The following is a 56799-nucleotide window of genomic DNA, read 5'->3' on the forward strand; positions in this document are numbered from 1 at the left end:
TATCCACAACACCAAAGCGTCCACTTCATTACTGCAGCACTTGAATGCGACGACGATTAACCTGTTTTCTACTACCTCGGAACCATCTCCTCAAACGCTTTTCTTCGTCGGCCTTGGAATGATGCGCATGAGTTCCGACGGCAAGAACGACTACTTCCCGCAACTCGGCGACGGACCTCCGATTAGTACGTTTGTGCCGGTACCGAAGTGGTGGGAGCAAGTCGTGATGGTTTTTGGGGGCCACAGGATCTCGAGAAGAGACATCGTCCTTGCTGCCGCGAATAAAGACGGTGGAGCGCACGTGGATTTGAAACTGACGCCCCAGTATGAAGCGTTGGCGCAGGACGGTTCTGTCGGCGCATTCATTTACGAAACTCAAGGCAAGATGAACGAAGCCCCTATCGAAGATGCACACCTGGTATCCCTTCGTCAGCTCGGATATGAGGTACTCCATTCACCGGAGCTTCAAGCTCTTGCGAAGGGAATCTAACATGAAATTCGAGACGGACGCATGGCAAGCGCTGCTTGCACGCGCCGCTCAATTAATGACATGGACTCCCTCCACCTCTGAAGCTGGATAGACTGAGAAGCGAGCGGGACAAGGGCACCGCATCTTTTCTGGGGGCATGGAAATGGCTATCGTGCGAATCGGTCTGGATATTGCAAAGCTGGTGTTTCAGGTACATGGCGTCGACGAACACGGCAAGACAAAGATCAGGAAAACGCTGTCCCGTGGAGACCTGCTCGAGTTCTTTGCCAAATTGCCGCCCTGTCTTGTGGGCATCGAAGCTTGTGGCGGTGCGCATTACTGGGCGCGCGAGTTGGGCAGGCTCGGGCATGACGCCCGGTTGATGGCATCGCAATTCGTCATTCCCTACCGCAAGAGCGGGAAGAATGACGCCAACGATGCCGAAGCGATTTGCGAAGCGGTGGGCAGGCCGAACATGCGATTTGTTCCGGTCAAGAGTGAAGAGGCGCAGGCAATCCTGACGATGCATCGCGCCCGGGATTTGCTGGTATCGGAACGAATTGCGCTGTCCAACCAGATTGGCGGCCTACTGGGTGAATTCGGGATTGCGGTGACGCGAGGCATGGCGCGGCTGCGGCGGGTCATGATGGAAATCCAGACGGGGGCACGCACCTTGCCGTTACTGGCAAAGGAGACGATCTGCGAGCTGTACGAGCGCATGCAGCAACTGGAAGCCAAGGCCCAGGAATACGAACGCAAGATCAGTGCGATGGCCAAGCAAAGCGAAGCGGCCAAGCGGTTGATGGCCATTGAAGGCGTGGGGCCGATCACGGCAACTGCCATTGTGGCCAGTGTCGGGGATGCCCGGTTGTTTCGCAATGGACGGGAATTTGCCGCCTGGCTGGGGTTGACGCCACGCCAGCATTCCAGTGGTGGCAAGAGCCGGCTGGGTGGCATCAGCAAGCGCGGGGATGTGCGGCTTCGAACGCTGCTCATTCACCGCACGCGCAGCGTGATGCGGTCAGCAGGCGGGAAGTCCGATCGCAAGAGCCAGTGGGCGGTCGAGTTGCAAAAGCGGTCTTGCAGCAATGTGGCGGCAGTGGCGTTGGCGGCCAAGCATGCCAGGATCATGTGGGCAATGCTGGCCAAAGGAACGGCATACAGGACGGCGGCCTGACAGAAATCGGGCGCTGAAGATTAACCAAACGGAGGTTCCCGCCGACGATTGCGAGCAAGACGGATTGATGAAGAAATGGGTCGAACTCACGCAGACAAGAGCCTGATAACGCCGCTGGCCGAAGCAAAGGCCGCTTAGCTAATGAAGCAGTCTGCGAGCGAATGTCATCAGGGCCGGTGCCGACGGGTGCCATAGTAGGCCGGATAGATTTGTGCAGTCGATTTCAGTTCAACACCAATACGGAATGTCTTGCAAAACGGAGGGAGTCCATAGATTAGCGTGGCGTTATGCATAAAAGGTTAGAACATCGTGGACACTGAATTCCAGAAACAAAGAAGAAACCTTTTAGGTGTCTCACTGGGCCTCGTTGTCTTTGAGTTTTCAGGCGGAAAAGCAGAATCTATTTCATTTCTCGGCGGCGGCATTAAGCTAACTGACGGGCAAGCGATCATCACTCTCGCTTACATCTCGCTAGCGTATTTGCTCTGGAGGTATTGGCTATACGCCAGGCCATTACATGAAAAATTTCAGAACGAGGTCAAAGAGCGGATCAACAACTCGACTTCATATCGAGGTCTAATTACTCCGCTGGTAGAAAATTTTAAGAATGAGGCTGGAGTAGCTTACAAAGATGGTTGGAATGCCTACCATGGTATTGAAACCAAGGAGAAGTACATTCCAATTCCGGTCAATACATTAATTGAGAAAAATCTGTTCAGCCGCAAATTACTTATTAGCGTAGAAAATTCTCAAGGTGAATTTCATCCCGAAAAAGAAATACACAATATCTCTTACGCCAAATACGAGCTCATCACTCTAAAAGCATGGTTATCTTCCATGATGGGAGACAAGTCATTTTCTGACCTGTATGTTCCCTATACACTTAGCTTCCTGGCTATCGCATCAGCCGTATTTCGAGAATTTTATGCATAACAATTCGCTGAACCAGAACACGCAACATAAAGCTGCCGCTTCGCGGCACGTGTTGCGCGCCTGTTAGCGCGGCGTTCGATCTGAATGTCCTCGGCAAGAAGCCTCTGTCAGTAGCCCAACTTCTACCTGAATGCCATAAGAAAAATAGGGAGAACTATGCGTGCATGTGCAATGTCGCCACGCGACAGAAAATCACAAGTAAAAGCCGTCGGAAATGATCTGGTCAAACATTACGGTAAGAAGCGTTTTTATACCGTCCAACAGGTAAAGGATGCGAATCGCCGAAATGACATTGGCATTGATGCAGGCTGTTGGTCACATGCGGCATTCAATAGTCATTCAGACTTCGACGCCTATCATGAATCCATTGGAGAGAAGTGTGATTACGCTGCGATGAAAAGTGAAATGCTTGGGTCGGTAAGTAATGCTTCAGACGCATCGTGGTTCGATATTGATCTTTCCTGGCTTGAGTTTCCTGACATGGACTGGTCCATCTTTGATTTTGTGGACTTTTGACGTAAGAATCTGCATGCTGAAAATATCAACACCAGTGAAAAGGCTACTCCCTGACTTTGAGCATCGCGCTCAGCCAGTAATTTCTCCGCACCAGTTCATTATTCGACTGGCCCACAGCGGGGTCATCGCACTCGCACTCATCGTCGTTTCACTTTTCACCGGGATGGTCGGCTACCGCATTTTTGAGGGTCTGAGCTGGATTGATGCATTTCTGAACGCATCAATGCTCCTGGGCGGAATGGGCCCCGTGAATACACCGGTCACCTTTGGCGGCAAACTCTTTGCGGGCCTGTATGCACTTTACTGCGGCCTGGCGGTGATCCTCGTTGCCGGCATCATTCTCGCGCCGGTCGCACATCGCATCCTCCACAGGTTTCACATGGAGGGCCGCAATCAATGAATGCCAGTCGGACAGGCAAGAAGAACGTCAATACACGCCGACAGATTTCTGCCGGCTGCGCTGCATTTCCTTTTCTTCCTTCAGCAGCTTGGTCTTGATGCGGTTGCGCTTCAGCGGCGACAGGTATTCGACGAAGACCTTGCCCTTCAAATGGTCGATCTCGTGCTGCACGCAGACCGCCAGCAAATCGTCGGCTTCGATCTCGAAAGGCTTGCCCTCAAGATCCAGCGCCTTCACCCGCACCTGCGCGGGACGTTCGACGCCATCGTAAATGCCGGGCACCGACAGGCAGCCTTCGTCATAGACGCGCTTTTCTGCGCTGGACCAGACGATTTGCGGATTGATGAACACTTGTAGCGCATTTTGCGTTTCCGAGGTGTCGATGACGACGATCTGTTCGTGCACATCGATCTGGGTCGCGGCCAGGCCGACGCCGGGCGCGTCGTACATGGTCGCAGCCATGTCGGCCACCAGCTGCTTCAGGCGTGCGTCGAAAACCGTGACGGGCCGGGCGATTTTGTGCAGGCGCGGATCGGGATACCGCAGAATATTTAATAATGACATACGACTTTTGCGCAACAATTCGGCGAGTTAGGGGTGTAGTTTCTCTTGCTAGTTCAATGATTTATGTGCAGAATTTGATTCAAATTGACAACTGTTGCCACGTATCATGTATCGATATGTTGGCACCCTGCTGTGGCTGCGCATTGCCAATGACCGAAAAATCTGGCCACATTCATCGGATAAACCATGAAAAATTTTAGCACAGCCGTCGTTTCTCTCGTTTTTGCAACGGCTTGCGCCGCGCTGGTTTCGCCTGCTGCAGTTGCGGCCGCCAAATGCGAATTCAAGCCCGACGCGCCGGATTCGCACAAGGTCGTGCGCGGCGATACGCTGTGGGATATCTCCGGGAAATTTCTGCAACATCCGTGGTGCTGGCCGCAAGTCTGGGGCCTGAACCGTGACCAGATCAAGAATCCGCACTGGATCTATCCTGGACAGATCGTTTATTTCGACCGTACCACCGGCCGCCTGAGCCTGGGCAAACCGGTTGGCGCCGGCGGTACTGGCGGCACGGTGCGGCTGTCGCCGCAAGTGCGTGTCGAAGGCATGGGCCAGGACGCGGTGCCGGCAATTCCTTCGGGCGCGATCGAGCCCTTCCTGTCGCAGCCGCTGATCGTCACGGCGGAACAATTGCAAGGCACGCCGCGCATCGTCGCCAGCCAGGAAGGCCGCGTCAGTCTCGCCAAGAATGACCGGGCGTATGTCAGCGGTGACTTGAAAGGCGGAACCTCGTTCCAGGCTTTCCGCCCGGGCAAGCCGCTGCTCGATCCTGATACCAAGCAAGTGATCGGCTATGAAGCCGCTTATCTTGGCACGCTGAAACTGACCCGCGCCGCCAAGGAGGCCAATGAGGCGCATTCCTTCATGGTAGTCAGCTCGAAGGAAGAGATGGGCGTGGGCGACCGCCTGCTGCCGGTGCCGCCAACGCCCATGCTCAATTACGTACCGCACGCGCCCGAGCAGCAAGTGGCCGCGCGCATCGTCTCGGTCTATGGCGGCGTCACCCACGCCGGCCAGAACCAGATCGTCTCGATCAACCGCGGCGCCAAGGATGGCGTCGATCTGGGCACCGTGCTGGAGCTGTACCGCCATGGCGGCCTGATCCGGGATCGTACCGATACCAAGGAAATGATCAAGCTGCCGGATGAAAAATACGGCGCGCTGTTCGTCTTCCGTATATTCGACAACATCTCATACGCGCTGATCATGCACGTGGCCGACACCGTGCAGGTCGGCGACGTCGCCAGGTCACCCGAATAAGCCGGCAGGTGGCCGGCACGCTCGGTCAGGCGCCTGCGGACGCCGATCAGCTGGCGCACTGGCTGCGGCTGGAAGCGGTGCGCGGGGTCGGCCCGGAAACCGCGCGCAAGCTGCTGCGCCGCTTCGGCTTGCCAGCCAATGTTTTTAGTGCCGATTTCAATGCCTTGCGCGAACTGGTTTCCGAACGCATCGTGCAAGCGCTGGCGGCGTCGCCCGATGCCGCATTGTGCGCCCGGATCGAACGCGCGCTGCAATGGGCGGGCGAACCCGGCAACCACATCCTCACCCTGGCCGATGCCGATTACCCGGCGAACCTTCTACACACCGCCGATCCGCCCCTGCTGCTGTATGTCAAAGGCCGCATCGAACTGTTGTCGCGCCCGGCGCTGGCGGTGGTCGGCAGCCGCAATGCGACGGCACAAGGCATTGTTAATGCTGAAAAATTTGCCGAAGCCCTGAGCCTGGCCGGATGGACCATCGTCTCGGGCCTGGCGCTGGGCATCGATACCGCCGCGCACCAAGGCGCGCTGCGCCATGCGGTCGATGGACAAGGTGCGGGCGGCGCCACCGTCGCTGTAATTGGCACCGGCGCCGATATTGTCTACCCGACCCGCAACCGCGCGCTCGCGCACCAGATCGCCCAAGCCGGCTGTATTGTCAGCGAATATCCGCTCGGCACAGCCGCCCTTTCCGCTAACTTCCCGCGCCGTAACCGCATCATCAGCGGCTTGTCGCGCGGCGTGCTGGTGATCGAAGCGGCTGCCGAATCGGGCTCGCTCATCACGGCGCGCATGGCTGCCGAACAGGGCCGCGACGTTTTCGCCATTCCTGGCTCCATTCATTCGCCGCTGGCCAAGGGCTGCCACCAGTTGATCAAGCAGGGCGCCAAGCTGGTCGAATCGGCGCAGGACATACTGGAGGAATACGGCCAGGAGAGGTCTGGCGCCGTCCTTGCGCCGGCAGACGCTATTGCCGCCGCGCCGCCGCCTGATCCGTTGCTGGACTTGCTCGGTTTCGACCCGGTCGATGTTGAAACCCTGGCACAGCGCACCGGCCAGGACATCGCCAGCCTGCATGCAAAATTGCTCACGCTGGAGTTGCAAGGCCGCCTGGAACGTCTGCCCGGCGAAATCTACCGCCGCTTGCAGTAGCGAACTTTTTCCTCAGGGCACAGTCTTTTATAGAGTACGCGTGCCGTATTTTTGTGCAATTTGCACGGCATTCACCTTCCGTAATCAGCTGTCATCGCATGCATGACCAGTAGTGTTCATCCTCGTATAAAATTATCCATGCGGTATTATTGCTTCATGTCAGTGTCAACAATGCGCAACTGATGAATCCGGCATGCTGCGTCTAGCGCTTGTCACTCCGCAATCTTAAGGCTACATTAGAATCATGTTCGACGTCCTTGTTTACCTCTACGAAACCTACTATCGTCCCGACGCCTGCCCGGACCCGGAGGCCTTGGTCAAGAAGCTGTCGGCAGTGGGATTTGAAAACGATGAAATCAGCAAGGCGCTGGGTTGGCTGACCGATCTTGACAAGGCGACCACCGATTTTTCCGATCGTTATCCGGAACAGACCAAATTTTCGGGGGGCATGCGTTTTTATGCGCCGCAAGAGCTCGAAGTGCTCGGCACTGCGGCGGTCGGCTTCATTCAATTCCTCGAGTCTGCCAAGCTGCTCGACCCGATCCAGCGCGAAATCGTCATTGAACGCGCGCTTGCTGCCAGTGACCGCAGGCTTTCGCTCGACAAGCTCAAGGTCATTGTACTGATGGTGTTGTGGAGCCAGGGCAAGGAACCGGATGGCTTGATGTTCGACGAACTGTTCTGGGACAACGAAAATACCGAAGCCCGGCTATTGCACTAAGCATCGGCATTCACCGCCTGGTCTTCGCCCACGTCCTTCCAGCCGGCACGCTCGTGCCGGCTTCTGCCTTACCATTTTCATAATTTTCCGGGCCGGGCCGGGTGCTTCTTCTGCACGCGGCTTGCGGATTGTGGCGGAACGCGCTTATCATTGGCCGCAAATTGCCAATTTGTCAGAGGCTTGACGACGAGCCCTGGCCGCAACGCGAGTCTGTTTCCATTCATGAAAGCAGCACAGCCCCAGCCAGGTCCGTTTGTCCACAGCGGCGGACAAAGCGTCGCACCGCCCACCACACGAGAATGGATTTATGACTAAGACCCTCATCATCGCCGAGAAGCCTTCCGTCGCCAACGATATCGCGAAGACGCTCGGTGGCTTTACCAAGCACGATGAGTACTTCGAGTCCGACGAGTACGTCCTGTCGTCGGCGGTCGGCCATCTGGTCGAAATCGGCGTGCCGGAAGAATATGATGTCAAGCGCGGCAAATGGACCTTCACCCATCTGCCGATGATTCCGCCGCACTTCGCCCTGAACCCGATCGCCAAGACCGAGTCGCGCCTGAAAGTCTTGAACCGCCTGATCAAGCGCAAGGATGTCACGGCCCTGATCAATGCCTGCGACGCCGGGCGCGAGGGCGAACTGATCTTCCGCCTGATTGCGCAATACGCCAAAGCCAAGCAGCCGATCAAGCGCCTGTGGCTGCAGTCGATGACGCCGGGCGCGATCCGCGATGGTTTCAAGCACTTGCGCGAAGACCAGGACATGCTGCCGCTGGCCGACGCCGCACGTTGCCGCAGCGAAGCCGACTGGCTGATCGGCATCAACGGCACCCGCGCCATGACGGCCTTCAATTCCAAGGAAGGTGGCTTTTACCTGACGACGGTCGGCCGCGTGCAGACGCCGACCTTGTCGATCGTGGTCGAGCGCGAGGAAAAGATCAAGAAGTTCGTGCCGCGCGACTATTGGGAAGTGCGCGCCGACTTCGTCTGCGCCGCCGGCATTTATGAAGGACGCTGGCTCGACACCAGGCACAAGAAGGACGAGACCGACCCCGAAAAAAGGGCCGAGCGCCTGTGGAGCCGCGCCGCTGCCGAATCGATCGTTGCCGCCTGTCGCGGCAAGATTGGCAAGGTCACCGAAGAGTCGAAGCCGACCACGCAAATGGCACCGGCCCTGTTCGACCTGACCAGCCTGCAGCGCGAAGCCAATTCCCGCTTCGGTTTCTCGGCCAAGAATACGCTGGGCCTGGCGCAGGCGCTGTATGAAAAGCACAAGGTACTGACGTATCCGCGTACCGATTCGCGCCATCTGCCGGAAGACTATATTGCGACAGTGCAGCAGACGCTGGAAACGGTAGCGGAAAACAATAACTATCATCAGTTCGCCAAGCAGATCCTGAACAAGGGCTGGGTCAAGCCGAACAAGCGGATTTTCGACAATACGAAAATCAGCGATCACTTCGCCATCATCCCGACCACCCAGGCACCGAAGAATTTGTCGGAGCCGGAACAGAAACTGTACGACCTGGTCACGCGCCGTTTCATGTCGGTGTTTTTTCCGGCGGCCGAATTCCAGGTCACCACGCGATTCACCGAAGTCTCCGGCCACCAGTTCAAGTCCGAAGGCAAGGTGATGACCGACCCCGGCTGGCTGGCCATTTATGGCAAGGAAGCGGCCGGCGACAAGGACGAGGACAAGGCCAAGATCCTGGTCGCCGTGGCCAAGGGCGAAACCGTCAAGACCGACAAGGTCGAACCCTACGGCCTGGTGACCAAGCCACCGGCGCGCTATTCGGAAGCCACCCTGCTCTCCGCCATGGAAGGCGCCGGCAAGCTGATCGATGATGATGAACTGCGCGAAGCCATGTCCGGCAAGGGCCTCGGCACGCCGGCCACGCGTGCAGCCATTATCGAAGGCCTGCTGAACGAAAAATACCTGCTGCGCGAAGGGCGCGAACTGATCCCGACCGCCAAGGCGTTCCAGTTGATGACCTTGTTGCGCGGCCTCGGCGTGCAGGAACTGACCTCGCCCGAGCTGACTGGCGGCTGGGAATACAAGCTGGCGCAAATGGAGCGCGGCAAGATCAGCCGCGAGGAATTCATGCGCGAGATCGCGCAAATGACGCAAATCATCGTCAAGCGCGCCAAGGAATACGACAACGACACCATCCCCGGCGAGTACGCGACCCTGAAGACGCCCTGCCCGAATTGCGGCGGTGTGGTCAAGGAAAACTACCGGCGCTTTGCCTGCACCAAGTGCGAATTTTCGATGTCGAAGACGCCGGGCAGCCGCCAGTTTGAAATCGCTGAAGTCGAGGAGTTGCTGGCCCAGCGTGAGATCGGCCCCCTGCAAGGTTTCCGCTCGAAGATGGGGCGGCCGTTTGCCGCCATCCTGAAAATCGCCCGCGACGAAGAGCACAACAATTACAAGCTCGAATTCGATTTCGGCCAGAATCAGGACGACGAGAATGCCGAAGCCGTCGATTTCACTGGCCAGACCGCCCTTGGGCCTTGCCCGAAATGCGCCAGCGGGGTGTATGAAATGGGCCTGGCCTATGTCTGCGAAAAGACCGTGGCCAAGCCAAAGGCATGCGACTTCCGCAGCGGCCGCATCATCCTGCAGCAGGAAATCCTGCCGGAGCAGATGGCCAAGCTCTTAAATGACGGCAAGACGGATCTCTTGCCGGGCTTTGTCTCGCAGCGCACGCGCCGCCCGTTCAAGGCTTTCCTGGTACGCGGCAAGGATGGCAAGGTCAGCTTCGAGTTCGAGGAGCGCAAGGCCAAGGCGCCCGCCAAGGGCAAGGCTGCCAAGCCGGCCGATGACGCTGCTGCCCCGGTAGAAAAAGCAGCAACCAAGGTGCCGCTGAAAAAGGCTGTTGCCAAGAGCGCCGTGGCAAAAAAAGCGCCTGCTAAAAAAGTTGCCGCCAAAAAGGCTGTTGCCAAAAAGGCTGTCGCGTAATTCGCGGCAGTCTGCCCTGGCGGCTGCCGTGCCGCCAGGACGTCCCTTTATCTTCCCGTTCTCACTTTCGCCAGGCACCCGCTTGTCTTGTCGATTCTCCCCCGGCGTGGCCGCATCGCAGGTGGTGACGCGTTCGCGTGTACGAAAAGCATCTTTTCATGCAATGTTGACTGTGGGAATCTATTCTCCTACATTGCAAAAATACACAAAAAATTAATTCCTGTTTAAGTAAGCATCCCTAGAATGCAATAAAACAAGAAAGAGTTAGAAGGGGAAATTTGTGATAGATCAAACTTCCTTCGGAGACAAAGAACTATTCCAAAGTTGGCATTATGGCTATAATACCCGCCGTATTGACGCGGTGCACAAATTCAAGCCGATGCTGGCACTTCATTACTCTGCGTTAATAACATTCAGCTGACACAAATTTGCGGGTCGGCGCACCTCAAGGCTTCGCCAACATGAAGCCATTGGAACCGAATAGGCACAACCGATTCGGGCGCAGGGAAGTTTTCAAATGTAAGAAAGTGTGGAATTGTCGGCAAAAAAACACGCTGACGCTTCCCATGTGTTGACAGACTGGCAGTAATGCTGATCTGCTACACAATGCTTGCAATATATTGATTGATTCAACCCACCAAGAGGAAAGAAGATGATGAGACGTCACGTAGTATCCGCCCTGGCCATCATGTGCGCCGCTGCATCCGTGCAAGCCAAGGACATCAAGATTGCCCACATTTACTGCAAGACCGGCATCCTGGAAGCCTACGCCAAGCAAACCCAGGTGGGCCTGCAGCTCGGCCTGCAATATGCCACCAAGGGCACCAACGAAGTCAACGGCAACAAACTGGTGTTGATCGACAAGGATGACCAGTGCAAGCCCGACATCGGCAAGGCCCAGCTGACCGCCGCCTACCAGGATGACAAGGCTGACATCGCCGTCGGCCCGACCCACTCGGGCGTGGCGCTGGCCATGCTGCCGATCGCCGAAGAATTCAAGAAGATCCTGTTGGTGGAACCGGCCGTGGCCGACGCCATCACCGGCGAAAAATGGAACAAGTACATTTTCCGCACCGGCCGCAATTCGTCCCAGGACGCCATCTCCAACGCCGTGGCCATCGACAAGGCTGGCACCACCATCGTGACCTTCGCACCGGATTCTTCCTTTGGCCGTGACGGCATCAAGGCCTTCAAGGGCGCCATCAAGAATGCCAAGCTGGTGCATGAAGAATACGCCCCGCCGACCTCCACCGACTTCACCGCCAGCGCGCAGCGCATCATCGAAAAGCTCAAGGACCAGCCGGGTCGCAAGATCATGTGGCTGATGTGGGCCGGTGGCGGCGACCCGTTCGGCAAGTTTGGCGACATGAACCTGAAAGAGCGTTACGGCATCGAAATCTCCACCGGCGGCAACATCCTGCCGGCGATGGCGTCGTACAAGAAGTTGCCGGGCATGGAAGGCGCGCTGTACTACTACTACGGCATCCCGAAAAACCCGATCAACAACTGGCTGAATACCGAGCACTACAAGCGCTTCAAGACCCCGCCTGATTTCTTCACGGCCGGTGGCATGGCAGCGGGTATCGCCGTGGTCGAAGCCCTGAAGAAGACCGGTGGCGACACCAACACCGACAAGCTCATCGCCGCCATGGAAGGCATGAGCTTCGACACACCGAAGGGCAAGATGACTTTCCGCAAGGAAGACCATCAGGCGATGCAATCGATGTACCACTTCAAGATCAAGAACGACCCGGCATTCGTCTGGGGCGTGCCTGAACTGGTGCGCGAAATCAAGCCGGAAGAAATGGAAATTCCTATCCGCAACAAGCGTTAATCGCGCGCTGTAGCGAGCGGTCCGCGATAGCGGGCATATAACCGGGGCGGGTGGTAGTTCCCCCTGCCCCGGGCAGATCACACAGATTTTTTAGCGGGGTGCTGCATGTCTGTAAAAAAAATGGATACGGCCGGCAAGAAAGCCGGCACTGTATCTCTGGAGACGCGCGACTTGACGATCCGTTTCGGCGGCCACGTCGCGGTTAACTCGGTTTCATGCGCGTTCAAGGCGGGTACCTTGACCGCCATTGTCGGCCCGAACGGCGCTGGCAAGACCACCTATTTCAACCTGATTTCCGGCCAGCTGACGGCTTCAACCGGGCAAGTCCTGTTGCATGGCAAGGACATCTCCCATCTGCAGGCTTCGGCGCGCATGCATGCCGGCCTGGGCCGCGCATTCCAGCTCACCAGCCTGTTCCCGCGCCTGACGGTGCTGGAAAACGTGCGCCTGGCGCTGCAATCGCGCCGCGAACTGGGTCTGGACATGTGGCATATCTGGAGCGACCACAAGGACCTGATCACGCGCGCCGAGGAAGTTCTCGAAACGGTCGCATTGGCCAACAAGCGCAACATCTACGCCGCGGCACTGCCGCATGGCGACCAGCGCAAGCTGGAAGTGGGCTTGCTGATGGCGCTGGACCCGTCGATCTACATGTTCGATGAGCCGACCGCCGGCATGAGCGTCGATGAAGTGCCGGTGATCCTGGACCTGATTCGCGGCCTCAAAGCCAAGAGCGACAAGACCATCCTGCTGGTCGAGCACAAGATGGATGTGGTGCGCGAACTGGCCGACCGCATCATCGTGCTGCACAACGGAACCCTGATGGCCGATGGTGAACCGGAAGCGGTGATCGCCTCGCCTGTCGTTCAACAAGCCTACCTCGGTCTTGCGCCGGTTGGAGAAGCCGCATGAATGCACCCCTGTTGAAACTCGAAGGCGTCAATACGCACATCGGTCCCTATCACATCCTGCACGGCGTCGACCTGCAGGTGCCGCGCGGCCAGATGACCATGCTGCTGGGGCGTAATGGCGCCGGCAAGTCCACTGCCCTGCGCACCATCATGGGCCTGTGGCAGGCATCCAAAGGCAAGATTACCTTTGACGGTGTCGACATCACCAAGACACCGACGCCCGATATTTCCCGCGCAGGCATCGCCTACGTACCGGAAAACATGGGGATTTTCTCCGACCTGACCGTGCGTGAAAACATGATCCTCGCCGCGCGCGGCGCCAGCAGCGTCGAAGACATCGACCAGAAGCGCCTGGACTGGATCTTTTCGCTGTTTCCGGCAATGAAGAAATTCTGGGAGCATCCTGCCGGCAAGCTGTCCGGTGGCCAGAAACAGATGCTGGCGGTCTCGCGCGCGATCGTCGAGCCGCGCAAGCTGTTGCTGATCGACGAACCCAGCAAGGGCCTGGCACCGGCGATCATCGCCAACATGATTTCGGCGTTCCGCGAACTCAAGCAGACCGACACCACGATCCTGCTGGTGGAACAGAACTTCAACTTTGCCAAGCAGCTGGGCGACACGGTGGCCGTGATGGATAACGGCAAGATCGTGCACCGCGGCCTGATGGCAGAACTGGCTGAGGACGAAGCGCTGCAAACACAGCTGCTCGGCCTTTCCCTGAACGCTCACCAATGAGGAAATCATGAGCACAGCTGAACTTCCCATTGCAAAAAAAGCCGTCCAGACGGCGGCAATTCCGAAAAAGCAGATCGACTGGATCCCGCTATTGCTGACGCCGGTTCTGGCATTGGCGGCGCTGCCTTTCATCAGCCCTTCGACCTGGCTGACCCTGACCATCGCCGGCCTCGCGATGGGCATGATCATCTTCGTCATCGCCTCCGGCCTGACCCTGATCTTCGGCTTGATGGATGTGCTGAACTTCGGCCATGGCCTGTTCATCGCGCTAGGCGGCTATGTTGCCTATTCCGTGCTGGGCGTGCTATCCGGCTGGGTCGCTGCGGATAGCATGCTGCTCAATATCGGCGCGATCATGGTCGCCATCGTGGCAGCCATGGTGGTCTCCGGCCTGGTCGGCTGGGTATTCGAACGGGTCCTGGTGCGCCGTGTGTATGGCCTGCACCTGATGCAAATCCTGATTACCATGGGCGGCATGGTGGTTGGCGAGGAGCTGATCAAGGTGATCTGGGGCGCTGCGCAGATGCCCATGGCCGTGCCGACTACCCTGCTGGGTAGCGGTGAATTCCTCGGCGTTCCGTTCGAGAAATACCGCATCTTTGCCGTGGTGATCGGCCTGATCGTGTTTGCCATCATGATGCTGGTGCTGAACCGTACCAAGCTTGGCTTGCTGATCCGCGCCGGCGTGCAGGATGCCGAAATGGTGGAAAGTCTTGGCTACCGCATCAAGTCCCTGTTCGTCGGCGTGTTCGTCACCGGTACCGCACTGGCGGGGCTGGGCGGCGTGCTGTGGGGGCTGTACCAGCAAGGGCTGACGCCACAGATGGGTGCAGGCGTCAACGTCCTGATCTTCATCGTGATCATTATCGGTGGCCTGGGTTCTACCGGCGGCTCTTTCATCGGCGCCATGCTGGTTGGCTTGCTGGCCAACTACACCGGTTATCTGACGCCGAAAGTGGCTCTCGTTTCCAATATCCTGTTGATGGTCGCAATTCTCGTATGGCGTCCAAACGGTATCTATAAGGTGACCAACCGATGATCTCGCGCATTCTTTCCTCCGATTTTCCGCGCAGCCGCGTGCTGTCCGGATTGTTGATCCTGATTTTGCTGGGTCTGGCATTCGCACCATTTTTGTTCCCCGGAGCAAAGGCGCTGAATGTCGCCGCCAAAATCCTGATCTTTATCGTTCTGATTGCCAGCTTTGACTTGTTGCTAGGCTACACGGGGATATTTTCCTTTGCCCACACCATGTTTTTCGGGATCGGTGCTTACGGTGTCGCCATCGCAAGTAGCCGCATGGGTGCGGGCTGGGACAGTCTCTTCATCGGCATGGGCGGCGCGCTTGCCCTGTCGCTGATCCTGTCACTGGTGATTGGCCTGATGTCGCTGCGGGTGCGGGCGTTGTTTTACGCCATGATCACCCTGGCAGTGGCAACCGCCTTTCTGACGCTGGCATCGCAAATGTCGGAACTCACAGGCGGTGACGACGGCTTGAACTTCAAGCTGCCGGATGTATTCTCTCCGGGAACCAGCTTCCTGGAAAATCCGGTGCTGGGCGTTGCCATCAATGGCCGCCTGCTGACCTACTACGTGCTGTTCGTGATGGCAGTCGTGCTGTTCCTGGCAATGCTGCGTATCGTGAACTCGCCGTTTGGTCGCGTCTTGCAGGCGATCCGTGAAAATGACTTCCGTGCGGAAGCCATTGGCTACCGGATCGTGATCTTCCGGATCTGGTCGAATATCCTGGGCGCCCTGTTTGCCACCATGGCCGGCTGCATGCTGGCGATGTGGTTGCGCTATAACGGCCCGGACACGTCGCTATCGTTCAACATCATGGTTAATATTTTGTTGATCATCGTGATTGGCGGAATGGGATCGATGTATGGCGCTTTGGCCGGGACGACGATCTTCCTGCTTGCCGAAAACTATCTGCAAGATTTGATGAAGGTAGTTCATACAGCGACCGCAGAGATTCCATTCGTCTCGCACCTGTTCGATCCCGATCGCTGGATTCTCTGGCTGGGCGTGATGTTCATCCTGTCGGTGTATTTCCTGCCGATGGGTATTGTTGGCAAGCTGCGCCTGCGTGCCCTGCGCAAGAAGTAGGCATGTCGCCAAGCTCGCACTACCTGCGTTGCCAGGGCCGTGAAATCCACTATGTCGAGTGGGGCGACAGAAATGCCCCGCCGCTCATCATGTGGCACGGCCTGGCGCGCACCTGCCGGGATTTCGACGATCTCGCGCAGGCGTTGTGCGGCACTTACCGGATCATCGCGCCCGACACCATCGGGCGCGGTTATTCCGAATGGAGCACCGCGCCAGAGCAGGAATACTGCCTGGCGTTCTACGCCCAGATTGCCCAAGCCCTGTTCGACCAGCTCGGTATCGCGCGTGCGCGCTGGGTCGGCACCTCGATGGGCGGCGCCATCGGCACCCGTGCCGCGGCCACCACGCTCAAAGGGCGCATCAGTCACCTGGTATTGAACGATAATGGCCCGATGCTGGCACTCGCGGCGCTCGAGCGCATCAAGGCGTACGCCGGCAACCCGCCGCAATTCGATACCGTCTCCGAACTGGAAGCCTATCTGCGCAAGGTGTACCTGCCTTACGGCTGGCAAAGCGATGCACAGTGGCGTCGCATGACGGAAACCTCGACGCGCCGTCTGCCCAACGGCAAGATCACCACGCATTACGATCCTGCCATGGTGCGCCAGTTCTTCGTGCACCCGACCGATTACCGTACCTGGGAATTCTACGACCAGCTCGACATGCCGACCCTAGTATTGCGCGGTGAAAGCTCCGACCTCTTGCTGCAGGACGTGGTCGATGAAATGACCCGGCGCGGTCCGTGCGCGCAGGCGGCCATCATTCCTGGCTGCGGCCACGCGCCGTGCCTGAACGTGCCGGAACAGATCGAGATCGTGCGCAGCTTCCTGGCGCGCTGAGGCTGCGCCGCGGTCTGCCTGCGCCATTTTCCCGCTGCCCAGGCATTGAGGAAGGAAATTTCCTTTCAGAAATGTTGCTGCCGCCAGGCTCCCTCTTTTGCGTTAAACTCGTAGTCTTTTACTGCAAGAGACTGCCCGCCATGTGGACTGCCAGCCGCGCCCCCGACCTGAAAACCGTATTGATCGCCAGCGGCCTCGTGCTGACCCTGGCGATGGGTGTGCGTCATGGCTTCGGCTTCTGGCTGCAGCCGATTTCGCAAGCCAATGGCTGGACGCGTGAAACCTTCTCGCTGGCCATGGCCCTGCAAAACCTGATGTGGGGCGCGTTTGGTCCTTTCGCCGGCATGGCTGCCGACAGGTTCGGCACCGCCCGCGTGGTCATCGTCGGGGCCCTGCTGTATGCGGCCAGCCTGTTGTGGATGGCGTTGGTGACGCAGCCGACCCTGTTCGTACTCGGCGCCGGCACGCTCGGCGGCGCAGCGCTCGCCTGTACCGCTTTCGGCGTCGTCAGCGGCATCGTCGGCCGTGTCGCTCCGGCGGAAAAGCGTTCCTGGGCTTTCGGTATCTCCGGCGCGGCCGGTTCGTTCGGCCAGTTCGTGCTGATGCCGATCGAGCAGCAGCTGATATCCGCCACCGGCTGGCAAAATGCCTTTTACCTGCTGGCGGCGCTGTTGCTGCTGGTGATGCTGCCGATGGCCTGGTACCTGCGCGAGCCGGTGTATGCCGACCATGGCGGCCACCAGCAAAGCATCGGCGAGGCGATCCGCGAAGCCTTCGCTTACAAACCCTTCCTGCTGCTGGTGGCCGGCTATTTCGTGTGCGGCTTCCAAGTGGTGTTCATCGGCGTGCACCTGCCCGCCTACCTGCAGGACAAGGGCATGATGGACCCCAACGTGGCAGTGATCGCGCTGGCGCTGATCGGCTTGTTCAACATCTTTGGATCCTACTACGCCGGCAAGTTGGGGGGCAGGCTGCCCAAACGCTACCTGCTGTCTTCCATTTACATCACCCGCACGGTGGTGATCGCCCTGTTCCTGCTGGCGCCCTTGTCCTCGGCGTCGGTGTACGTGTTCTCTGCGGCGATGGGCTTGTTGTGGCTCTCCACCGTGCCGCTCACCAATGGCGTGGTGGCCGGCATCTTTGGCGTGAAATACATGTCGATGCTGTCCGGCTTCGTGTTCTTTTCACACCAGGTCGGCAGCTTCCTCGGAGTCTGGCTGGGTGGCTACCTGTTCACCAAAGAGGGGAGCTACAATACCGTGTGGATGATCACGATTGCGCTGGGCGTATTCGCCGCCGTAGTCAACCTGCCGATCAATGAAAAGGCCATCGTCCGCAAGCAGGTCACGGCGGCCTGAGGTGTCCTGCGCCTGGCGTGACCAGGCCGGAATGGATGGCAACGCAAATAGGGAGGTTCAGGTGAAAAAGCTGCCTGGCCGGCTACAAGGCCTACTCGCCATGATGCTGCTGGCCGTTGTGCTGGCGGCGGCCTTCATGGCTTACCTGCGGCCGTCCTTTGTGGTCGATCTGGCCAACCGCATCATCCTGTGCATGTAGCTGCGGCAGCGCCGGGCGTACCGTGCGCACGGGCGTACAATAAGCGCATGGATATTTCCCTCCCAGAACTGGAACAGGCAATCAATTACTGGCGCGCGCGCAAGCCTTCTGTGGGCGAGGAGTGCGCCTTGTCAGCGGAAGTCAGTGCACTGGCCAGGGTCTATGCGCTGATGATCTACCATCGCACTGCGTACATTGCGCTGGCTGCTCTTGATCCGGTTGCACGCCAGCTGATCGAAATAGCGATCAACCAGCAGGCCAGGCTGGTGCAGGCAGGCGCGTAAGCAAGCGCCTACGCCGCCAGGTGGCGCGCCTGCCGTTGCGGCAGCGATCCCTCGGTTTTCCTCGTTTCGGCAGCGGCTTTTTTCTGGATATGTTTCTTGTGCGCCTGGCCAGCGTAATCGCTGTCGAGCAAGGCTTGCGCCACTTCCGCCGGCACGCCCTGCTCCTGTAGCCACTTGCCCACCAGCGTCGCCAGGCGATCCAGCGCAATGCGATGGGTGGCATCGGTCTTCGCATACAGCCAGTCGGACAAGGCCATGAAGCGCGCGAAGGGCGTTTCGCCCAGGATTTGCGGCAGGGTATGGGCGAAGCGGCCGGAGTTCGCAATCATGTCCCAGTAGCGGGCAAAGCGCACCAGGCGCTGCATGTTGGAAAAATCGATACGGTCGGTGGCCAGGATGGTGTAGGGCGGATGGGCGTCGTAGACCATGCCGAAATCCTGCGTGTGGCGGATGATGGGCGTGCCGCGCAGGCGCTTCAAGATGCCGAACTGGATCTCGTGCGGCTTGAGCGCATGCAACTGGTCGAAGCCGCGTGCGAAACTGTCGATATCCTCGCCCGGCAGGCCGGCGATCAGGTCCACATGCATGTGCGCGTGGCTATGTTCGACCAGCCAGCGGATATTTTCGGCGGCTTTCTCGTTGTTCTGCTTGCGGCTGACCAGGCTTTGCACTTCGGGGTTGAAGCTCTGGATGCCGATCTCGAATTGCAGGGTGCCCGGCGGGAATTTCAGGATGCCTTCCTTGAGCGCTTCCGGCAAGTGGTCCGGCACTACTTCGAAGTGGGCATACACCGGATCCTCGGGATGGGCGGCCAGCTTGTCGAGGAAGAATTGCATGATCTTCAGGCTCGACTTGATGTTCAGGTTGAAGGTGCGGTCGACAAACTTGAACAGCCGCGCGCCGCGCGCATGCAGGCTTTCCAGTTGCCCCAGGAAGGCGTCGAGGTCGAATGGCCAGGCGGTCTTGTCCAGCGACGACAGGCAGAACTCGCACTTGAAGGGACAGCCGCGCGAGGCTTCCACGTACAGCGTGCGCTGGGCAATATCCTCGTCGCTGTAGAGATCGTAAGGCATGGCAATGTCCGCCAGCGGCGGCTGCACGCCGGCCTGCACCTTCATCAGCGGCTGCGGACCGTCGAGGATCTGCCGGCACAGGGCCGCAAAGCTGAAATCGCCCCAGCCGGTGATGACGTAATCGGCCAGTTTGACGATTTCCTGCTCGTTGGTCTCATATGAGACTTCCGGGCCGCCCAGCACGATCTTTACTTCGGGCGCCACGCGCTTCAACATCGAGACCACCCTGGCGCTTTCCTCGACATTCCAGATATAGATGCCCAGACCGATGATGCGCGGCTTTGAGGCCAGCAGCTTTTCGACGATTTCGCTGGTCTTGGTGCCGATGACGAATTCCTGCAGGCGCGTTTGTTCCCGCAGCGCGCCCATGTTGGCGAGCAAATAACGCAAGCCCAGCGAGGCATGGGTGTAGCGGGCGTTCAGGGTCGACAGCAGGATGCTCATGGCGGGGGCGGCGGGCAGGCGGAACAAAAGCGCCATTCTACGCTGGATGGGCTGGCCTGGCGGCAGTCACTGCAAGCCTGGCGGCCGCCTGTACAGGGATACAAGGCGATTGCGATACACTAAGTTATTCCCGCCAGGAGAGAGCACATGGACATGAAAGCAAGCAATGACGTCAACCCGCACCAGCACCGCATCGCGCTGGTCCTGCAGGGCGGCGGTGCGCTCGGGGTCTACCAGGCCGGCGTCTACCAGGCTATGCATGAACACCGGCTGACGCCGGACTGGGTGGTGGGCACTTCGATCGGCGCCATCAATGCCGCACTCATTGCCGGCAACCGGCCCGAGCACCGCCTGGCCCGCCTGCAGGAATTCTGGGAACGGGTGGCGCATGGCGACGCCTTCGACATGAGCCAGGTCTCGGACGCGGCCCGGCAATTCAATATCAGGATGGCCACGCTGGATACCGTCATGCGCGGCGTCCCGGGGTTTTTTACGCCCCGAGGCTTGCATCCCTTCTCGCTCGGCCTGCCGGTTGATCCGGAACAGGCCGGCTTTTACGATACGGCGCCGCTGGTGCAAACCTTGCGCGAACTGGTCGATTTCGATTACCTGAACACGGCCAACGGCATGCGCCTGACAGTCGAGGCGGTGAAAGTCACCTGCGGCCGGCGCGCCGCATTCGACAATCAGCAGCAGGCCATCGGTCCCGAGCATATCCTGGCCAGCGGTGCGCTGCCGCCGGGTTTTGCGCCGGTGCGCATCGATGGCGAACTGTACTGGGACGGCGGCCTGTTTTCCAATACGCCGCTGGAAACCGTGCTGGACGATGCACCGCGCGTCGATACCCTGTGCTTCATGGTCGACTTGTGGAGCGCCGCCGGCGACGAGCCGACCACCATTGACGAGGTGGCGACGCGGCAAAAGGATGTGACGTTTGCCTCGCGCTCGAAAAACCACATCGAGCATTATCTCGAATTGCACAAGCTGCGTAGCCTGGTGCGCAAGCTGCATGGCGAGTTGCCGGAGGCGTGCCAGAAGCGCACGGCTTATGCGATGGAGGCGGTCGGCAGCGATTCCACCATCCATATCGTGCGGCTGGCCTATTCCGGGCGCGACTGGCACATGGCGTCGAAGGACGTCAATTTTTCCCGGGGGTCCATCCGCTGGCGCTGGGAACAGGGCTACCAGGATGCGATGCAGGCCATCCACCATCGCAGCTGGACTTCGTTCGTGCCGGCCGAAACCGGTATTGTCCTGCATGAAGTGGTACCTGACCGCGCCGAATCTGTCAGCGTGAAATAAGCCAGCGTGTTTTAACCCGCATGCCCGCCGCGACTTCTTGCGATGCAACAATAAATTGCCAAAAAATATTTTGGCGTTTTGCAATTCAAATTTATAATCCGCTGGCTGCAATGCAGCAATGCAATGCAGAAATATTTGTTGGAAGAGCTTGCAGGCCGCCATTTGTTTGATTTAAGCAACAGAAGGAATGATTTGTTGCGATGCACAAAAAGTCCTTGACAAAAATAGAGGCGAGTCTAAAATAGCCAATGTTGCGTCGCACAATAAGCGCCGCCCTCAGACTAAAGTTATTCCTCTCAACTTAGGAGAAGCAAATGTTTTCTATTCAAGACCAATTTTCTGCCGCCACCAAAGCCAATGTTGAAGCCCAACTGGCCCTGATTTCTGCACTGACTACCAAAGCCTTCGAAGGCGTCGAAAAGCTGATCGACCTGAACCTGACCGTCGCCAAGACTTCGCTGGAAGAGTCCAACGCCGCTGCCAAGCAATTGATGGCTGCCAAGGATCCACAAGAATTCTTCTCGCTGGCCGCTGCCCAGGCACAACCGACTGCTGAGAAGGCTGCTTCTTATGCACGTCACGTTGCCAACATCGCTTCGTCCACCCAGGCTGAAATCACCAAGACCGCTGAAGCACAAATAGCTGAAACCAGCCGCAAGGTTGCTTCCCTGGTGGACGACGTGGCAAAGAATGCCCCGGCCGGTTCGGAAAACATGATTGCCGCCGTCAAGTCGATGATCGGCAACGCCAACGCCGGCTACGAGCAATTCGCCAAGACCACCAAGCAAGCGGTCGAAGCCATCGAAACCAACCTCAGCACTGCCACTGCGCAATTTGCCCATGCAGCTGATAAAGCCACCGGCCGCGCCAAGAAGTAATTTTCTTCGCCGCTGATGAAAACGGGCCGCATTGCGGCCCGTTTTTTTACGCATATTCGCTGTACACTGCTGGCTTTTCCTGCAGATGAACGTGCCGCTCCCGGAGAACATTCCTCATGTACAAAGACCCCCTCAATACATCGGGCGCAACCGACGCCGCCGCTTCTGCCAGCCCTGCGCGCCAGGGGCCGGCTTTTGTGGTCAAGGGCTCGCGCATCCATGGCAGGGGCGTATTTGCGTCGCGCAGGATCGCCGCCGGTTCGCGCATCGTCGAATACAAGGGTGAACGCATCACGGCTGAGCAGGCCGTCGAGCGTCACGGTCGCGATCCGGAAAATCCGCACCACACCTTCTTTTTCAGTCTGGAGGATGGCCGCATGATCGATGGCGATGCTGGTGGCAACAATGCCCGTTGGATCAACCATGCGTGCGAACCGAATTGCGAAGCGCGCGAAGAAAACGGCCGGGTCTTCATCTATGCCTTGCGCGATATCGAGCCGCAAGAAGAGCTGGGATACGATTACGGCCTGGTGATCGACGAAAGACAGACGGCCGCCATCAAGCGCGACTACGCCTGCCATTGCGGTGCATCCACTTGCCGTAAGACAATGCTGGCGCCCAAACGCAAAAAATCTTCGCGCGCATAAGAAGCCTGTGCTGCGTCAAAGCTTACTCTGACAGACAGGCAAATTTTCCATCAGTTTTTCTTGAATTAACTGCTGCGCGTCTGCAATGACGCGCGATCATTTCCTGCTGTAATTTTTATTCCGCGAACTACGTATTTTCCTACTCTACATTCAGTCAATGTCCTATCCCCGAGCGTGACTTAGCCTGCTAGCATCCCTAATGTAGCCGGATGCAAGGCGACTGGTTTAAACCTGACATTGCACACTCTATTGGAGACCAACATGAACTTCATTATCTGGATTGTAGTTGGGGGCATCATCGGCTGGCTGGCAAGTCTGGTCATGAAAACCGATGCGGAGCAAGGCATGATTTTGAATATCGTGGTCGGTATTGTCGGTGCGTTGCTCGGAGGCTGGCTGCTGGCACCGCTGTTTGGCACAGGTACCATCAATCAGAATGATTTCAGTCTGGGATCCATGTTGGTGTCTTTCCTGGGTGCCATTGTTCTCCTCATGGTGGTCAATCTGGTGCGCCGCGGTCGCACACGGTAAACAAGATTGCTTGCGTCGAAGGACATTCGCCCTGCGTGACGCATAATTAACCGTCAAGCAACTGCCGTTGGCACGCAAGTGCAACGGCAGTTTTATTTTTCCTTTGCGGAAACACAGCCGGCGGCCAGTGCCTTGGCCTGACTGCCGGCGACGCATCGCGCAGCGGTGGACGTGACATTGAAATTGTTCAAACAGTCACAGTTGATCGTAAAAATTCATTATTTTCGACAACTCAGCCGCCAGGCAACATTGATGTCAGTTGGAAATGCCATAATTGGGCTATTTCCTTCTCGACAGATACCCATGATTCTTGAAATTGCCGATATTCGTATCCAGCCCGGCCTCCAGGCCGACTTCGATGCCGCCATCCAGCATGGCGTGACTGAAGTGATCGCCAAAGCCAAAGGTTTTAATGGCTTCAAGATCAACAAAGGCATGGAATCGCCCGAACGCTATGTCTTGATGATCTTTTGGGAAACGCTGGAAAACCACACGGTCGATTTCCGTCAATCGCCCGGCTTTACGGAATGGCGCGCCATTGTCGGGCCGTTTTTCGCTGCGCCGCCAGTCGTCGAGCATTTCACGCTGTTAAGCAAATCGGACTGAAAAACGGCCCGCTCCAGATCGCGCAAGTCGGATGTCGGTCGGTGCAACCTTTGCACAACGCCATAGTCAAAAACAAGTGTTAATTTTGACAAGGGGAATGCAAATGCGTGTCGATATTTATCGCCGTCCGGAATGGGGCGGTCAATTTTCCTACTTGGCGGTGCCGGAAGGCAGTGTGATCCCGGGTGAAGCCACCAATGTGGATTGGGAAGCGGCCGAACGCAGCGTCGACCTCGAAGATAGTGTGGAGCGCTTGCCGCAGTTTTCGATTGATGACCCGATTGAGCAAATTACTTCGAAGGGCTATGCCATTACCAGCGTGAGAACCTTGGGCGATGGCGAATTGCCGATGTAAAGCGGCATGTGGTCGGCAAACAGCGCCGACCACATGCGTGCCAGTGCTTACTTTTTCCCTGATCCGCTGTCCGACAATCCCACCCCATAGTTCAGCCTGACAAGCTCACGCCTGATTGGCTTCCTTTGCGCTTGTTTCTGACACCTTGAATTTCGGTCAATTGTTGCCATTTGTTTGGATTTTTTGTGAAATTCAAGCGAAAAATACTGTATTTTTCAATTCTCCGATTGAACCGCAGCAAGTTAAAGTGGACTAATAAAAGATCCCTTTTTCGCTAGGCAAGTATTGCCTTGCTCCCCTCTTGCATTCAGGAGAATTCATACATGTCCAGCAGCATTTCCGGTATCAAGCGACGCCAGTTCTGGCGCAAGGTACTGATCGCCTTGGTCAGCCTTGGTCTCATCGGCGGCATTGCCGCCTACTTCACCTTCCAGCAGAGTCGCCAGCTTACGCAGACCTATAGCCAGTTTGCCGGCGACCTCGATGCCGGCAAGGTCGGCACGGTCAGCATCGCGCCCAACCGCGACAGCGGCAAGGCGCAGGTGACGCTCAAGGATGGCAAGCATTACACCGTGCAATTGCCGTCCATGGACGTGAACGCGGCCAACAATTTCACCGCCAAAGGCGCGAACGTGGAAATCGACCCGCGCGCCTTCAACCTCGATACCATGCTGCCGATGCTGGTCATGCTGGCGGTGCTGGGCTTGTTCGGCCTGGTGGCATCGCGTCCCGAGCCGTTGGCGCTGCCGTTTCGCAAGAAGCAGCGCGAAACCCAGGTGCGCTTCGCCGACGTCGCCGGTGCCGAGGAAGCCAAAAAGAACCTGATGGAAATCGCCAGCTACCTGAAGTCGCCCGACGTGTATGAAGAAATCGGCGCCAGTTTTCCGCGCGGCGTGGTGCTGTATGGCGACCCCGGCACCGGCAAGACGCTGTTGGCCAAGGCTCTGGCCGGCGAATCCGGCGCCAACTTCATCGCCACCAACGGTTCCGAGTTCGGTTCGATGTTCGTCGGCGTCTCCACCCTGAAGATCAAGCGCCTGTTCGCCCGCGCGCGGGCCATGGCGCCCTGCGTGCTGTTCATCGACGAGATCGACGCTGTCGGCGGCCGACGCATGTCGGAAGGCTCGGCGGCTGCGCGCGAAATGAGCAGTACCCTGAACCAGTTGCTGGTGCAGATGGATGGCTTTGAAAACAACAATGGCGTCATCGTCGTGGCGGCGACCAACCGCCTCGATTCGCTCGACCCGGCCCTGCTGCGCTCAGGTCGCTTCGACCGCCGCATCCAGGTCGGCAAGCCGAACCTGAAGGAGCGTGAGCAGATTCTCAAGATTCACGGCCGCAAGGTGCGCGTCGAGGAAGAATTGAATTACAGCGAGATCGCCCGCCAGACCATCGGTTTTTCCGGCGCGGACCTGGCCAACGTGATGAACCAGGCGGCGATGATCGCGGTGCATAACGGTGAAGAGAAAGTGGTGCTGGAAAACGTCCTGCGTGCGCGCAACGTCATGCTGATGGGCGAAGAGCGCCGTTCGACCTTGTCGCTGATCGACCAGGACGGTCGCCGCCGCCTGGCGATCCACGAATGCGGCCATGCGATCCTGGCAATGATCGGCGGCACCGATCCGGTGACTGCGGTGTCGATCGTGCCGCGCGGCCAGTCGCTCGGCCAAACCTTCATGGCGCCCTCCAAGGACCAGTTGCTGATCGAGCGCACCGACCTGGTCAACCGCCTGCACGTATTGCTGGGTGGCCGCGTGGCGGAGGAATTGTTCATGGACTCGATGACCACCGGCGCCGATGATGACCTGTCGCGCGCTTCCGAAATCGCCCGCAACCTGGTGTGCCGCCATGGCATGTCCGACTTTGGCCTGTTGACCATTGACGAGGATTCCAGCCCGCAGCTGCGTTATGAAGCCGAGAAAAAGGCGATGCAGATCATGGCCCATGCCAAGCAGAATACCTCGTCCATTCTCACCACCCACCAGAACGTGATGGAAGCGATGGTCGTGCGCCTGCTGGAAAAGGAAGAGCTCGATAGCGACGACGTCCGGGAATTCAAAGCCATGATGGCCGACGATCCGGTGCCGCTGGTGGTGGCGGCGTAATCCTCCGCCTGGCGGCTTCGGCGTCAAACACAAACAAAAATGCCCGCAGTTGCGGGCATTTTGCATGAATCCCAGAGTTGCCGGGACCGTCCAGGACGGCCCGGCTCAGCCATATCAATTCACTTGCTGAATCCCTGCCAGCAGCCAGCCGCCTTGGCCATTGACCGGCTTGGACAGATTCCAGACTTCGGCGAACGGCTCTGTCGGTGCATTTTCGGATTCCTTGATCATGCCGTGGAATTTCACGCTGGCGACATAATCGTTGCCGATGGTTTCGATGCCCAGCATTTCGGCATCCAGCGCCATGACATCGGTATGGTTGCTGGAGGCGCCGCGTTCCTGCAATTGCAGGCGCAGCTCTGCAAACATTTCCGGAGTCGTGAATTCGCGGATATCGTTGATATCGGCGCGATCCCACGCTGCCTGCAGGCGGATGAAGTTGGACTTGCCATGGCGCAGGAAACCGGCGCTGTCAAAATCGGCTGGCACATCGAAGCTTGCGCCAGTGGTGTCAGCGGCGCCGGAAGCCAACGCATTGCCCGTGAAAGCAGCCGGTTGCGCCGGTTCCAGGCGCGAACCGATGTTTGGCGTATTGAAGCCGGACGCGCCGGCGCCAGCGTTGGCAAAGGCCGGACGCATCGGTTCAGCATTGCCCGACTTGCGCTTGAACATGCGGTAGATGAAGAACGCCGCCGCCGCCAGCAGCGCCACCATCAGGATCGTGCTGATCATGCTGGCCATCGCGCCGCCGAGCCCCAGATGCGACAGCAAGGCGCCCAGACCCAGGCCCAGCAGGGCGCCGCCCAGCATGCCTTTCCATGCGCTGGCCGGCTTGGCCGCCGCAGCAGCACCGGCAGCGGCCGGGGCTGCTGGCTTGGCGACATTGCTTGCCTGGTTGCTTGAGGGCGGCAATGCCTGACGGTTGACGCTTTGCGATTGCTTGCCGAACGAGCTGCCGCCGCCCAGGCGTTTAGCCTCGACGTTCGACAGGCCAACAGTCAGCGTCAGGGCGCTAACCAGTATTGCCATTAATAATGTTTTCATGCATATCTCCAGATAAAAAAACTTGCGATGCGGAAAGCGGCCACATCCGCCGTGATTTGGTCATGGATCGCGCACTGACAAGGACGATCATACGACGTTCCATTTTATATAATAATCCCGGAACTTCAATGTAAAAAGCGAAATTATTGGAATGTATACTTCTTAAAAACAGAAGGTTTGTGGCCAGAAAGGCCCTAAGCCTGCAGCCGTTGTGGCTGCAGGGACTCGTCGAGCGATATGTCGCTGATGAGCGGGATGGCGATTACTAATACCGTGCCTTGGCCGAGCGTGCTTTCCAGCGTCAGTTCGCCGCCGATGGCACTGACGCGTTCGCGGATGCCGATCAAGCCGAAGGATTTCGATTTGCGGCGGTCGCTGGGATACATGCCGACGCCATCGTCGGCGATGCGCATCTGCAGTTTGCCGCCCTTGCGGTTCAGGGCGATGTTGACGCAGCTGGCATTGGCATGGCGGGCGACATTGGTGAGCGATTCCTGCAGAATACGGAACAGCGTGGTGGTCTGTACCTCGCTCAGGCCTTGATCCAGTTCGTCGGCCTTGGCGAACAGATCGCAAGTGATGCCGGTGCGGCGCTGGAATTCCTGGATTTGCCACTGGAACGATGCGTGCAAGCCGAGGTCGAGCACAACCGGACGCAGGTTGTTGATGATTGTGCGCACACTTTTGATGGTGTTGTCGATATTTGCAAGGACGGTATCGAGCTTGCGGTGCAGCCGGGGATGCGTGGCGGCGGTGCGCGCATGCAGCATCGAGACATCGATGCGCAACGCCAGCAAATTTTGCCCCATTTCGTCGTGGATCTCGCGTGCAATGCGCTTTCTTTCGTCTTCCTTGATGACTTCCTGGTGCACGGCCAATTGGCGCAGCATTTCCTCGTTCTGCGTATGCTCGGTAATGTCGAGCATCGAACCGATGAAGATGGTCGGCAGCGCGTCGCCTCTGGAGATCGGTTCGCCTTGCAGGCGTACATGACGGATGCTGCCGTCGGGCCGCACCACGCGCAGCGTCGAGCTATATTCGCGCCGCTCTTGTATTGCGGCACCGACGATAGCTGAAATCCTGCGGCGGTCGTCCGGGTGGATCAGCTCAAAACCGGCAGGGATGGAGGGCTTGACCGCACCTGGTTTCAGTCCGCAGATGCGGAAGAATTCGTCGGACCACTGCGCTTCCTGGGTGGCCAGATTGATTTCCCAGCTGCCCACATGGGCCACTCGCTGGGCGATGGTCAGCACGTTCTGCGTCTGGCGCAGTGCATCTTCTGCGCGCCGGCGCACCTCGATCTGGGATACCAGCTGGGCGTTAGCGACTACCAGTTCGCGGGTGCGCATCGCTACCCTGGCCTCCAATGCATCGTGTGCTGCTTGCAAAGCCTTTTCCGTGCGCTTCAGGTCGGTCAAGTCCATGTTGATCGTGATGGCGCCGATGATCTGCTGTTCTCTGTCGCGCAGCGGCATGGAGGAGGCGCGCAGGATGCGGTGCTGGCCGTCGGGGCGCATGATTTCGCATTCCCGGTTCAGCGTCACTTCGCCATGGCTCAGCGCACGCACTAGGCCATATTCGCTCGGGTCGATCTTTTCGCCGGAATCGTAGTGCCACACCTGATATGACAGCGGACCGTTCTGCAGTTCGGGAGGGACCGGCCCCCAGATTTCGGACGCGGCCGGATTGAACAGATTGAGCTGGTTGTCGCGGCCGACAACCAGCACACCCACCGGCAGCAACTCCAGGATTTGCCGCAGCAGGGCCTCGTTCTTCTCCAGTTCGAGACGGGCTTCGTCACGGCGCAGATGCCGATTGATCAAAAGGTACAGGCCGGCCAGTAGCAGCGCCAGAAAAAATAGCAGCAAGGCGGCGCTGACCTTGATGCGATGCATGCCGGCGCGTTCCTCAATAGCATAACGCTGCTGCAACTGCGTTTCATGGATGGTGACCAGGCTCAGGATGTCGCGCAGGCGTTCGCTGTAGGCGTCTCCGGCGTTGAGTTGGTGGGCCGCCTGTGTCGTGCCGAGGTGCGACCGCGCCAGTTTCATGTTCTCGACGCGTACCGGGATGACTTGCCGCAGGTGCCCGAGATAGGATAGCAGCGTGGGATCGTCCCGGGCCAGTTCGGCAAGATTGTCGAATGATGCTTGCAATGCTTCCAGGGCCGCATCGTGCTGCAACAGCGATGCGTTGTCGCCATTCAGCATATAGCCGTGATGCGCGGCAACCGCCAGCGCCATGCTTGAACTGATTTTTTCGGTGGCGATCAATACCGCCTTGCTGCGATCAACCGCGGCATCCAATTTCTCCGAGGTCATCATGCTGTCCCAGGCAATACCTGCCAGTAATGCCAGGAATAACACGCCCGCCATAAATCCCGTCAAGACAAGTTGATTAATCGACCATTTTTTCATTGAGGGAAAGCCAAGGACTGCCGAAGATAATTTTGTATTATCGAAAAAGGCATTTTAGGGCCTTTTTCGACGGCAGGCTTGTAAATTCGAAAAACCCGTTGCTCTTATGCAGGAGCAACGGGTTGCGGGCAAACCGATCGCGATAGGGATTTAGCGGCTGCCGTTGTTCGGCGTGCTGCTGTAGCCGCCGCTTTCCGGACGGGTCGTAGTGTTTTCGCTGCCAGGCGAGGCACCCATGTTGCTGCCGGAGGTGCCGCTGCTGCTGTCGCTGCCGGAAGAACCGCTGGTGGATGGCATGCTGCCGGAGGTGCCGCCGCTGCTGTCGCTGCCGGGTGCCCCGCTGCTGGGAGGCATGCTTTCGGTGGCTGCGCCGCTTTCCGTTTTCGGTTTGGTGCTCCTGGCTTTGTGCTCTTTGTGCTTTTTCTTGGTTTCACGCGACTTCATCTTTGTGCCCGAGTCGCCCGCCGACATGCCCGAGGCACTGCTGTCAGTGCTGCTGCCCGAGGATTGTTGGGCTTGTTCCCGTTGCATCCGCAGTTCCTCGGCACGCTGCTCAACAGCGGCAGCCTTGGCCGGATCGGTGGTGCTTGAAATGCCGCTCTCGGAACTTTGGGCATAACTGGCGCCGGCGATACCTAGCATTGCAAGCAATGTGATCAATTTCAGTTTCTTCATAGTTAACTCCGTGGGGTCTAAGACAGAACAGGCATTCGTGCCGATAGGCCGGAATGCAACTGATGAGGAAGAATTCAGACTGGATGGGCGCGTGTCGGTTTCGTCAACTTGTACGCGGCAGCACAATTTTGACCCCAGCCTTTTATCGATCACAAGATCTTGTGTCTTCGGCGGAACCTTTGTCGGCGACGCCTAACTAAGGCAGCTTTTCGTCTGATTCAAGTTCCAAATATGCTCTAGGGCAAACTTGCATTGCGCTGGCAGCGCGGCAGATAAGAATGCAGAAGATGATGCGCGCCGGCCATTCATTGTCGGCGGCATGATGCAATAGCTGCTGCCTAGCCGAAAATGATCCAGGCAAGCAGCAGCGCGACCAGCGCTACCCGGGTCAGGTTGTAGGCGGTGCGGTTCCATGCTTTGAAGAGGCGGCGATACTGGCCGCCCAGCCAGATGAAGCGGAACAGGCGGTTGATGCCGCCGGTCTGGTCGCCTGTTTCATTGGGCGAGCTGGCCGCGGTCATGAGGGTGCGGCCGAGCCAGCGGTTGGCCGCCTGTGCCCAGCGGTAGCGCATCGGCCGCTCGACATCGCAAAACAGGATGACGCGGTTGCTGTCGCTGTCATTCCTCGCCCAGTGGATATAGGTTTCGTCGAACATCACGCTCTGGCCGTCGCGCCAGCTGTAGCGCCGGCCATCGACGTCGATGAAGCAGTCGTCGTTGTTGGGCGTAGCCAGGCCGAGGTGGTAGCGCAGCGATCCGGCGTAGGGGTCGCGGTGCGGATTGAGCTTGCCGCCGGGCGGCAGTTCGGCGAACATCGCCGCCTTGATGCACGGGATGCCGCGCAACAGGGCCGTAGTCTTCGGGCACAGGCGCTCGGCCGAGGGGTGGCTGGCGTCGTACCATTTCAGGTAAAAGCGCTTCCAGCCATACTTGAAAAAGGAATTGAAGCCGGCGTCATCATTCTTCTGCGCCGCCTTGATCTTTTGCAGCGCGATCAATTGCAGCGCTTCGTCGCGGATGGTTTCCCAGTTGGCGTCCAGCGCGCGCAACTGCTCGAAGCTGGCCGACGACAGGTAAGGCGTCGACGGCACGCCGGAAAACATGTGCATGAACGTATTGAGCGGCGCTACCAGCGAGGAATGGTCGACCAGCTGGCGAAAAATTGGCAGGCGTACGCGACCACGAAAATGGACGTGGAAAATCGATAAGAGGTAGACGGCAATCACAGTCCATTTCATGGCGGTATCCGGAATCGTGGGGGGTAACAATGAATGACGGGCAGGCAAGCGCTTGCTTGCAAGGTCATAAATTGTTTAATAAAAGCTAATTTGATGCAGATAGTGGCAAGTTGCCGGTATTTGCTGCGTTGCGTCGGATTATATACGGTAATGCGCCCGGTCCCGGTCACGCTCATCCGGCGGGGCGTCTGAACGGCAGGCGCAGCGCCACTAATGCCAGGACGCAAAATGCCGCGCCGGCGATGAAGGTCAGTGCGGCACCGTGGCGGTCCCAGAGCAGTCCTGCCACCACGCTCGCCACCAGCAAGGCCAGGCCGCTGACCAGGTTGAAGAAACCATAGGCCGTGCCCAGCAGGTCGTTCGGGGCGGTTTGCGCGACCATGGCGGCGAGCAAGCCTTGGGTCATGCCCAGGTGCAATCCCCACAGGCTCACCCCCAGCCATACCCAGCCCCAGTGGTTGCTGTAAGCCAGGGCGGCGTCTGCACCGATCAGTACCAGCAAGCCGAAGGCCAGCAAACGCGTATGGTCAAGACGGTCGGAGAGCTTGCCAAATGGATAGGCAGACAGCGCATACACCACATTCATGCCGATCAGGACCAGCGGCACCAGCGCCAGCGGCAAGCCGCCCTGCTGGGCACGCAGCACCAGGAACGCTTCGCTGAAGCGCGCCAGGGTGAAGATGGCGCCGATGACGACCACGCGCCAGTAGGCGCGTGGCAGGCGCGCGAGATTGTCGCGGCGGATGGGGTTGCGGCCAGGCTTGCCAGGCGGCCGCTCGGGTTCGCGCACGCCAAAGAAGAGCAGGCCGACCGCCAGCATGCCGGGAAGTACGGCGACCCAGAATACTGCGCGGAAGTCATTGGCCCACAGCAGCATCAGGCCCATTGCCAGCAAGGGCCCGAGAAACGCCCCCACGGTGTCGAGCGACTGGCGCAGGCCGAAGGCGGCGCCGCGCATGGCGGGCGGCGCAATTTCCGCCACCAGGGCGTCGCGCGGGGCGCCGCGGATACCCTTGCCGACGCGGTCGATGATGCGTGCGGCAAAGATGAAGCCGACGCCCGTGGCCAGGGCGAAGAGCGGCTTGGACACCGCCCCCAGGCCGTAGCCCAGCACTGCCAGCGGCTTGCGCCGGCCCCAGTAATCCGACAGCACGCCTGAAAATACCTTGACCAGCAGTGCGGTCGCCTCGGCCACGCCCTCGATCAGGCCGACGACCAGGGCGCTCGCCCCCAGGCCGGTGACCAGGAACACCGGCAGGAGACTGTGGATCATTTCGGACGAGACATCCATCAGCAGGCTGACAAAGCCGAGGGTCCAGATGGCGGCGGGGAGGTGCTGGGCGGGACGGTGGGTCATGCGGAACGGGAATGCGCCATTTATCCTCAGGCCGCCATGCTGCCACAGGCTGCCGACATTGGCAATTTTGCACTTGCCATCGAGTTTGTCCTGGCCGGCTCTGCACGTATCGGCAAGCAGTCGCAGACCTGGGTGCGTTTTGGCGACGGGTGGAAGGTCGGGCCGCGCACGCCGCCTGAGGATGTTGGATATCATACTGCCCATGAGCACACTTTTCTCTCCCATCAAACTGGGCGCGCTGACGCTCCCCAATCGTATCGTGATCGCGCCGATGTGCCAGTATTCGGCGCAGCACGGCAACGCCACGCCTTGGCACTTGATGCACCTGGGCCAGCTGGCACTCTCCGGCGCCGGCATGTTGATCATCGAAGCCACCGCAGTCGAGGCGGATGGCCGCATTTCCGCGCAAGACCTCGGCCTGTGGTCGGATGCCAACGAGCAGGCGCTGGCTTCGACGCTGGCCGCGGTGCGCGAACATTCGGCCATGCCGATCGCGGTGCAGCTGGCGCATGCCGGCCGCAAGGCTTCGGTCGCCCCGCCCTGGCTGGGCGGCCACTTGCGGTCCTCGACCGAAGGCGGCTGGCGTACCTGGGCGCCGTCGCCCTTGCCTTTCACGCCGGGTAATGAAGCGCCGCTCGCGCTCGACCAGACAGGCCTTGCGCGCATCCGCGAGGCGTTCGCGGCGGCGACGCTGCGTGCCGCCCGCATCGGCATCGATGCCGCCGAATTGCATGCGGCGCACGGCTATCTGTTGCACCAGTTTCTTTCGCCCCTGACCAACCGGCGCGACGATGCCTATGGCGGTTCGCTGCAAAACCGCATGCGCTTTCCGCTGGAAGTATTCGAGGCGGTGCGTGCCGCCTTCCCGGCCGCACAGCCGGTCGGCGTTCGCGTATCGGCCACCGACTGGGTCGAAGGCGGGTGGGATCTGGAGCAGACTGCGGTATTTGCCGCCGCCCTGAAAGCGCGCGGCTGCGATTTTCTCGATGTCTCCAGCGGCGGCCTGTCGCCACAGCAGCAAATTGCGCTGAGTTCCGGTTACCAGGTGCCGTTTGCCGAGTACCTGAAAAAAGAAATCGGCATGCCGAGCATCGCGGTCGGCCTGATCACCGAAGCGCGCCAGGCCGAGGCGATCGTCGCTGCCGGCCAGGCCGACATGGTGGCGCTGGCGCGCGGCATCCTGTACAACCCGCGCTGGCCCTGGCATGCCGCTGCCGAGCTGGGCGCCCAGGTCGATGCAGCGCCACAGTACTTGCGCTGCCAGCCGCGCGAGCTGAAGGCGTTGTTTCGCGACGCTAAAATCGGCTAGGCGGCGCGCGCCTGCATCGGGGATTGCGCGCGGGCTGGCTATCGCAGGAGGTGCAGCATGAAATCGAACCGAAATGCTAGCGGGCCTGTCTGTGCAGGGCCGTCGCGCCTGGCCTTGGCAACGGGCGTCCTGGGTTTGCTGGGCGCCGCCGCATTTCCTGCGACCGCGGCCGATGGCATCCGCGCACAAATCCTTGCCCGCGGCCTGGAACACCCGTGGGCCCTGGCGTTCATCGACCAGGGCCGCATGCTGGTGACCGAACGTCCGGGGCGTCTGCGCCTGGTGGCGCCGGACGGCACGGTCGGCGCACCGATCGCCGGCGTGCCTGCAGTGGATGCCGGCGGCCAGGGCGGCTTGCATGACGTGGTGACGGACAGCGGCTTTGCCGCTAATCGCACGATCTACCTGTGTTACGCCGAAGAAGGCCCGGGCGGCAACTCGACCGCGCTGGCGTCGGCGCGTCTGTCGGCGGACGGCCGACGGCTGGAGCAGGTGAAGGTCTTGTTCAGCCAGCGTCCCAAAGTGCGCAGCAGCGCGCATTTCGGCTGCCGCGTCGTCGAGGCGAGCGATGGCAGCCTCTACCTGACGCTGGGCGACCGCTACAGCCGCAAGGAAGATGCCCAGACCCTGGACAACCATCTCGGCAAGATCGTGCGCATCAACAAGGATGGTAGCGTCCCGCCGGACAATCCCTTTGCCGGCGCGGGCAAGCCGGCCGGCGCCCTGCCCGAGATCTGGAGCTATGGCCACCGCAACAGCCAGGGAGCCGCCCTCGGCCCCGGCGGCAAGCTGTGGATGCACGAGCATGGCCCGCAGGGCGGCGATGAAATCAATCGCGCCGAGGCCGGCAAAAATTACGGCTGGCCGGTGATTACCTATGGCGAGAATTACGGTGGCGGCAAGATCGGCGCCGGCATCACCGCCAAGGCTGGCATGGAGCAGCCGCTGCATTACTGGACGCCATCGATCGCCCCTTCGGGCATGGCTTTCCTGAAAAGCGATCGCTATGGCAAGGCGTGGCAAGGCAGCCTGCTGGTCGGCTCGCTCAAGTTTGATTATCTGGCGCGGCTGGAACTGCGCGACGGCAAAGTCGTCCGTGAAGAAAAGCTGTTGCAAGACCTTGGCCAGCGCATCCGGGATGTACGGATGGGGCCGGATGGCCTGCTCTACATCTTGACCGACGAGCGCCGGGGGCAATTGATCCGCCTGCAGCCGGCGCCTTGATTGGTCGTCTGTTTTTCTCGCGTGTTGGCCGATGCCAGCCAGGACAGGAAATGCTCACAGGCAACTTATTTGTCGCAATAATGCTGAAAAACAGTGCCTGTCTGTGTTGGTTGCAGCATCTGAGACCGTTTTTTTACGCTTTAATCCAAATATATTTTTTCCTAAAGGCAAGCTTATCTTCGTCAGCGTGCCACTGAACGTCCTACAACTTTCAGTATTGACCGACCCCTGTATCGGTTTTTCTCAAACAAGCCAAAGCCGCATTCCTAGTGTGTTTGCGGCGCTCAGGCTGGTGCTGGACATATTGTTTGATGTTTCTCAAATTGCTCCCGGGATTACACGCTCTGTAGGAATTTCCCTAGTAATTATTGGTTATGCTTACCCCGTGTTTCAGTGAGCGCCTGATTTCCGTCATGTCCGGAAATTTTCATAATTCAATCCATCGATTGCTGCAATGCAAAGAACAGCAAGGAATTCCGTTCCGCGAACAACTCTTACAACCGGGAAATCATCATGCTGAACACATCAATGTCCGATATCAAGTCCACTTCCGCTAGCGTACGTAACGTTTCTGCTGCAGTGCCGCGTCAGGGCAAGTTGTGGTCCAGCCTGAATGAGATCTGCGATCTGTTGCGCATTCCGGTTGCGCTCGGTGGCTTTCATGACGAATTCCAGTTTCAGCACGTGCAATTCAAATCGGGCCAGCGCATCCATACCATTGGCCAGCCCTTCGACATGCTGTATATCGTCTACTCCGGCTTCCTGAAATCCGTGATCATCGACGAATCCGGCAATGAACAGGTGCTCGGCTTCCCGATGAAGGGCGACCTTTTCGGCATCGACGGCATCCATGGCAAGCATTATTCCACCGAGGCGGTGGCATTGTCGAATTGCGAAATCATCCTGGTGCCTTTCAAGGCTTTCCTGACCATCGGCCGCGCCAACGCCGAGCTGGAAGCGGCGATCTATGGTGTGATGAGTCGTGAACTGGTGCGCGAGCAAAGTCTGATTGGCACGCTCGGTTCGCTGTCGGCTGAGGCGCGCGTGGCGCGTTTCCTGGTGTCGCTGTCGGAACGTTTCGCCGACATGGGTTATTCGGGCAAGCAGTTCAATCTGCGCATGACGCGCCAGGAAATCGGCAATTACCTCGGCCTGACGCTGGAAACCGTCAGTCGGACCTTCTCGGCCTTCAATGCCATCGGCCTGATTTCAGTCGACCAGCGCGCCATCGTGCTGCACGATATTCAGGCGCTGCGAACCCTGCGCCGCCTGCCCCCTTCGCATGCGCGCGCCAAGGCGGAAGCTGCCAAGGCATTGAAACAGGCCAATGCGGCAGCCAGCAGTGCAGAGGAGGCCATCTGATCGCGCGCGGCGGCGCAAGACATCACCTTCGCAGCCGCAACCTGCTTCATTGTTTTTAATGCGCGGGATAATGCGCAGGTATCAGATATGAAATCCGTCAATTATCTGCATTAATTGCGCCGCCTGCTTCTGATATGGGATGCCAACAATCAGAAATCTTCCTATGATCAGAGGCATCCCTCTGAATGCCGTTAGTGTTCCGGGTTTTTCTGGCAAACTGTCCCTACCTACAAGACGCGGCCACGCCAAGGGAACGCTATGCCAAAAGCCCTCAAGTTCGTCGCCATTCTCCTCGCCGCATTGCTGGCCCTGGTGGCAATTGCCGCCGCCATCTTCGCTGCCACCTTCAATCCGAACGATTACAAGCCGCAATTGATTCGCCTGGTGGCGGAAAAAAAACAGCGCACCCTGGCTATCCCAGGCGATATCAAGCTGAGCTTTTTTCCGAAACTTGGCGCGCAGCTGGGCCAGGTCAGCCTTTCCGAACATAAGGGTAGCGCCGAATTTGCGTCCTTCAATCAAGCCAGGGTATCGCTGGCGCTGATGCCGCTCTTGCGCCGCCAACTGGTGGTGGACCAGGTCAGCATCGATGGCGCGCAGGTTCGCATCCGGCGCAATGCCGACGGCAGCACCAATTTCGACGACTTGCTGGCGCAGGAGCCAGGAAAGGAAGAGCCGCAACCCGAAGAACCGCCGGCGGCAGAACAGTTCGGCTTCGACATTTCCGGCATCGATATCCGCAATACCCAGGTGAGCTTCGACGACTTGCAGGCAAAGCGCCAGGTCGAACTGGCAAACCTGAATCTGGAAACCGGCAAGATTGCCAACGGCGTGCCGAGCCAGCTGACGCTCTCGGCCGATGTGAAAAGCAGCGCGCCGGCCGTGGCCGCCAGGGTCGCCGTGAAGAGCGGCTTCACCATCGACCTCGGGCAGAAGCACTACCTCCTGCACGGCATGGACTCCGAGATCAAGGGCAAGCTGCTGGATTTCACCGATGCCCTCGTGCGTTTTTCCGGCGACGCCGACCTGCAGCCGGATGCAAAACGCTTCGCGCTGGAAGGAGTGAAGTTCGCCGCCAGCGGCAAGCGCGGCGCGCAAGCCATTGAATTACGGATGGAAACGCCGAAGCTGGCGCTCACTGACAAAGAGGCCAGCGGCGGCAAGTTGAGCGGCGAGGCGAAGCTGGTCGAAGGTCTGCGCAACATCAGTGCCAAGTTCAGCGCACCTTCGTTCGAGGGCTCCCCCCAGGCGTTCCGGCTGCCCGCGGTGGCGCTGGATGTGGCTATCAAGGAAGGCAAGCTGGATGCCACTGCCAAGCTGGCCGGCAACATCAGCGGCGATATCGACAAGCTGCTGTTCCAGTCGCCGCAGCTGAAGCTGGCGCTGGCGGGCCGGCAGGGCGACACCGCCATCGATGGCAACCTGACTACGCCCCTGAGCGCCAACCTGAAGACCAGGCGAATCGACCTTCCCTCCATTGTCGCCGCCTTCGCCCTGCCCAACCCCGGCGGCGGCAGCCTGAAGCTGAACGCTGCCGGCAATGCCAGCGTCGACCTGGCCAAGTCCAGCCTGAGCACGGCCCTGAAGGGCAAGCTCGATGAAAGCAGCTTCGATGCCAGATTCGGCATGGCGCCGTTCTCGCCGGCGGCATACACCTTCGCTATCGACATCGACCGCATCAACGCTGACCGCTACCTCGGCAAGGGCGGCGCTTCTGCTCCTGCCTCCGCCCCGGCAAAAGCGACCGGCAAGCCTGCGGGCAAGGCGGCTGGCGCTGGTGCGCCGGCGAGCCAGGGCATCGACCTGTCGGCCCTGCGCGAGTTGCGCGCGCGCGGCACGCTCAACGTCGGCGCGCTGACCCTCCATAACCTCAAGGCCTCGAAGCTGCGCGCCACCCTGCATGCCGGCGACGGCAAGCTCGAGATCAGCCCGCTGGCGGCCAACCTGTATGGCGGTAACGCCAGCGGTTCGGTGTCGGCCACTGCCAGCAAGGCGCCGCGCTTTGCCTTGAAGCAGAATCTGACCGGCATCGATGTCGGCCCGCTGCTCAAGGATGCGATCGACAAGCAGCCGATCGAGGGACGCGGCAATGTCACGCTGGACGTGACCAGCGCCGGTGGCGGCTTTGACCAGATCAAGAGAAGCCTGAACGGTAGCGCGCGCCTGGAATTGCGCGACGGCGCGGTGCATGGCGTGAACGTGGCGCAGGCAATCCGCAAGGCCAAGGCGAAGATCGGCGAGCTGCGCGGCCAGCAGGCGGCCGATGCCGGCACCGGCTCGGTTGCGGAAAAAACCGATTTCAGCGAACTGAGCGGCAGCTTCCGCATTTCCAATGGCGTGGCCCACAACGATGACTTGAGCCTGAAGTCGCCGCTGATCCGCCTCGGCGGCGCCGGCGACATCGACCTGGGGGCGGAACGGCTGGATTACCTGGCGAAGGTGACGGTGGTCTCCACTCTGCAGGGCCAGGGCGGGCCAGAGTTGCAGGCGTTGAAGGGCTTGACCATCCCGGTGCGGCTGTCAGGGCCGTTTACGGCAATCGGCTGGCGTATCGATTTCGCCGGCCTGGCAAAGGAAGCCGCGAAGGAAAAAATCCAGGAGAAAAAGACCGAGATCAAGGAAAAGGCGCGCGAGAAACTCGAGGAAAAGCTCAAGGGCTTGTTCGGCAAATAGGCAAACGGCGCAAACAGGGCGGAGCGAGATCCGCCCGATGTACGGTGTGCCACAGGTACGGCGACTTGGGAACTGGACTCAGGCGAGCGCGCGCAGGGCTGCCTGGTAGCCCCACCAGGAGGCTTCCTCGAACACAGAGAATCCCGAGAGGTCGGCATGGGCGAAGAGGATCGGGCCATCCACTGCGCGCAGCGCCTGCAGACCGGCGTTGGATTTGAAGCCCGGGCGCGGACTGGCCATGGCGTGGGCGCGCAGGGTGATGTCGGCGCGCTCGACCAGGCCGGCAAAGCGCGGGCCATAGGCCGCCTTGAGGTCGCTTGCCGCCAGTTCCAGCAAGTCTTGGGGCCTTGCATCCTGCAGCCAGCGTCGGGCGGCCTGCTGTTCCATCGCCGCCAGGTCGATATAGGCGGACAGCACGGTTTTGGCGGGCGGCGCGACGCGCACGTCCTGGTGGGTCGAGACCACATAGCCCAGTCCCTTGCCGCCATACACGACGTTGTCCCAGGACAGCGGCGCGTGCGGCAATTCCTGCGGAAACTCCTTCATCAGGAAGTTGGCCACAATCCACGGCGCATAGGCCGGCAGGTGGCGCGCGGCATCGAGGCCGTAGCCGCCGATGTTGCGCACCACGCGCGCCGCGACAAAGAGCGGCATGGCGCAAATGGCCTTGCGCGCGCGCACGAGGTAAGTCTTCGGCTGGCCATTCTTCAACTCGAAGCAGAGCGCTTGTACGCCCGAGGCGGTCGTCTCCAGCGACACCGCTGTGCCGGGGCGCCGCCGGCTACCGGCCGCCTGGTCCATTGCCGCAGCCAGCGGATCGAGGCCGCCGGGCCAGGTCAGCCAGGCGCCGTCGGCGGCGTTTTCCGCCTGGCCGCCTCGGCTGCAGAAATAATGCAGGCCGGCCCAGGCCGAGACGTGCTCCGAGTCGGCGCCGTAATCGTCGCGGCAGCAGTATTCGGCGTACCAGTGCAGGGTCGGCGCGCGAAAGCCGTTTTGCGTGAGCCACGCGCGAAAGCTGAGGCGGTCGAGCGCGAGTCACTGCGGATCAGTTGAGGAAAGCGCGCTGGGCAGGGTGAACAGACGGCGGCCGTCGCGCTGGTGCTGCAGCTGGTGGCGTACCTGGTGCTGGATCGCTGCATCCAGACGTCCAGGGAGCATATCGAATCGGGCAACGTCGCCTATGGCGGCTTGCTGGGGGCGATTGCCATTTCGGTCGGCGCCATCAACGCCGCCTGCATTTCCTGAGTGTTTTAGTGTAACTGATCCACGTAACGCATCTACGTCACGCATTTACGTAACCCCACCCGAGAGAGGTCAATCATGGGTATATTCGATTTCGTCAAAAAGCAGTTTATCGACGCCCTCCAGTGGAACGAGGAGTCCGAAGGGGTGCTGTCGTGGCGCTACCCGATGGCCGACTTCGAAATCCAGAACGGCGCCACGCTCACCGTGCGCGAGTCGCAGATGGCGATGTTCGTCGACGAAGGCCGGGTTGCCGACGTCTTCGGCCCCGGCAACTACACGCTGACCACCAAGACCCTGCCGGTGCTGACCAACCTGAAGAACTGGGACAAGCTGTTCGCCTCGCCGTTCAAGTCGGACGTCTACTTCTTTTCCACCCGCATCCAGACCGGGCGCAAGTGGGGCACGCCGCAGCCGATCACGATCCGTGACAAGGATTTCGACGCCATCCGCATCCGCGCCTTCGGTATGTTTTCCTATCGCGTGGGCGATCCGAAGCAATTCTTCACCGAACTGGCCGGCACGCGCGAGGTCTACACCCGCGACGATGTCGAGGCGCAGTTGCAGGGCATCATGCTCGCTTCCATGGCCAATTCGCTGGGCGCTTCCAACATTCCCTTCCTCGACATGGCGGCCAACCAGACCCTGATGGCACAGCAGGTCAAGGGCGACCTGGCCATCGCGTTCGAGCGTTATGGCCTGGGACTGGATGAATTCAACGTTGGCACCGTCAGCCTGCCGGATGAGTTGCAGCAGGCGCTGGACGCGCGCATTGGCGCGGGCATGAAGGGCGGCCTCTCCGCCGACAAGATGGCGGGATTCACCCGCTTCCAGACTGCCGAAGCAATTCCGCTGGCGGCGCAAAACGAGGGCGGCCTGGCCGGTATTGGCGCCGGACTGTCGGCCGGCGTGGCTATGGGCCAGGTGATGGCGCAGGGACTGGGCCTGGGCGGCGCTGCCGGTCAACCGGGCGCGACACCGGGTTCTGCGCAGGCCCCCGCCGCGCAACCCGCAGCGCCGGCAGAAGCCGCGCCCGCTGCTGCGGCGGATTCGCCCGCAGCCCGCCTGGAGCAGCTCAAGGGCTTGCTCGACAAGGGCCTGATCTCGCAAGCCGATTACGACGACGCCAAGGCCAAGGTCCTGCAAAAACTGATCGGCTAGGAGTCTGCGCGGCAAACAGAATTTGAGCGAGCGAAACGGGCGCAACGCCAGCCGGGCTGATATTGGCCCGGCATTGAATTCTGAAATTGCTGACTGATAGGCGTTTTTGAGCTGCGGCGCGACACCGGAATGTGCGTTTTCCCCATTTTTAAACTACGCACACATCATATTTGCCATTCTTCGCAGGTTAAGCGCAGCGCAGACGAGTTTCCACTCTGCCTGGGCCTTGGCGATGCCGCGCATGCTAAATTGTCGGAAGCCCAGTACGTGCTTGATCCAACCATTTGGCGGTTCGGATAACCACTTGCGCCGCCGGTAGGCATCTTGGGTGGCGGTGGATTTGAATCGTTCTGCCATGGCCGCCGAGAGTGGGCGTTTGTTCGGATCAATCCCAAGCGCTTGTCTACCTTCGCGCCCAAGGGCAACGATGATCTCGGCGGGATGATCACGCAGCGTTTCAAACACGGCCTCGGATCGATAGCCTGCATCGGCGACGACCTGGTGCGGATCGTCGCCCGTATTCGCCTTGACCGCCGCCAGCACCGCGGGCAATTGACGGCTATCGGCGCCGCTATTGGTCAGTTCGGCAGCGACGATGATGTGCGCCGTATCATCGACTGCGGCTTGCGCGTTGTAGCTGTAATCGAAGCCGCCACCGGCGCGCTTCATGATCCGGCTTTCCGGGTCGGTAAAGTTGTCCTGGGCCTTGGGCTTGGGCTCACCGAACTTGTACTTGTATTTCGACTTCTTGAGCGCCTTACCATCGCCGTCTGGCGGCGTATTGTCGTCGTCAGCGCTGCGGCCACGCTCGGTATCTGCCTGACGCTGGCGTTCCTCCAGCCGTGCGCGCGCCGCGCCAATGGCTGCAAGCCGGTCCTCGCGTCGGCTTATCTCAGCTGGAATGTCCAGTGCCGGCTCGTTCTTCTCGGCCAGGTCGGCTGCCTTGGCCTTGGCCAGTAGCGCGTCGATCTGCGCCTTCAATTCCAGCTCCGATTTCTTCATGCGCTCATAACTCATGGCCTTGTGGCGCGATGCGTTGGCCTTAATCTTGGTCCCATCCACAGCGATGGTTCCCAACTTGACCAGGCCGCACTCGCGCGCCAACTTCACCACTTGCACGAACAAGTCGGACAACTCTTTCAGATGGAAAGCACGGAAGTCGCAGATCGTGCGGTGCGCGGGATAATTGCCAGCAGCAAGTACCCGGAAGGCAACGTCTTCATGCAGCTTCTTTGCCAGCTTGCGCGACGAGAACACCCCGGTCGCATAGCCATAAACCAGCACTTTGACCATCATCGCCGGATGAAAGGGCTGATTGCGCGGCCCGCCACCTGCATATCGCGCATGGAAGGTGCTCAGATCAAGCGCATCGATCGTATCGCTGATGTAGTACGCAAGATGGCCATCTGGTAGCCACTCTTGCAATGCAGGGGGAAGCAGCATTTGCTGCTGCGGATCGTAGGGAAGATAGCTCGATGTCATCACGAATCAACGTTTACGAATCTATTCGGATGACATCAGCGTTCTGCCGCGCAGACTCCTAGAAAGCCTCTTACATGCAGAAAGTTTCCTGTCCGAGTTGCGGCGCGCCGGTCGAGTTCAAGTCGCATGCCTCGGTCATGGCGGTGTGCGGCTACTGCAAGAGCACGCTGCTGAAGGACGCCGACAGCGTGCGCGACATGGGCAAGATGTCGGCGGTGCTGGAGGATTATTCGCCGCTGCAGGTCGGCACCGCCGGCAGCTTCGGCGGCCAGGAATTTGCCGTGGTCGGCCGCATCCAGCTGCGCTATGACGCCGGCTTGTGGAATGAATGGTACGTGCTGTATGGCGATGGCCGCGCTGGCTGGCTGTCGGAGTCCGGCGGCCAGTACACCCTGACCGAGGAAAAGGAAGCCAAGGGCGCCTTGCCGCCCTTCGAGGAAATCCGCATCGGCGCGCCCTACAACGTCCTCGGCAAGGTCTGCACTGCCGCCGATGTGCGCACGGCGCAATGCACTGGCGGCGAGGGCGAGCTGCCGTTCCGGGTTGGCGCCGGCTGGCAGGCGAAGGTGGCCGATCTGCGCAGCGCCCGCAGCTTCGTCACGCTGGATTATTCCGAGGGAGCGTCACCGAAAGTCTATGCCGGTCAGGCAGTGACGCTGGAACAGCTGAAGTGCCAGCTGTTGCGTGACGATGATGCGGTCAGGGACAGCGCCGGCAAGTACACGAAAAAGGTGCAGGCGCTTGCCTGCCCTTCCTGCGGTGGCAGCCTCAGCTGGGTGCCGGGGGTGACCAAACAGATCGTATGCCCGAGCTGCCGCTCGCAGGTCGATACCACCACCGATATTGCCACCGTGCTGGCGGCGGGCGAGCGCATGGAGCGCTTCGAGACGAGCTTGAAGCTCGGCGCCAAGGGCAACATCGGCGGCGACGCCTACCAGGTGATCGGCGCCATGCGGCGCCGCGACGACGAGGGCGAGGAGTGGACTGAATACCAGCTGTACAGCCCGCGCGGTGGTTTTTTGTGGCTGGTCGAGACCGCCGAGGGATGGCAGCGCGCGAAAGTGCAGGACGACTGGCCGGTGTGGAACCGCGGCGAAACCATCAAGCTGGGTGAGCTGACGTTCAAGAAATTGTACGAATACGAGGCGACAGTAGTGGCGGCGGTCGGCGCCTTCAACTGGCAGGTCCAGGCTGGCGACACGGCGCAGGTAGTCGAGTTCGAGGCCGGCAAGAACCGCCTGGCGGCCGAGCGCACGGCAGAAGAACTGAGCTGGTCCTGGGCGACCCCGGTGGGCGCCGACCAGTTGCGTGCCTGGTTTGGCGTGGCAGTGCCGGACGTCAGCCTGGCGCCCAAGACCGACATCATGAAAATCGCCGAATGCTTCCTGTATGGGATCGTCGGCTTCAATTTCATTCCGCTGATGTTTGCATTCGACGATACCTGGCATTACTCGGCGGTGGCCGCCGCCGCCATTTGGCTGCCGGCGAAAGTCATGAGCCTGATGCAGGACTAAGGGACAAGATTCTTATCATATGAACGGCAAATTCATTGTCTATGCGCTGTTGGTGGCCTTTTTCAGCATGATCGCCAGCTGGGGCAAGATGCTGTCGCCGGGCCAGGGCTCAGGCAGCTACCGCTCGGGCAGCAGCTGGAGCTCCAACGCCGGTGGCGGTTCCTGGGGCGGCGGAGGCCACAAGTGACACCGACGGATCTGCGCCATTCGGGCACGCACCTGATCGCCGACTTGCATGGCATTGCACGCGAAAAGCTATGCGATGGCGCCGCCCTCGATCGCTTGATGCGGCAAGCGGCAGAGTCCGCCGGCGCCACCATCGTCTATAGCCATTTCCACGCCTTCGGGGCGGGCCAGGGCGTGACAGGCGTGGTGCTGCTGGCCGAATCGCACATCTCGATCCATACCTGGCCGGAAATCGGCTTTGCCGCGCTGGATATTTTCATGTGCGGCAATGCGCAACCGCAGCGCGCGCTGGCGCTGATCGAGGCCGCGCTGACGCCGGCTTCCAGCGCGGTGCAGGAACTGCCGCGCGGCTATTCAGCAGCTAGTCCGCACTTGAGAGTTTCATCAATATAAGGCCGCAAACAATCAGCAGTGCGGCGCATGCGCGCATGCCGTTCAACTGTTCTCCGAGCGCCGCCACGCCGACGACAAATGCGCCGATTGCGCCGATACCGGTCCAAACAGTGTAGGCCGTGCCCAAGGGGATGGTTCGCATCGAAATCGATAGCAAGGCAAAGCTGGCTATCATCGTGACGAGGGTAATGACCGACGGGGTAAGTCTGCTAAAGCCATTTGACTGCTTCATGAAATAAGCCCAAACGACTTCCAGTATTCCTGCTACGACCAACATGATCCAAGCCATTGCGGCTCTCCTTTCAAAGAGCCGGGCCGTCCCGGACATTCATCCCAACAAGGGGGAGGTCGTTCCTCCGAAAGTGCACTTATGCCAATGCAGCGTAACACAGCGCATATAGGGCAGTTCGCAGGCGGAATTATAGCCTGATCGAGCCGACTGCCGATGCATACAAGCGGATTTAGCCAGGCGATCCAGGCTTGAGTGCGTCAATGTAGCCAAGTACATCGTCCTCACGGCCATCGTTGACCAGCTGGGCGGGCGTCTTGCCGTCAAATGCGGGCAATGGCGCATTCATCCATGCACTGGCAGCGTCATCGTTCTCTGCAACTCCCCGTGCCCTGTGCATGATCGTGTAATAAGCCTGCGCTTTGCGCGACTGCGCTTGAAATCGCGTACGGAGCGCTTCAATTCCCTGGGGTGAAAGGTGTCCGTCTGTAGTCATGATTTACCTCGCTTAAGTTTCTCATTTGGGCGAGAGGTTCAGGGAGATACTTTGTTCCAGAGTTCCTTCCAAGTAGTCATGTCCTTGGTTGGTTAAGCGCCAAACGCCATTTTTTGATTCTTGCACCAATCCTCTGTCTTGAAGAAGATTAAGATGGTGGTGAACAACTGGTAGTTCCATGTTCAATCGCTGAACAATACTACTGGTTCCGATCAATGGATCAGGAGATTGTAGAAACTGGCCCAAAATAGCTTCCATCAACATTGGGTCTCGCTTCATGGTTTCCTCAATAGCAAAAAGTACTATCTTAGCTGAATTTAAACTGCGCGCCGGCAGAAACCGGCCAGAGCCGGTCGGCCAGCCCTCCCATCAGATCTGAGCAGGAGAAAACATGCGGGACACGCTCCCTCAACTTGAGGATGGGATTTGGCCCAGCCGTGCCGCCTCTATCGCGGCGATGTCGATCTTTTTCATGGTCATCATCGCGTCGAATGCGCGCTTGGCCGCCGCGCGATCGGGGTTGAATACCGCCGCGGTGAGGGCGCGCGGGGTGATCTGCCATGACAATCCCCACCGGTCCTTGCACCAGCCGCATTCACTTTCCTGGCCGCCATTGCTGACGATCGCGTTCCACAATCGGTCGGTTTCCGCCTGGTCGTCCGTCGCGATTTGAAAAGAGAAGGCCTCGTTGTGTTTGAAATGCGGGCCGCCGTTTAGCCCGAGGCAGGGAATGCCGACGACGGTGAACTCGACCGTCAGGATATCGCCTTGCTTGCCGTCGGGATAGTCGCCCGGTGCGCGATGGACGGCGTCGACAGAGCTGTCGGGGAATGTTTCGGCATAGAAGTTTGCGGCGTCTAGGGCATCACCTTCGTACCACAAACAGATTGTGTTCTTGCTGGTCATTACGTTTCTCCTGAAGAGTTGAGTACCAGCATCAGCCACTTTCAAAACAACGCCAATGGCTCACATCGCGGGACCTGGGTCTGTTGGATGAGACTGATGCCGTTGTCGGGATGCTCCAATGTCGCACACTCTCGCCGCGGGCGCAGGCTCGTCAAAGGGAGCCCGCTTGTCGCGAAAAGTTTCAATTCGACCCTCGAATCTGATGCATTGCGTTTTGCTTGTCGAAACTGGCAGTGACGCATGCGGCGAAATCGGGATTGGCAAGACGAGTCATAGCACCTCCGGTTGTTTATATATTGGCAAACTTGGTTGCTCATTCTGACATAACGAAACCTGCATAAAAATCGCGCTTTAATTATTTTGGTCCGCCTGATGAAACGTTGGTTCATTTTTCTTGAACTTCAAAATCTCCATTGCTATGCTGATTTTTCAGAAATAAAGCCAGCCCGATAAGGGCATCCGATAAATGAGGCTAGGAGTCAAAAAATGAAAACATTGAAATTCGCAACAGTTGCTTTAACGGTGGGATTGGCATCCGCAGTCGCCGGCGCCGTGAATGCGCAAGAAGCACCATTTCGCATCGGGGTTTCCAATGACCAGTCAGGTCCATATGCAGACCAGGGCGGGCTAGGTTCCGTGCTTGCAGCCAAAATGGCGGCTGAAGATTTCGGTGGGAAAGTGTTGGGCAGAAAAATTGAGATTCTTGCCGCCGACAATATGAACAAGCCAGACATCGCAAGCACAGTCGCCCGCAAATGGTTCGACGTAGATGGCGTCAGTGCGATCACCGATGGCGGTTCCAGCGCATCGGGCCTTGCGGCGCAAAGCGTTGCGGCAGAAAAGAAAAAAATCACCTTGATTACCGCCGGCACTGCCCCTGATTTCAGCGGCAAGCGCTGTTCTCCATATGGAACACAATGGGCGACGAGTTCATATGCACTGGCGAATACCGTGGTCAAGGACCTGGTCCAGGCTGGCAATAAAAAGTGGTACTTCCTGACCACTGACTTTGTATTTGGCCACGCGCTGGAGAATGAAACGACCAAAGCGATCAAGGGTGCAGGAGGCACCGTCCTTGGCAGTGCAAAACATCCTATCAATTCTTCGGATTTTGCGTCGTATCTCTTGCAGGCGCAAAGCGCCAAACCGGACGTGGTTGCAGTGGCCGCCGGTGGCGCCGACATGATCATGGCAGTCAAGCAAGCGAAGGAATTCGGCTTGAAGTCCAAACTGGTTGCACTGTATGTCAGTCAGCCGGAAGTCGACGCAATGGGCTTGGAGTCAGCCCAGGGTCTGCAATTCGGGACGCCCTTCTATTGGAACTTGAATGATGTAACGCGCACATGGGCACGCCGCTTTCAGGATCGCCACAAAAAAATGCCAAGCATGATTCATGCGAACACCTATGCAGCGGTGACCCATTATCTCAAGGCAGTTCAGGCAGCCGGTAAAGATGATGCAGAACTGGTTTCCGCAAAGATGCGTGAAATGCCGATTGGTAAAAACGCATTGATCCAAAACGCTTTCATCATGCCGAACGGACGCGTTGTGATGGATATGCATGTGGCGCAGGTCAAGAGCCCGAAAGACTCGAAATTCCGCGGTGATTCGTTCGATATCGTTGCCACTTTGCCGGGGAAACAAGTCTTTGAGCCGATTGAAGTGACGGACTGCCCCCTGGTCAAGAAATAAGGGCCTCGCGGATCGGGCAGCCATTATCGTGGCGAGGCGGGCAAGTCCTCGTCACGAATGGCTGCAACGAAAATCCACAAATTTGACATTTCAGGTAATGACGAGGAAAAGATGAAGAAAAGTTACTTTATTCGAATGGAGGATGTAACGCCCTATCATCCAGCTAACCATCACGGGACTAGCAATTACCGTCTTATTTCAGAGGAAACTGTCGGCGCCAAGCATTTGGAAATGCTGATCGGGGTGATTGAAAAAAACCAGGGTGCGCTGCCCCATGCGCATCCGGATATTGAGCAAGTATGCTACCTGCTCGAAGGAACTGCCACCGCCGAGGTGAATGGCGAACGCCGGAATATGGTTCCTGGTGATTGTTGCTTCTTCCCCGCCGGTGTGCCGCACGTCTTCACGGCGACCAGCGACGAACCGGTCAAACTAATGGTTATTTATTCGCCGCCATATGGCGAAGACCCTTCCAAGGTCATCCGTTGATGTATCGCGTGAGACATAAAACCAGAAAGATTTAAATACCATGAAATCGAATCGCTATCCAAAATTTACGGCGGCCGCTGTACAAGCCGCGCCGATCTTCCTCGATGCGCAAGCAACGACCGAAAAAGCGTGTGCGCTGATCCGCAAGGCGGCAGGGGAAGGCGCCACGTTCATTGCATTCCCCGAAGTCTTTATCGCTGGGTATGCTTACTGGAACTGGATCATGAGTCCGCTGGAAGGCAGTGCCTGGTTCAAGCGGTTTTATCTTGCCGCAATCGACGTCCCCGGGCCGGAAGTGCAAGCATTGCAGCGCACGGCCGAAGCGTGCGGGGTGACGGTGGTAATTGGCGTCAATGAGCGCAGCCCGGTGAGCATGGGCACGATTTACAACACGAACCTGATCATCGGTCCTGATGGCAAGTTGTTGGGGCGCCACCGCAAGACCGTCCCCACGTTCGCCGAAAAACTGACCTGGGGCTATGGAGACGGCAGTTCCATTCGCACCTACGATACCCCCGTTGGCAAGGTGGGGACCCTGGCGTGCGGAGAAAACACGAATACCTTGGCAAGATTCGCGCTGCTGGCCCAAGGCGAACAAGTCCACGTAGCCAACTACATCGCCTATCCCTTTAGAAAGAGCTACGACATTATCGAACCCATTAAAATTCGGGCCGCCGCACACTCGCTCGAAGGAAAAGTGTTTACCGTCGTTTCATCCTCGGCAATGTCGCAGGAAATTCTCGATCTCCTGGGCACGACCCCGGAACGCCTCGAGCTTTTGTCGGGGGCGCCGAACGCATTCTCGGGCATCTTCGGGCCAGACGGTCTGCTTGTTTCGCCGCCGCTGATCGACGAAGAAGGAATCGTTTACGGCGAGATCGACCTGGAAAAAGGCTTCGAGCCAAAGCAGTTCCACGACATCCTTGGGCATTACAATCGATTTGATATCTTTGAACTGCGCCTTCATCAGCGCTCTTTGTCCCCCCTGGTCATTGTGGACCAGGCCATGCCAACCGAGCCGAATCCAATTTCATCGCCGGACTTGCTGTCATCCGCATCTCCAGATCGTGCGGCAGTGGGCGAGCGCACAGGGAGCGCCATTTTCACGCTCAAGTCCTCGTCATGAGTGCCCTGAATATTCGGCCTACTAATTTGGAATAGATATCATGCAATCTGGAATTTTAATCAATGGACAATGGCAAGCGCGCAGCAATGGCGTTCCCGATATCAATCCGTCCGATACACGCGATGTGATTGAAGAATATTCCTGGGCGAGCGCGCAAGATGCCAAGGCCGCCGCCGAAGCTGCGCGGGAAGCCCTGCCCGGCTGGGCGGCGGTATTGCCGGAAGCACGCGCACTGCCGCTGCGACGGATCGGAGATGAATTACTGGCGCGCGCGGAGGAACTGGCGCAGGTGATGGCTCGCGAACAGGGCAAGACCGTGCGTGAAGCCCTGGCTGAAGTGCGGCGTAGCGGCGAGACGTTTCATTATTTTGCCGGTGAAACTGTACGCAATCACGGCATATTTACCCAGGGCTTGCGCAGCGGCTTCAATATCTGCGTCAGCCGGGAACCGGTAGGTGCGATCGCCGTTATCACGCCATGGAATCTTCCCATGTCGATCCCGGCCTGGAAGATCGCTCCCGCACTCGCCTACGGTAACACTGTCGTGTACAAGCCAAGCGAGCTGACGCCGGGATGTGCATGGGCGCTGGCAGACATCATTCACCGCTCCGGCCTGCCTGCCGGTGTGTTCAATATGGTCATGGGAAATGGCCGCGAGCTTGGCAAGCCTTTGATCGATCTGACTGATGCCGTCACGTTTACCGGTTCCAATCCAACAGGTGTGGCAATTGTGAGTGCGGCGGCCGGCCAGATGAAAAAAGTCCAGGCAGAGTTGGGCGGCAAAAGCGGCCTGGTGATCGACCGCACCGCAAACATGGACTTGGCCGTGGAAGTGGCTTTTCAAGGCGCCTATTATGGGACAGGACAGCGATGCACGGCGTCCAGCCGGATCATCGTTCTGGAAAGCGTTCGTGAAGAATTTACCGAACGCCTGCTCAAGCGCATGAAAAGCAGCCGCGTCGGCCATGCGCTTGATGCTGCAACCGAAATCGGCCCGGTGGTCGATGAGCGGCAGCTTGCCAAGGATTGCGAATACATCGATATCGCGCGCAACGAAGGCGCAGAGTTGCTCTCCGGCGGGGAGCGCATCGAACTCACAACGCCCGGCTACTATTTGCAGCCAGCGCTTTTCCTGACCAAGAGTAACGACTTGCGGATCAACAAAGAGGAAGTCTTTGGCCCGGTTGCAACGGTTACTACTGCTCATGATCTGGAAGAAGCCATTGCAATGGCCAATGACGTCCATTTCGCGCTATCGAGCGGCATTGTGACCAACGATTTGATCGCAGCAGAAGAATTCCGCCGCAAATCAAAAGCCGCCATGGTTACCATCAACGCACCCACTGCCGGCCTGGATTTCCACGTGCCATTCGGAGGCCGTTCGCCGTCGGGTTATGGAAGCCGGGAGCAAGGATTGGCGGCACAAGAGTTTTACACGGAATACAAGAGCAGCTACACCAACGTTTCCGGTCGCCTCTAAGGTCGCCACTAAAGCAAAAAGGAGCAGCTATGGCCGGACCTTTAGCCGGAATTACCGTTCTAGACCTAAGCTCAGTCATTGCGGGGCCGTATGCCACGCAAATACTTGGCGATATGGGAGCGGATGTCATCAAGGTCGAGCCGCCCCAGGGCGACATCATGCGCGCTGCCGGACCGGCGCGAAATGCAGGCATGGGCGCCGCTTACCTGAACTGCAATCGCAACAAGCGCAGCATTACGCTGAATCTGAAATCCCCGGAAGACCGGGCGCGCCTCCTGGAGATGGTGCGCGAGGCGGATGTGTTCATCCATAACATGCGCGCTGCTGCGTGCGCGCGCCTGGGCTTGAGCCACGAAGAGCTGTTGGCCATCAATCCTCGTCTTGTATATTGCGCGATCGTCGGCTATGGCCAGGATGGCCCCTATCGAGACCGGCCTGCCTACGACGACATCATCCAGGCCGCTTCCGGATGGGCTGGCCTGGAACAGGATTCAGGAGCCGCGCCGCGTTATGCGCCAACGATCGTTGCCGACAAGACGACGTCACTTTATGCCGTCAGCGCGGTAAATGCCGCACTGTTTCACCGCGAGCGCAGCGGGGCCGGCCAATACGTGGAAGTGCCGATGTTCGAGGTGATGGCATCCTACCTTCTGGTTGAACAGATGGGCGGCATGACTTTCTCGCCGCCGCTGGGGCCGCCTGGATATTCACGTCTTCAGTCAAAGCACAGACGCCCCTACAAGACCATGGACGGGTACATCAGCGTCATGCCTTACAACGGCGAACATTGGGTGCGTTTCTTCACCGAAGCCGGCAAGCTCGACATGGCTGGGGACCCGCGCCTTGCATCGTCCGCACAGCGCGCCGCCATCATCGATGAACTGTATGAAAAACTCGGCGAGACGCTGCTGGAGCGCTCAACCGAAGCATGGATGAGCATACTGCGTTCCGCAGACATTCCCTGTTCCGAGGTGAATACAGTTGCTTCATTGCTGAATGATCGGCACCTCAAGGCAGTGAATTTTTTTGTGTCGATCGAACATCCGTCGGAGGGAAAAATCCTGGCGACGAAGCCACCGATTCGCTTTTCGAAAACGCCCTGTACGATCAGCCGGCCAAGTCCAAGCCTGCGCGCGGCGGAGGCCTCGTTGGATGCGCGCGTGCCGGCTGACTTTGGAAATGTCTTGTAGGTTATTCTGTTACGCGAATTCATTCCGATAAGGCGACTCCCCCGTGACTTCCACACTTCCTGTCAATGCATTGCTACGCGGCTTGCAGCTTTTGGAAACGGTCAATACCTATGGACCTGCGGGTCTTGCCAAAATTCAACGGCTAACCGGCTTGCCAAAAGCGACCGTGCTGAGACAATTGGAAACCTTACGGCAAGCGGGATACATTGCATTCGATCCCCCTACGCAAACGTATCAGGTCGACTTGCGGGCATTGGCACTAACAAACAACTTTTCCTATGAAAAGCAGTTCGTCAATCTGGCGGCGCCAGTCATGAACCGTTTGCGTCAAAAGCTGGGATGGCCATCCGACCTGGCAGTTTTTCAGCACGACAAAATGGTCATCGTGGACACCAATCGACAGCCCGGCATGCTTTCAACCAATCGCAGTATCGGATCAAGGATTCCCATCATGGCATCTGCTACCGGCCGCGCTTATCTTGCCAATATCGACGTTGAGCGACGCGAAACCTTGTTGAAAATTCTTCAGGCTTCGGACGACCCCTATGAAGCCCTGGCGAAGAACAAAGCGGCAACCAAAAAGATCATTGAGCAAACGCGCAGCCAGGGCTATGCAATTTCGGACCAGGAATTCTTGCCCACCAATCGAGGCGCCGCTGTCGCCGTAGTCTGGAACCACGAAGTGGCATGCGTGATCAACCTGATTGCGCTCGCTTCCCTGGTTACTGTCGAAGATGTTCATAAACGTTACGTGCCAATGCTATTGGAAGCCAGGGATGAGATGGAAGAAGCCCTCTGCAACCTGGGGATGAGCAAGGCGAGTACGCGCGAAGCGCCAAAGCCACGCGCCTATGGCGCCAGAAAGCGTGCCGCGAAAGGAGACCTGGAGTGAAACTGTTCCACTCACCCGCCTCGCCGTATGTTCGCAAGGTCATGGTGTTAGCCTGCGAGATCGGCCTGGAAAGCCGGATTGAACGCGTGCGCGCTGTGGTGAGCCCGGTCAAGCGTGACAAGCTGGTCGTCGCTCACAATCCCACCGGACACGTTCCGACACTGCTGCTCGACGACGGCGAAGTTTTGTTCGATAGCCGGGTCATTTGCGAGTACCTCGACACGTTGCACGACGGACTGCCATTGCATCCCAGGGAAGCAATGGCACGGGCCAAAACGCAGTGCCTGCATGCCCTGGCAGACGGGATTCTCGACGCGGCCGTTCTGGTGCGCTTTGAACTGGCTTTGCGTCCGGCAGAACTTCGCTGGCCTGACTGGGTGGATGGCCAGTGGGCCAAGGTTTTGTCCAGCCTGAATGTGTTGGAATCCCGCTGGCGGCCGCACCTGGCTGATCGGCTGGACATGGGCGTCATCGCGACGGCATGTGCGTTGGGGTATCTGGATTTCCGCTTTCCCGACCGCCCCTGGCGCGTCGACTATCCGCATTTGGCCGCATGGTACGAAGTATTCGCACAGCGCGATTCCATGCAAAAAACATGGCCGGCTCCCGTCGTTTGAGCTGCCAATATCAATTATTCCTTTTTGGAGACCGATATGAATAACGAATTTAAAGACAATGTTGTCGTGATTACGGGTGGCGGCGCGGGGATCGGCAAAGCCACCGCCGAGTTGTTTCTCGGTTTCGGCGCCAAAGTCGTCGTCTTCGATTTGAATGTCGAGAACGCCCCGGCTGGCGCCGATGCTTATGTCGCGAATGTCACGGATGACGAAGCGGTTGCGACAGCTATCGGCAAAGTGGCGAAGAAGTACGGAAAAATCGACACTCTGGTGAACAATGCGGGAGTGAGTTTCTACGGGACGGTGGAAACCGGCAGTCTCGCCGATTGGGAACGCATCATCGATATCAATGTTCTTGGGTTGGTCCGGGTAACACGTGCGGCGTTGCCCCATTTGCGCCGCAGCGCACACGGCGCCATTATCAATATCGCTTCGTGCCTGGCACAGACGGGCATGGCGAATCGTGCCTTGTATTCCGCAACGAAAGGCGCGGTCGAAGCGCTTTCCCGTGCGATGGCGGCCGATCTGGTCAAGGAAGGCATACGCGTGAACTGCGTCAATCCGGGAACGGTTGACACGGAATTTGTTCAGGGGCTGGCTGCCATAGCCGGGCGCGACACGAAAGAGTTTGCGGCGCGGCAGGCCACTGGCCATATGGTCAGCCCGGAAGAGATTGCACATGCGATCGCTTATCTGGCGCGACCTGGCGCTCGCTCGACAGTCGGTTCGGTACTGACGGTAGAGTCAGGCTTCGGCAGTCTGCGCTTTTAATGCAGATAGAAATTTCAAGAAAAGAGTGCGCGATGGCGGGACTTTATTTTGAAGAATTTCGTGTGGGGCAGGTCTTCGACCACCCTTGGGGGCGCACCATTACAGAGTCGGACAATACGCTGTTTTCTTGTCTGACGCTCAATGTGCAACCCTTGCATATAGATGCCGAATTTGCCGCAACGAGCGAATTCGGCAAACCGCTGGTCAACAGTATTTTTACGCTGGGATTGATGATCGGCATCTCGGTCAATGACACGACCGTTGGAACTACCGTCGCCAACCTTGGCATGACCGATGTGCGTTTCCCGAAGCCGGTATTTCACGGAGATACTGTTCGTGTCCGCACAACGGTCAAATCTATTCGAGAGAGCAAGTCACGTCCCAATGCCGGCATCGTTGAGTTTGAACATCAGGCGACCAATCAGCGCAAGGAAGTCGTGGCGATCTGCTCGCGACAGGCGCTGATGCGCAAGCGCGCCTAAGAAGCGTCAGACAACATGAGCCAGTCAAAACAGCAAGCCCGTTCCTATCTGTTCGTGCCCGCGAACCGGCCCGATCGGTTCGACAAAGCAGAAGCAAGCGGGGCGGATGCCCTGATCCTGGACCTGGAGGATAGCGTGCCAGCCGCCGAAAAGCAGTTTGCGCGCGATGCTGTGGTCCAGTGGCAGCAGAAGGCGTCACAAAGGCCGTTGGAAATCTGGATACGCATCAACCCACTGGCCAACGCCGGGATATCAGCGGACCTCGATGCCGTCATGCAGGCCAGGCCGACCGGGGTTGTGCTTCCGAAATGCGAAGGGGTAGCCGATGTTGAGACGCTAAACCAGTTGTTGGGTAAGTATGAGCAAATACATGGCCTGCCGGACCAAGGGATTGCAGTCATGGCCATTGCCACGGAAACGCCGCGCGCGCTCCAAAGGTTACATACGTTCGACCAGCCCATGCCGCGACTTCGCGGCATGTTGTGGGGCGCCGAAGATCTGGCTGCGGCGCTTGGCTTGCGTAGTCTGCGCGACCAGGCCGGCAATTACCTGTCGCCGGCCCTTGGCGCGCGCGACCGATTGTTGGTGGCCTGCCATGCGTGTCATGTCGCCGCCATCGATGCCGTCTATACGGGATTGAACGACCCTGCCGGACTTGCGAATGAAATACGGCTGCATGCGGCAATTGGATTTACCGCAAAGGCCGCCATACATCCGAACCAGATCGAAGTAATCCATCAAGGATTGCAGCCTTCCGCCGATGATGTGGCTTGGGCCAAGGAAGTCATTGATGCG

The 56799-nt window shown here is 58.8% G+C and carries 58 protein-coding genes and 1 pseudogene (2 of these 59 only partly in view); 46 read left to right on the forward strand and 13 right to left on the reverse strand.

Going from position 1 to position 56799, the window contains the following annotated elements:
• The 5 genes from D3878_RS15310 to D3878_RS15325 all read left to right on the forward strand — a co-directional run.
• Positions 1-490, forward strand: partial view of a hypothetical protein gene (locus tag D3878_RS15310; RefSeq protein ID WP_119786278.1) — the 3' portion only. 116 nt of this gene lie to the left of the window's left edge; the window shows 490 of its 606 coding nt (coding positions 117-606); the start codon falls outside the window, past its left edge; its stop codon occupies positions 488-490.
• 142 nt (positions 491-632) lie between these two features.
• On the forward strand, positions 633-1646 hold the full coding sequence (locus D3878_RS15315; RefSeq protein ID WP_119787928.1) for an IS110 family RNA-guided transposase: 1014 nt from the start codon (positions 633-635) through the stop codon (positions 1644-1646).
• A 309-nt stretch (positions 1647-1955) separates the two neighbouring features.
• Complete coding sequence (locus D3878_RS15320; RefSeq protein WP_119786279.1) at positions 1956-2579, forward strand: hypothetical protein; 624 nt, start codon at positions 1956-1958, stop codon at positions 2577-2579.
• Between the two features lie 171 nt (positions 2580-2750).
• On the forward strand, positions 2751-3095 hold the full coding sequence (locus D3878_RS23525) for a DUF6559 family protein (protein WP_147383990.1): 345 nt from the start codon (positions 2751-2753) through the stop codon (positions 3093-3095).
• A gap of 13 nt (positions 3096-3108) precedes the next feature.
• Entirely contained in the window at positions 3109-3495 is a 387-nt protein-coding gene (locus D3878_RS15325; RefSeq protein WP_199688175.1) for a hypothetical protein, read from the forward strand.
• A gap of 27 nt (positions 3496-3522) precedes the next feature.
• On the opposite strand, the gene def is transcribed toward D3878_RS15325, so the two are convergent.
• Positions 3523-4059, reverse strand: a complete 537-nt coding sequence (def, locus tag D3878_RS15330; RefSeq protein ID WP_119786280.1) for a peptide deformylase — start codon at positions 4057-4059, stop codon at positions 3523-3525.
• A gap of 186 nt (positions 4060-4245) precedes the next feature.
• On the opposite strand from def, the gene D3878_RS15335 reads away from it, so the two are divergent.
• From D3878_RS15335 to D3878_RS15390, 13 genes are all read left to right on the forward strand, one after another.
• Positions 4246-5319 carry a LysM peptidoglycan-binding domain-containing protein gene (locus tag D3878_RS15335; protein ID WP_119786281.1) on the forward strand — a complete coding sequence of 358 codons (1074 nt, stop codon included), beginning with the start codon at positions 4246-4248 and terminating at the stop codon, positions 5317-5319.
• 8 nt (positions 5320-5327) lie between these two features.
• On the forward strand, positions 5328-6470 hold the full coding sequence (dprA, locus tag D3878_RS15340) for a DNA-processing protein DprA (RefSeq protein ID WP_233556348.1): 1143 nt from the start codon (positions 5328-5330) through the stop codon (positions 6468-6470).
• Between the two features lie 244 nt (positions 6471-6714).
• Positions 6715-7191: a Smg family protein gene (locus D3878_RS15345; RefSeq protein WP_119786283.1), complete on the forward strand. Its 477-nt coding sequence runs from the start codon at positions 6715-6717 to the stop codon at positions 7189-7191.
• Between the two features lie 307 nt (positions 7192-7498).
• Positions 7499-10150 (forward strand): DNA topoisomerase III, encoded by a 2652-nt coding sequence (locus D3878_RS15350; RefSeq protein WP_119786284.1) that lies wholly within the window; start codon positions 7499-7501, stop codon positions 10148-10150.
• 652 nt (positions 10151-10802) lie between these two features.
• Complete coding sequence (locus D3878_RS15355) at positions 10803-11984, forward strand: substrate-binding domain-containing protein (RefSeq protein ID WP_119786285.1); 1182 nt, start codon at positions 10803-10805, stop codon at positions 11982-11984.
• A gap of 105 nt (positions 11985-12089) precedes the next feature.
• A complete protein-coding gene (locus tag D3878_RS15360; protein WP_233556349.1) occupies positions 12090-12896 on the forward strand; it encodes an ABC transporter ATP-binding protein in 807 nt (268 codons plus the stop codon).
• On the forward strand, positions 12893-13630 hold the full coding sequence (locus D3878_RS15365) for an ABC transporter ATP-binding protein (RefSeq protein ID WP_119786287.1): 738 nt from the start codon (positions 12893-12895) through the stop codon (positions 13628-13630). The genes D3878_RS15360 and D3878_RS15365 overlap by 4 nt, the downstream gene beginning before the upstream one ends.
• A gap of 7 nt (positions 13631-13637) precedes the next feature.
• On the forward strand, positions 13638-14669 hold the full coding sequence (locus D3878_RS15370) for a branched-chain amino acid ABC transporter permease (protein ID WP_119786288.1): 1032 nt from the start codon (positions 13638-13640) through the stop codon (positions 14667-14669).
• Positions 14666-15736 carry a branched-chain amino acid ABC transporter permease gene (locus D3878_RS15375; RefSeq protein WP_119786289.1) on the forward strand — a complete coding sequence of 357 codons (1071 nt, stop codon included), beginning with the start codon at positions 14666-14668 and terminating at the stop codon, positions 15734-15736. Before D3878_RS15370 ends, D3878_RS15375 begins: the two co-directional genes overlap by 4 nt.
• 2 nt (positions 15737-15738) lie before the next feature.
• Positions 15739-16575, forward strand: coding sequence for an alpha/beta fold hydrolase (locus D3878_RS15380; RefSeq protein WP_119786290.1), 837 nt, complete (start codon positions 15739-15741; stop codon positions 16573-16575).
• A gap of 140 nt (positions 16576-16715) precedes the next feature.
• Positions 16716-17933, forward strand: a complete 1218-nt coding sequence (locus tag D3878_RS15385) for an MFS transporter (RefSeq protein WP_119786291.1) — start codon at positions 16716-16718, stop codon at positions 17931-17933.
• A gap of 61 nt (positions 17934-17994) precedes the next feature.
• Complete coding sequence (locus D3878_RS23855) at positions 17995-18132, forward strand: hypothetical protein (protein ID WP_158592284.1); 138 nt, start codon at positions 17995-17997, stop codon at positions 18130-18132.
• A gap of 47 nt (positions 18133-18179) precedes the next feature.
• On the forward strand, positions 18180-18416 hold the full coding sequence (locus D3878_RS15390) for a DUF3717 domain-containing protein (protein WP_119786292.1): 237 nt from the start codon (positions 18180-18182) through the stop codon (positions 18414-18416).
• Positions 18417-18424: 8 nt separating this feature from the next.
• Here D3878_RS15390 and D3878_RS15395 read toward each other — a convergent pair whose 3' ends face one another.
• A complete protein-coding gene (locus D3878_RS15395; protein WP_119787930.1) occupies positions 18425-19933 on the reverse strand; it encodes a B12-binding domain-containing radical SAM protein in 1509 nt (502 codons plus the stop codon).
• 153 nt (positions 19934-20086) lie between these two features.
• Here D3878_RS15395 and D3878_RS15400 point away from each other — a divergent pair, with 153 nt between their 5' ends.
• The 7 genes from D3878_RS15400 to D3878_RS15430 all read left to right on the forward strand — a co-directional run bounded on the left by D3878_RS15400 (position 20087) and on the right by D3878_RS15430 (position 26357).
• Positions 20087-21235 (forward strand): patatin-like phospholipase family protein, encoded by a 1149-nt coding sequence (locus D3878_RS15400; protein ID WP_119787931.1) that lies wholly within the window; start codon positions 20087-20089, stop codon positions 21233-21235.
• Between the two features lie 314 nt (positions 21236-21549).
• A complete protein-coding gene (phaP, locus tag D3878_RS15405) occupies positions 21550-22113 on the forward strand; it encodes a TIGR01841 family phasin (protein ID WP_119786293.1) in 564 nt (187 codons plus the stop codon).
• A 116-nt stretch (positions 22114-22229) separates the two neighbouring features.
• Positions 22230-22760 carry an SET domain-containing protein gene (locus tag D3878_RS15410; RefSeq protein ID WP_119786294.1) on the forward strand — a complete coding sequence of 177 codons (531 nt, stop codon included), beginning with the start codon at positions 22230-22232 and terminating at the stop codon, positions 22758-22760.
• Positions 22761-23021: 261 nt separating this feature from the next.
• Positions 23022-23291 carry a GlsB/YeaQ/YmgE family stress response membrane protein gene (locus D3878_RS15415; protein WP_119786295.1) on the forward strand — a complete coding sequence of 90 codons (270 nt, stop codon included), beginning with the start codon at positions 23022-23024 and terminating at the stop codon, positions 23289-23291.
• A gap of 303 nt (positions 23292-23594) precedes the next feature.
• Positions 23595-23897: an antibiotic biosynthesis monooxygenase family protein gene (locus D3878_RS15420; RefSeq protein ID WP_119786296.1), complete on the forward strand. Its 303-nt coding sequence runs from the start codon at positions 23595-23597 to the stop codon at positions 23895-23897.
• A gap of 31 nt (positions 23898-23928) precedes the next feature.
• Positions 23929-24252 carry a DUF6139 family protein gene (locus tag D3878_RS15425; protein WP_338016807.1) on the forward strand — a complete coding sequence of 108 codons (324 nt, stop codon included), beginning with the start codon at positions 23929-23931 and terminating at the stop codon, positions 24250-24252.
• Positions 24253-24575: 323 nt separating this feature from the next.
• On the forward strand, positions 24576-26357 hold the full coding sequence (locus D3878_RS15430) for an ATP-dependent metallopeptidase FtsH/Yme1/Tma family protein (protein WP_119786298.1): 1782 nt from the start codon (positions 24576-24578) through the stop codon (positions 26355-26357).
• Between the two features lie 114 nt (positions 26358-26471).
• On the opposite strand, the gene D3878_RS15435 is transcribed toward D3878_RS15430, so the two are convergent.
• From D3878_RS15435 to D3878_RS15455, 5 genes are all read right to left on the reverse strand, one after another.
• Entirely contained in the window at positions 26472-27401 is a 930-nt protein-coding gene (locus D3878_RS15435; RefSeq protein ID WP_119786299.1) for a Tim44 domain-containing protein, read from the reverse strand.
• 194 nt (positions 27402-27595) lie between these two features.
• On the reverse strand, positions 27596-29788 hold the full coding sequence (locus D3878_RS15440) for a PAS domain S-box protein (protein ID WP_158592285.1): 2193 nt from the start codon (positions 29786-29788) through the stop codon (positions 27596-27598).
• 180 nt (positions 29789-29968) lie between these two features.
• Positions 29969-30493 carry a hypothetical protein gene (locus tag D3878_RS23530; protein WP_147383992.1) on the reverse strand — a complete coding sequence of 175 codons (525 nt, stop codon included), beginning with the start codon at positions 30491-30493 and terminating at the stop codon, positions 29969-29971.
• A gap of 338 nt (positions 30494-30831) precedes the next feature.
• Positions 30832-31731, reverse strand: coding sequence for a lipid A hydroxylase LpxO (gene lpxO / locus D3878_RS15450; protein WP_119786302.1), 900 nt, complete (start codon positions 31729-31731; stop codon positions 30832-30834).
• 172 nt (positions 31732-31903) lie between these two features.
• Entirely contained in the window at positions 31904-33088 is a 1185-nt protein-coding gene (locus D3878_RS15455) for an MFS transporter (RefSeq protein WP_119787932.1), read from the reverse strand.
• Positions 33089-33124: 36 nt separating this feature from the next.
• Here D3878_RS15455 and D3878_RS15460 point away from each other — a divergent pair.
• The 6 genes and pseudogenes from D3878_RS15460 to D3878_RS15480 form a co-directional block, all read left to right on the forward strand.
• Positions 33125-33208: pseudogene (locus D3878_RS15460) on the forward strand (hypothetical protein); the annotation flags it as partial.
• Between the two features lie 82 nt (positions 33209-33290).
• Positions 33291-34397, forward strand: coding sequence for an NADH:flavin oxidoreductase/NADH oxidase (locus tag D3878_RS15465; RefSeq protein WP_119786303.1), 1107 nt, complete (start codon positions 33291-33293; stop codon positions 34395-34397).
• A 57-nt stretch (positions 34398-34454) separates the two neighbouring features.
• Positions 34455-35621: a PQQ-dependent sugar dehydrogenase gene (locus D3878_RS15470; RefSeq protein ID WP_119786304.1), complete on the forward strand. Its 1167-nt coding sequence runs from the start codon at positions 34455-34457 to the stop codon at positions 35619-35621.
• A gap of 31 nt (positions 35622-35652) precedes the next feature.
• Positions 35653-36018, forward strand: coding sequence for a hypothetical protein (locus tag D3878_RS23535; RefSeq protein ID WP_147383994.1), 366 nt, complete (start codon positions 35653-35655; stop codon positions 36016-36018).
• Between the two features lie 116 nt (positions 36019-36134).
• Positions 36135-36983 (forward strand): Crp/Fnr family transcriptional regulator, encoded by an 849-nt coding sequence (locus D3878_RS15475; RefSeq protein WP_119786305.1) that lies wholly within the window; start codon positions 36135-36137, stop codon positions 36981-36983.
• A gap of 258 nt (positions 36984-37241) precedes the next feature.
• Positions 37242-39656, forward strand: a complete 2415-nt coding sequence (locus D3878_RS15480; protein ID WP_119786306.1) for an AsmA family protein — start codon at positions 37242-37244, stop codon at positions 39654-39656.
• Positions 39657-39734: 78 nt separating this feature from the next.
• Here D3878_RS15480 and D3878_RS15485 read toward each other — a convergent pair whose 3' ends face one another.
• Positions 39735-40457 carry a hypothetical protein gene (locus D3878_RS15485; RefSeq protein ID WP_233556350.1) on the reverse strand — a complete coding sequence of 241 codons (723 nt, stop codon included), beginning with the start codon at positions 40455-40457 and terminating at the stop codon, positions 39735-39737.
• 297 nt (positions 40458-40754) lie between these two features.
• On the opposite strand from D3878_RS15485, the gene D3878_RS15490 reads away from it, so the two are divergent.
• Positions 40755-40901 (forward strand): DUF350 domain-containing protein, encoded by a 147-nt coding sequence (locus tag D3878_RS15490; RefSeq protein WP_233556351.1) that lies wholly within the window; start codon positions 40755-40757, stop codon positions 40899-40901.
• A 75-nt stretch (positions 40902-40976) separates the two neighbouring features.
• Positions 40977-42059 (forward strand): SPFH domain-containing protein, encoded by a 1083-nt coding sequence (locus tag D3878_RS15495; RefSeq protein ID WP_119786307.1) that lies wholly within the window; start codon positions 40977-40979, stop codon positions 42057-42059.
• Between the two features lie 153 nt (positions 42060-42212).
• Here the strand turns inward: D3878_RS15495 and D3878_RS15500 are convergent, their stop codons facing one another.
• Positions 42213-43541, reverse strand: coding sequence for an IS1182 family transposase (locus D3878_RS15500; RefSeq protein ID WP_119783739.1), 1329 nt, complete (start codon positions 43539-43541; stop codon positions 42213-42215).
• 74 nt (positions 43542-43615) lie between these two features.
• Here D3878_RS15500 and D3878_RS15505 point away from each other — a divergent pair, with 74 nt between their 5' ends.
• From D3878_RS15505 to speD, 3 genes are read left to right on the forward strand one after another with little or no spacing between them, the layout of a single operon-like run.
• Positions 43616-45055, forward strand: coding sequence for a DUF4178 domain-containing protein (locus D3878_RS15505; protein WP_119786308.1), 1440 nt, complete (start codon positions 43616-43618; stop codon positions 45053-45055).
• A gap of 19 nt (positions 45056-45074) precedes the next feature.
• Positions 45075-45242 carry a hypothetical protein gene (locus D3878_RS24115; RefSeq protein ID WP_199688176.1) on the forward strand — a complete coding sequence of 56 codons (168 nt, stop codon included), beginning with the start codon at positions 45075-45077 and terminating at the stop codon, positions 45240-45242.
• A complete protein-coding gene (gene speD, locus D3878_RS15510; RefSeq protein WP_199688177.1) occupies positions 45239-45634 on the forward strand; it encodes an adenosylmethionine decarboxylase in 396 nt (131 codons plus the stop codon). The genes D3878_RS24115 and speD overlap by 4 nt, the downstream gene beginning before the upstream one ends.
• Here the strand turns inward: speD and D3878_RS15515 are convergent.
• The 4 genes from D3878_RS15515 to D3878_RS15525 all read right to left on the reverse strand — a co-directional run bounded on the left by D3878_RS15515 (position 45603) and on the right by D3878_RS15525 (position 47265).
• Positions 45603-45923 carry a DMT family transporter gene (locus D3878_RS15515; protein ID WP_119786309.1) on the reverse strand — a complete coding sequence of 107 codons (321 nt, stop codon included), beginning with the start codon at positions 45921-45923 and terminating at the stop codon, positions 45603-45605. The two genes, speD and D3878_RS15515, sit on opposite strands and share 32 nt — an antisense overlap.
• A gap of 172 nt (positions 45924-46095) precedes the next feature.
• Positions 46096-46359 carry an MbcA/ParS/Xre antitoxin family protein gene (locus D3878_RS15520; RefSeq protein ID WP_119786310.1) on the reverse strand — a complete coding sequence of 88 codons (264 nt, stop codon included), beginning with the start codon at positions 46357-46359 and terminating at the stop codon, positions 46096-46098.
• A gap of 21 nt (positions 46360-46380) precedes the next feature.
• Positions 46381-46638, reverse strand: coding sequence for an IclR family transcriptional regulator (locus D3878_RS23540; RefSeq protein ID WP_147383997.1), 258 nt, complete (start codon positions 46636-46638; stop codon positions 46381-46383).
• A gap of 129 nt (positions 46639-46767) precedes the next feature.
• Entirely contained in the window at positions 46768-47265 is a 498-nt protein-coding gene (locus D3878_RS15525) for a VOC family protein (RefSeq protein WP_119786311.1), read from the reverse strand.
• A 486-nt stretch (positions 47266-47751) separates the two neighbouring features.
• On the opposite strand from D3878_RS15525, the gene D3878_RS15530 reads away from it, so the two are divergent.
• From D3878_RS15530 to D3878_RS15575, 10 genes are all read left to right on the forward strand, one after another.
• Positions 47752-48957: an ABC transporter substrate-binding protein gene (locus tag D3878_RS15530; protein ID WP_119786312.1), complete on the forward strand. Its 1206-nt coding sequence runs from the start codon at positions 47752-47754 to the stop codon at positions 48955-48957.
• A gap of 111 nt (positions 48958-49068) precedes the next feature.
• Complete coding sequence (locus tag D3878_RS15535) at positions 49069-49446, forward strand: cupin domain-containing protein (protein ID WP_119787935.1); 378 nt, start codon at positions 49069-49071, stop codon at positions 49444-49446.
• Between the two features lie 40 nt (positions 49447-49486).
• Positions 49487-50572 (forward strand): carbon-nitrogen hydrolase family protein, encoded by a 1086-nt coding sequence (locus D3878_RS15540; protein ID WP_119786313.1) that lies wholly within the window; start codon positions 49487-49489, stop codon positions 50570-50572.
• A gap of 40 nt (positions 50573-50612) precedes the next feature.
• Positions 50613-52052, forward strand: coding sequence for an aldehyde dehydrogenase family protein (locus D3878_RS15545; RefSeq protein ID WP_119786314.1), 1440 nt, complete (start codon positions 50613-50615; stop codon positions 52050-52052).
• Between the two features lie 29 nt (positions 52053-52081).
• The gene (locus tag D3878_RS15550) at positions 52082-53242 is read left to right on the forward strand and encodes a CaiB/BaiF CoA transferase family protein (protein WP_119786315.1); all 1161 of its coding nucleotides are present in this window, start codon (positions 52082-52084) and stop codon (positions 53240-53242) included.
• 43 nt (positions 53243-53285) lie between these two features.
• Positions 53286-54134, forward strand: coding sequence for an IclR family transcriptional regulator domain-containing protein (locus D3878_RS15555; RefSeq protein ID WP_119786316.1), 849 nt, complete (start codon positions 53286-53288; stop codon positions 54132-54134).
• Positions 54131-54751: a glutathione S-transferase gene (locus tag D3878_RS15560; RefSeq protein WP_119786317.1), complete on the forward strand. Its 621-nt coding sequence runs from the start codon at positions 54131-54133 to the stop codon at positions 54749-54751. Before D3878_RS15555 ends, D3878_RS15560 begins: the two co-directional genes overlap by 4 nt.
• A 36-nt stretch (positions 54752-54787) precedes the next feature.
• Complete coding sequence (locus D3878_RS15565; protein ID WP_119786318.1) at positions 54788-55522, forward strand: SDR family NAD(P)-dependent oxidoreductase; 735 nt, start codon at positions 54788-54790, stop codon at positions 55520-55522.
• Complete coding sequence (locus D3878_RS15570) at positions 55522-56004, forward strand: MaoC family dehydratase (protein WP_338016808.1); 483 nt, start codon at positions 55522-55524, stop codon at positions 56002-56004. The genes D3878_RS15565 and D3878_RS15570 overlap by 1 nt, the downstream gene beginning before the upstream one ends.
• A 15-nt stretch (positions 56005-56019) precedes the next feature.
• Positions 56020-56799: the 5' portion of an HpcH/HpaI aldolase/citrate lyase family protein gene (locus D3878_RS15575; protein ID WP_119786320.1), read on the forward strand. Its footprint extends 126 nt past the window's final position; the window shows 780 of its 906 coding nt (coding positions 1-780); it begins with the start codon at positions 56020-56022; its stop codon lies beyond the right edge, outside the window.

Source organism: Noviherbaspirillum sedimenti, from assembly GCF_003590835.1.
Lineage (GTDB): Bacteria > Pseudomonadota > Gammaproteobacteria > Burkholderiales > Burkholderiaceae_D > Paucimonas > Paucimonas sedimenti.

Excerpts from the sequence above, each read along its gene's own strand:
- D3878_RS15315 (WP_119787928.1), top strand. The coding sequence starts at position 633 with ATGGCTATCGTGCGAATCGGTCTGGATATTGCAAAGCTGGTGTTTCAG.
- D3878_RS23525 (WP_147383990.1), top strand. The coding sequence starts at position 2,751 with ATGTCGCCACGCGACAGAAAATCACAAGTAAAAGCCGTCGGAAATGAT.
- D3878_RS15325 (WP_199688175.1), top strand. The coding sequence starts at position 3,109 with ATGCTGAAAATATCAACACCAGTGAAAAGGCTACTCCCTGACTTTGAG.
- def (WP_119786280.1), bottom strand. The coding sequence starts at position 4,059 with ATGTCATTATTAAATATTCTGCGGTATCCCGATCCGCGCCTGCACAAA.
- D3878_RS15335 (WP_119786281.1), top strand. The coding sequence starts at position 4,246 with ATGAAAAATTTTAGCACAGCCGTCGTTTCTCTCGTTTTTGCAACGGCT.
- D3878_RS15345 (WP_119786283.1), top strand. The coding sequence starts at position 6,715 with ATGTTCGACGTCCTTGTTTACCTCTACGAAACCTACTATCGTCCCGAC.
- D3878_RS15350 (WP_119786284.1), top strand. The coding sequence starts at position 7,499 with ATGACTAAGACCCTCATCATCGCCGAGAAGCCTTCCGTCGCCAACGAT.
- D3878_RS15355 (WP_119786285.1), top strand. The coding sequence starts at position 10,803 with ATGATGAGACGTCACGTAGTATCCGCCCTGGCCATCATGTGCGCCGCT.
- D3878_RS15360 (WP_233556349.1), top strand. The coding sequence starts at position 12,090 with ATGTCTGTAAAAAAAATGGATACGGCCGGCAAGAAAGCCGGCACTGTA.
- D3878_RS15365 (WP_119786287.1), top strand. The coding sequence starts at position 12,893 with ATGAATGCACCCCTGTTGAAACTCGAAGGCGTCAATACGCACATCGGT.
- D3878_RS15370 (WP_119786288.1), top strand. The coding sequence starts at position 13,638 with ATGAGCACAGCTGAACTTCCCATTGCAAAAAAAGCCGTCCAGACGGCG.
- D3878_RS15375 (WP_119786289.1), top strand. The coding sequence starts at position 14,666 with ATGATCTCGCGCATTCTTTCCTCCGATTTTCCGCGCAGCCGCGTGCTG.
- D3878_RS15380 (WP_119786290.1), top strand. The coding sequence starts at position 15,739 with ATGTCGCCAAGCTCGCACTACCTGCGTTGCCAGGGCCGTGAAATCCAC.
- D3878_RS15385 (WP_119786291.1), top strand. The coding sequence starts at position 16,716 with ATGTGGACTGCCAGCCGCGCCCCCGACCTGAAAACCGTATTGATCGCC.
- D3878_RS15390 (WP_119786292.1), top strand. The coding sequence starts at position 18,180 with ATGGATATTTCCCTCCCAGAACTGGAACAGGCAATCAATTACTGGCGC.
- D3878_RS15395 (WP_119787930.1), bottom strand. The coding sequence starts at position 19,933 with ATGAGCATCCTGCTGTCGACCCTGAACGCCCGCTACACCCATGCCTCG.
- D3878_RS15400 (WP_119787931.1), top strand. The coding sequence starts at position 20,087 with ATGAAAGCAAGCAATGACGTCAACCCGCACCAGCACCGCATCGCGCTG.
- phaP (WP_119786293.1), top strand. The coding sequence starts at position 21,550 with ATGTTTTCTATTCAAGACCAATTTTCTGCCGCCACCAAAGCCAATGTT.
- D3878_RS15410 (WP_119786294.1), top strand. The coding sequence starts at position 22,230 with ATGTACAAAGACCCCCTCAATACATCGGGCGCAACCGACGCCGCCGCT.
- D3878_RS15415 (WP_119786295.1), top strand. The coding sequence starts at position 23,022 with ATGAACTTCATTATCTGGATTGTAGTTGGGGGCATCATCGGCTGGCTG.
- D3878_RS15420 (WP_119786296.1), top strand. The coding sequence starts at position 23,595 with ATGATTCTTGAAATTGCCGATATTCGTATCCAGCCCGGCCTCCAGGCC.
- D3878_RS15425 (WP_338016807.1), top strand. The coding sequence starts at position 23,929 with ATGTCGGTCGGTGCAACCTTTGCACAACGCCATAGTCAAAAACAAGTG.
- D3878_RS15430 (WP_119786298.1), top strand. The coding sequence starts at position 24,576 with ATGTCCAGCAGCATTTCCGGTATCAAGCGACGCCAGTTCTGGCGCAAG.
- D3878_RS15435 (WP_119786299.1), bottom strand. The coding sequence starts at position 27,401 with ATGAAAACATTATTAATGGCAATACTGGTTAGCGCCCTGACGCTGACT.
- D3878_RS23530 (WP_147383992.1), bottom strand. The coding sequence starts at position 30,493 with ATGAAGAAACTGAAATTGATCACATTGCTTGCAATGCTAGGTATCGCC.
- lpxO (WP_119786302.1), bottom strand. The coding sequence starts at position 31,731 with ATGAAATGGACTGTGATTGCCGTCTACCTCTTATCGATTTTCCACGTC.
- D3878_RS15455 (WP_119787932.1), bottom strand. The coding sequence starts at position 33,088 with ATGACCCACCGTCCCGCCCAGCACCTCCCCGCCGCCATCTGGACCCTC.
- D3878_RS15465 (WP_119786303.1), top strand. The coding sequence starts at position 33,291 with ATGAGCACACTTTTCTCTCCCATCAAACTGGGCGCGCTGACGCTCCCC.
- D3878_RS15470 (WP_119786304.1), top strand. The coding sequence starts at position 34,455 with ATGAAATCGAACCGAAATGCTAGCGGGCCTGTCTGTGCAGGGCCGTCG.
- D3878_RS23535 (WP_147383994.1), top strand. The coding sequence starts at position 35,653 with ATGCCAGCCAGGACAGGAAATGCTCACAGGCAACTTATTTGTCGCAAT.
- D3878_RS15475 (WP_119786305.1), top strand. The coding sequence starts at position 36,135 with ATGCTGAACACATCAATGTCCGATATCAAGTCCACTTCCGCTAGCGTA.
- D3878_RS15480 (WP_119786306.1), top strand. The coding sequence starts at position 37,242 with ATGCCAAAAGCCCTCAAGTTCGTCGCCATTCTCCTCGCCGCATTGCTG.
- D3878_RS15485 (WP_233556350.1), bottom strand. The coding sequence starts at position 40,457 with ATGGACCAGGCGGCCGGTAGCCGGCGGCGCCCCGGCACAGCGGTGTCG.
- D3878_RS15495 (WP_119786307.1), top strand. The coding sequence starts at position 40,977 with ATGGGTATATTCGATTTCGTCAAAAAGCAGTTTATCGACGCCCTCCAG.
- D3878_RS15500 (WP_119783739.1), bottom strand. The coding sequence starts at position 43,541 with ATGACATCGAGCTATCTTCCCTACGATCCGCAGCAGCAAATGCTGCTT.
- D3878_RS15505 (WP_119786308.1), top strand. The coding sequence starts at position 43,616 with ATGCAGAAAGTTTCCTGTCCGAGTTGCGGCGCGCCGGTCGAGTTCAAG.
- D3878_RS24115 (WP_199688176.1), top strand. The coding sequence starts at position 45,075 with ATGAACGGCAAATTCATTGTCTATGCGCTGTTGGTGGCCTTTTTCAGC.
- D3878_RS15515 (WP_119786309.1), bottom strand. The coding sequence starts at position 45,923 with ATGGCTTGGATCATGTTGGTCGTAGCAGGAATACTGGAAGTCGTTTGG.
- D3878_RS15520 (WP_119786310.1), bottom strand. The coding sequence starts at position 46,359 with ATGACTACAGACGGACACCTTTCACCCCAGGGAATTGAAGCGCTCCGT.
- D3878_RS23540 (WP_147383997.1), bottom strand. The coding sequence starts at position 46,638 with ATGAAGCGAGACCCAATGTTGATGGAAGCTATTTTGGGCCAGTTTCTA.
- D3878_RS15525 (WP_119786311.1), bottom strand. The coding sequence starts at position 47,265 with ATGACCAGCAAGAACACAATCTGTTTGTGGTACGAAGGTGATGCCCTA.
- D3878_RS15530 (WP_119786312.1), top strand. The coding sequence starts at position 47,752 with ATGAAAACATTGAAATTCGCAACAGTTGCTTTAACGGTGGGATTGGCA.
- D3878_RS15535 (WP_119787935.1), top strand. The coding sequence starts at position 49,069 with ATGAAGAAAAGTTACTTTATTCGAATGGAGGATGTAACGCCCTATCAT.
- D3878_RS15540 (WP_119786313.1), top strand. The coding sequence starts at position 49,487 with ATGAAATCGAATCGCTATCCAAAATTTACGGCGGCCGCTGTACAAGCC.
- D3878_RS15545 (WP_119786314.1), top strand. The coding sequence starts at position 50,613 with ATGCAATCTGGAATTTTAATCAATGGACAATGGCAAGCGCGCAGCAAT.
- D3878_RS15550 (WP_119786315.1), top strand. The coding sequence starts at position 52,082 with ATGGCCGGACCTTTAGCCGGAATTACCGTTCTAGACCTAAGCTCAGTC.
- D3878_RS15565 (WP_119786318.1), top strand. The coding sequence starts at position 54,788 with ATGAATAACGAATTTAAAGACAATGTTGTCGTGATTACGGGTGGCGGC.
- D3878_RS15570 (WP_338016808.1), top strand. The coding sequence starts at position 55,522 with ATGCAGATAGAAATTTCAAGAAAAGAGTGCGCGATGGCGGGACTTTAT.